Here is a 57,671-nt window from a genome sequence, read left to right as displayed (position 1 = left end):
CCGCCCTGATCTTTGCATTGATCACAACCTGTCTCGGGGTGAGCTTTCTGCAGCATCTTTCGTCAACCGGGAAACTTGAGCAAGTTATCCCCTATCTGATGATCGGTATCGCCCTCTATATGGCGCTGTTGCCACGGGTAAAAAAAGGTCAAAATAACGGCAAAATCCCCGGCTGGTTATTCCACTCAACAATCGGCAGCAGCGCAGGATTTTACGGTGGGCTATTCGGACCCGGCACCGGCCCGATGGTTATCAGCGCGTTTACCGCGTTTCGTGGCTACAACCTGAAACAAGCGGTCACCAACAGTAAACCGATGATGGTCGTCATCAATACCACCGCGCTAACGATGCTGATCTTCGGTGGGTACGTCTGGTGGACGTTAGGGCTGTCGATGATGATCGGCAACATTCTCGGCGCATATCTCGGCGCCGGAATCATGCACCGCTCCAAGCATAAATATCTGAAGTTGCTAATGGTGGCTGTACCACTGATTAGCGCCATCAAACTGCTGTTTTTTATATAAATAGCTAAGATCGCTCGGCGAACAGACGTACATTTTGCAGTACCTTGAGACGATGGACGTTTTGTTCAGCCGGTAGCAAGCTACGCCAACGTACGATCTCCACTCGCGCCTGAAACGTCAGAATCCATATTTCAGTTGAAATAATGACAACGAATGCGGGTGTTCAGAGATAAAATTCGAATAAAAACAGACAGTAGGGAAACTTCAGAATGATGGAACGAGGAAGCAAGAGAGGAAAACTGGGGGTGACCCCACCAGCCACATCCCGGCACACGAATCCACCGCTGTGGCTGCTCCCTTCCGGGCCTGACCAGGTTCACGGTTTATCGTTGCGGGAGGTAGAGACCATGCGGGTTCCAGCGGTGTTAACCTAACGCACAAACGGTTCAAGTTGTGGTCTGATTATACACTCAGGGTCTCCCCTCCTGACAAGCCGTGTGTACTAAATTGTGTACTAAATTCGAGTGTCATACTCAGCGCGCAGAGCAATCGCCCACGCTTCAGGAAGTCCACGGAATGACTGCAACATCGCAGAGCCGTATAAACCTTTGCTCTGACAATACACCTGTCTTTTCCTACTTCTCTGTTTACGTGAACTCTGCCTCCTTATTGGCAAGACAACAGACAATGATTCAGCCATGCGTCAGCCTCCCTGCTTCTTAGCGTTAGACTTCGGGCGCACATCGTACAAGGGGCATTGAGTAGAAGCACAGTCAGCGACTTGTTGCCGCCAAGTGCCTTTAGACAATGGGCAGTAAATACACTCTTTACACTTATCATCAATGGCTTTGCGTAAGGACATAGGGTCATCCTCCTTTGGTGGTCAATTGGTGGGGCAAAATGAGGGCAAAACGCCACTGAGACGGGCGTTCTGTATTTAGGAAGGGTTTGGTAAGGGGCTGATGAAAAGCGGCTTAGCCTTCGTATATCAGGAGGTCACGCAGAGCTTTGACACCCTTCAACTGTCGGGCTTCATCAGTGGACATCAGGTCATCCATCAGCTTATCCCCTTGTCGTGACTGTGAGCGAGTGTCCGGGTCAGCAGTAATTTTATAGCCACCAGCAGCCGTAAGCTTACGTTTAAACTTTCCAGCATCATCGAACTCATAATTCAGCAATTTGGTAATGTCTGACAGGTAACGGCTTTTGGTAGCACTTTTCAGGACAATAGGCTCAGCACCTTTTAGTGCATCCAAGCGTTGCTTAATGCCACGGCAAGCCATGACCAAATCATTAGCGTTATCGACCAGATGAGCAACAGCACCTGATTTAACATACAGAGGCGCTGCGTTCCCAAGCTGCTGCACAGAACTCCCTACACGGGTTGAACCATAAGTCTGGTGTAGATTGTCCACGATAGCCTCAAGGGCCTGTCCCTTTGCTGGCATATCGACATCACTCAGGTACTGCTTTACTTCGTTTACATTCATTTGGTCATGCTCCTTATTCAGTTGGTAGAGGTAAGCCGAGGTCTGTGTAGACTTCAGCGATTGCTTTATTCAGTTGGGATTGATGCCTAACAGGGAGACGCTTAGCCTCATTGCGAGGCTTTGAGTCCGGGTCGATACCCAGTGAACGTAGCGCCTCCATACGCTCTTTCTCATAATCAATGACCATCTACTTACTCCATGTCAGCCGTGTGCATACCGAAGACATCAGAGGAGTAGACACCCGCGTCAACGGCTTGCTGTACGGTCATCTCAATGCCACCAATGGTCACTAGGGCATTAGGCTGCAATGCACCACCAACAACAGAGCTGCCATTAGATAAACGCTGGACCACATGGTCATTCATGCGCTCTGTTTGCTCCCAGCTTTGGATGAACTCTTGATCAGCATCATCCTGTATGGCTTGGCGTACAAGGACACCACATTCATCGTCAGTCATGTTGTTAATTGCTTCCATCTGCTGACGCTCTGTATGTGTCAGACCAAGGGAGTCGTAATATTCAGGGGTAGTTGGATTAATGGATAGGGTCATGGTTTCTCCTTAATGGGTTAGTGAGAGTCACGGTAAGACTCAAGGATGTTTAGAAGGGCTAAGGGTCTGGCTACACGCTTTACATTAAGCTCATCAGCAAGCTCAGCTTGACGCTTCTCAATGATGGCCCAGTAGCGAGCAGGTAGCCGGATAACAGCGGCACTGGTTGTAGGGTCGTGCCTTAGGTAGGACTTACAGTCAGACATTGGGCTGGCTCCTGAAAGTGGTATCAAATCTGTAAAACAAAAGGGTTTATGGTTTGCTGCTGCCTTTGCCGGGATGGGAGAGAGACACCAAAGCAAAGGTCTTACGCAGCGATAACCAAAGGAGTGCTGTAGGTCAGCAACCAGACCCTTGGTATAACCACGGGCGGGATTGGAAGGTATACCGGGAGTCTGGAGAAAGGAGACACAGGGAACGCTGAGTCTACTGAGGGAGGGACTAAGGAAAGTGATATTCTTTTCCCTATGGTGTGGGGTATCAATAGGGTGATGCCGAAGTCCAGCCACCATTGAGCAAGCTGAGCGTCAGACACTTCGTCTTCCTCAGGGGTGCTAATTTGGGCCACTGGCTCATTTTGGCAGGTAGCGATTCGATTCAGTTCATCAATGGTCTTGAGTCGTTTTGTCCCCAGGACACTTTGACTCAGTTGATCTTGCGTCATTTCAGCCACTGGCCTATTTGACGCACTTCGTCTTCCGGGCTGTCAGGTTGGGCGGCTCGCTCATCCTGACTGTTTACCCCGTTTAGACGGCTCGCTCATTTGGGGCGCTACCCATTGAGCAAGCTGAGCGTCAGACACTTCGTCTTCGCCTTGCGCCGTTTGGACGGCCCGTCCGTTTGGCGCACCTGCAATTCGGCTCAGTTCATCAATGGTCTTGTTGGCAACAGCTTGGTAAGCTGATCACTGTTGTAGAGTAGTGATTTTAAGGGACGCTATGAAGGTCATAACATGGAACTGTAACGGTGCGTTGAGGAAAAAGACCGCAGCCGCCGACTCATTTGGCGCTGATATTCTGGTCATTCAGGAATGTGAAGACCCTGCTCAATCGACCAAAGAGTATAGGGAATGGGCGGGTAGCTACCTTTGGAAAGGCAAGAATAAAAATAAGGGAATCGGTGTGTTTTCCCGCAATGGATATCAGCTTTCAGAACTGGGCTGGAATGGAGAATTTCAGATTAAGGGTCTTGTAAGCCAAAGCCCTTCATTGCGCTGGACTACTGCTGACTTAGAGTCTTTCCTACCTTGCAAGATAAACAATGAATTGACTCTACTTGCTGTCTGGACAAAAAGTGCATCTTCACCAAACTTCGGTTACATGGGGCAGTTCTGGAAGTTTCTTCAGATTCATAGGGAAGACCTCAGAAAAGACAAGACCATCATCTGTGGAGACTTCAACAGCAACGTAAAATGGGATGAGCCAGACCGTTGGTGGAGTCATAGCGACGTTGTCTCAGAACTCGCAGGCATCGGGGTACAAAGCCTTTACCACCATCAACACAAAGAGGCACAAGGTTCTGAAAGCAGCCCAACCTTTTTCCTCCACCGTAAAGAACAGAAACCATACCACATTGATTATGTGTTCTTGTCAGACGATCTAGTGAAAGACAGCAGCATTATTGTTGGTGACATAAATCACTGGTTGGAGTTCAGTGACCACATGCCACTTGAGGTAACACTGAAGGGACATTACTGAGCGTCAGACACTTCGTCCCATTTTGTCCTCAGGACATTTCGAGACACTTGTCCAGTTTTGTCCTAAGGACTTTTTTGGACATCGGAATTTGTAGCCTCTTCCGCTTGAGGAGTTCCGCTCACTGAGCAACTTTCCTCACTTGATCATTTTTGTCCTGAGGACATTTTTTATCAACAATTCGACTCAGTTCATCAATGGTCTTGCAGGTAGCAGCTTGAGCATTTTGAGCTGTAGGCTTATTTTGCCCAGACACCACTGATTCATTTGGACGGCTCGCTCATTTGAATCGCTTCGTCTTCGCTCTGTCCATTTTGGGCCACTGGCTCATTCTGGACACTTGCGATACCTGACAGTTCATTAATGATCTTGGGACATTTTGCAACAGCTTGGTAGATACATGACCATCATGGGTACGCTGGGTAATACCCACTGAGAAGCAGTGTTAGACGCTTAGCTCTACTCTGGTGTAGTAGTCATTAATGATTATTACTGTAGAGAGGAGCTTAGATTACCTCAGTGTATCTCTACTGCCGTAAGTGACACTGAGTGACTCTAAGTAGTACTGGTGTATCTAAGTGTTTTCCTTTGGAGTCTTCTGCTAGGGTGTGGGGTATAAAAACGGCAATTAACCCACGCCTTTTTGCAGGCATGAAGTGGACGGTTGGTAGTGGCTTTGGGTAGATGGTTAGGTGACTTTGGGTTGAACGCTTAGAGACATTGGGTAGACGCTGGCTTGAAAACAACAGGCCGACACCCAGACCAGTCCCAAATGATCTAAGCGCGACCGTTGTTATAACCATTTGACAGCTTCTCAGCTACGCATGGCACCGTTCTTACTCTAATGGTGTGGGGTATCAATTCAGTAGGCGATACACTGACGCTCGACCAATACCCAGCTCCTTAGCGATGGTTGTAGCTCCCATGCCCTTGGCCTTAAGCTCCTTAACCCGGTCAGCATCAATGACTCTCTGCTTCCCTTTGTACTTACCTTCAGCCTTAGCCTTAGCGATACCGGCAAGCTGACGCTCCTTCCTCAGATTGGTCTCGAACTCAGCGAAGACCCCAAGCATCTGTAGGAACGCTTTGCCTGACGCTGTGGCTGTATCAATCCGTTGATCAAGTATTTCCAGTGAAGCCCCTTTGTCTTCTAAGGTCTGCACCAGATTGGTTAGGTCATTCATGTTCCTTGCGAGACGGTCTAACTTCCAGACCACTAACTTGTCACCATCACTGATCATGTCCATTAACAGCTCAAGAACAGGTCTACCATCAGTAGTAGTTCCTGATGCCTTCTCTGTGCGTATCACTGCGTCAGGGTAAGCCTTTCTTAACGCCTCCTCCTGAATCACTGTGTCTTGGTCTAATGTTGATACACGGCAGTAGGCAAAGGTTGTCATGATGTGTCTCACTGTCTCACTTAAGTCTTAGATGTCTCGATAATATTGTCTTATTAGCTCGATAGTCAACCTTTATGAGACACTCTTGAGACGTATCGCTGAGGTATACCCCAACAAGACACTATTCTTAAACTGTAAGAGGCGTTTGGTTAAAGCCATGTGATGACATGAGAATACAGAGAACTCTGCTTAGAGAATGAAAAAGAGGGCAAAATGCCCCTTAATCAGCCACTACTCCTAACCATGTCTGGTCACGCCAAGTGGCGGTAAGCTGACCATTCCTTTGCGCTGCATCCCCTAATAGCCACTGGTAGTCCAAGACATCAACGTCAGGCGATGAGAGCTTGAAGCCAGACTGTAAGCTGATGATGTCATGCACTAACTGAGTCTGGTCGTATTGAGTATGGTTCATGGTGTGTCCTTTCTGTTCATTAAGTGATTTAAAGACACCTTACCAATAACAAATAACCCTTACAATACAACACGTTACGTTATCACAAGCGATAAGAAATGCTCTAGTGATAACGGGAGGGGCACGGGGGGAATCTCTCTAAGAGACATATTGAAAAGGGCTGACAAATTTTCCGATGTTTTCGATCAGACGATACTAAGTGAAACCGAAAGCTCTTCAAGTCCCTATCATCACCTGACCACTTCCCCGTGTCTGCCCTTAGCCAAACACAGGGAATTCCTTACTGAAACGCTGAGGTGCAGAGCTACCCAAGCAGTCCAGATACAGCACCACCCAATATTGCTGCAATCGTGGCATTGGAAAGAAGCCCTTTAATAAGTCCTTTGGCTTCCTCCTTCTCTTGAGGCGTCGCTCCTGAATGCTCAATCTTCGCTGCAAGCTCTTGAAAAGCATCCACAATGTTCTGGGTATTGCCATCCCCTACTTGTACGTTAGCCGCGTTGATGTTGTACGTCGTGTTCCCTGACACAGCTTTCTCCTTATTCTGTTTAGACTCTTTTACTATATGCACAGTGTAACAGGCAGGTATGGCCTCAACCCCTGAACTAAACTGGACATCTTGAACGACAAAGCGTACCTCTGAATTATTGGGCAAAGTTTGGATGGCAATATCACCTTCCTCAATTCTTGCTTGGTCGTTGAAAATTCTTAATGTATCTGTCCCAAACTTTGTTTTATATGGGCCAGACCTGTTCCCCCCTGAGTCCTCAAAAAATACATCATCTGTCATCATTTCCTTAAATGGCACGGTAGCCTCCTTGTGCAGTCAATAACAGTTAAACAAAACACAGTTCAGTATATTGCTATAGAAAGCGTCTAATGTCGCATTGATAATGACATCATCTGCATGTCAAAGGGATTAGATCGATCTGCTCGATAACTGGAACCAGTACGACAGGCTTGAAGTCTTTTCCATAGCGGCTAAAAGTTATCCCTCCGGTCTGATGCCCTAAGATTCCTCCAATCAGGCTCTCAGCCACTCCCTGTTGTTTCAGATGGTCAGCTACAGTATGACGGAAGCTGTGGAAGTCTTTCTTCTCATCACCACCTTTGAAGCCCAGCTTGTCACGATAGCGTGCGAACCACTTCGAAGGCGTTGCTGCGTAACCATGACGTGAGTGGCGCACCAAATCAAATAGGCGCTCATGCCCAAGCTGCCTCTGTTGCTCAACGTACTCCATGAACCCTAGAGCCTTTAGCTTGGAGTGGATCGGTATCAACCGTTCGGATGTCGGGTTCTTCAGCTTTTGGTCCGGCCTACTGGCTTGTATGTGGATACAGTCAATATCATCCACATGAATGATGTCATCAAGATAGAGCTGACAGAGTTCGTTAAGTCGAGCACCAGTATAGAGACCCATCAATGGAAGCCAGTATTGATAAGGCTTATCACCGTCTCTACGCGCATAGACTTCACTAGAGAACAGCCGCTTCAAGTCCTCCTCTGTGAACCGGCTACGCTGCTCACTGGCCTTCACACGCTGCTTAACCCTAAGTCCATCGAAGGGGTTATGGTCAATATGGCCTTCCTGAACGGCATAACTGAATACAGTTGTCAGATTCTTAACGTAGTTGTTGAAGGTGGTAATACTGATAGTGGTTTCAGCCTCCTCAATCAGCTTTTCAAGAGGCTTAGGAGACAACTGGTTCATACGAGGCGGAAGCTTTAAGGCCGTCTCTCGAAAACGCTGTGCCGCTTTCCGGCTTATCTGGTCTACCGGCTTATCACCGATGATTCTGACCAACAACTCAACCACTGACCGCTTATCAGCTACCGTCTTCTCACTGACACCTTCAAGACGCTGGGTCTTCAGATACTGGTCTGTAATTTCAGATAACTTAGGTCCAGATGAAAGGGCTACGGATGGCTCGACGGGTTGAGCAATCACAACGCTATTGGATACGACTTGTTTATCCCAAGACAAACTTTGCCAACAAACGTTAGCTCCCGTCACGGCTTGAGAGAACAAACGCTCAGCAGAAGCCAACAACTGACCGCCACGCACCATTGCTTCACGGCGGCATCGAGTCTTCAATGAGCGATGAATCTCACGCTTGCCAAGGATGGACCGTAGCGACTTAGGGACACGTAAACGGAAGTAAAAGACGTTGGATTTAGAGAGTTGAAGGTATGCAGGAGTTCGGGCCATGTGTACTACCTTGTGTACTAAAATTAATTAGCACGTCAGGAAACACCTAAAAACCCTTATAAATCAAAGAACTGGGGGTGACCCCACCAGCCACATCCCGGCACACGAATCCACCGCTGTGGCTGCTCCCTTCCGGGCCTGACCAGGTTCACGGTTTATCGTTGCGGGAGGACCAGCAGGGCCACCACAACACGGCTTAAATTTAAGCCCCATCAGGAGTTGAATAACTCAAGATAGGCGCGCAGTATACCAACATGATCTTGATTATCAAGGAGTTTCTGATGAGTGGATCGCGAAGCAATATGCTCCGTTTAATTCGATGTTTTACCCGCGTCGTTGATGCAGGAAGTTTCAGCGCTGCGGCTTATCAGCTGGGCATGAATAAAGGCGCCGTCAGTCAGGCGATCAGTACCCTGGAAGCCGAAACTAAACTGCGCCTGCTCAACCGCGATACCCGTCATGTGAGCCTGACAGAATCCGGCCGCCACTTTTATAACGGCTGTCAGGAAGTACTGCAAAGCGTGGAGCGCCTGGACGAACTGACCGACCATCTGACCGGCGAAAACAGCGGTACGCTGCGTGTCGCCTGTAGCAATCTGTTTGGCTCGCGTGTACTTGTGCCTGCGTTGAACCACTTTATGGAGTTCCATCCTCATCTGAAGATGGATCTGTGTGTACAGGATGACGTTGCCAGTATGGCCGACGGTGCTATTGATGTGACGGTGAGGATCGGATGGCCACAGGATTCATCACTGATCGCTCGCCGTTTATTTGAGACGCGACAACTGGTTGTCTCAACACCCGAGTACCTACATAAACACCGTGCACCACTTGCACCGGAAGAGCTGCGCGAAATGAACTGGCTGAGTCTGACCCGCCACCGTTTCCGCAATCTGATCACCCTGACAGATCGCGAAGATCACGAGTACAGCGTACCGCTTAATAGCCGGATGCTGACCGATAATTCGGCGATGTTGTTCAGCCTGCTGATGGCAAATAACGGGATTACCGCCCTGCCCGAATGCAATATCATCTCCGAACTGGAGCAAGGTGATCTGGTTGAGCTACTGCCTGATTTTAAACTGGAGCCACTTGGCGTGTATGTGATCTACCCATCTCGCGATAACCTGCCACAGAAGACACGTTTGTTTGTGGATTTTATGTTGGACTATTTTCGCAGCTATCCCTTCGTTCCCGACCTATAAGCGCCCTACCCGGAACAGATACTCAGCGCGCCATTTCACAAAGCGCGTTGATCCTTCCCTCTAAACATTGTTAACATGCTAATTAATAATTTATTAACATGTTAATTTATATGCTATCTCTCTTCCGCTCTTTGCCTCAACGCCCCGTAGAATGCTGGTCCGACACCCCTCTCTCAGGCATCTTGCTGTTTAGTATGTGGGGGTGGGGGCTGGTGCTGATCCATACCTATGGCCTGGTCAATACCAGCTATGTTGCCACCGTCTTGGCTTGGGTATTTGTCCTGATTGAACTGCCCCGTTTAAAGGCAAAACAACGCAAACAGATTCTGATACTCGCAGGCATCGGTATGGCCGGTGCAATCTGGGCATGGACTCAGGGATCTCAGGTCACGCTGATATCACTACTAGAAGAACATCTGAAGCTGGCCATGCTACTCACGGCGGTGAACTTTATCGTTTTGGCAACCCGATTGGAACGCAGTGACCGTCTGCGCGGGTTTCGTAGTTTCTCGCTTACCCTTGGCGGCATGCATCTGCTGGCCTCCATTGCTAACTTCTCGTCCGTCATTTTAGTGGGTGATCAGGTGCAACGGAAAGATCGGCTCGGCCTGCTGTCACGGATGATCCTGTCGCGGGGTTTTGGTCTTGCGGTGCTCTGGTCACCGTTCCTCAGCATCCTGCCACTGGTGCTGGAACAGGTTCCCTCCGCCGAGATCCATGAGATCTATCCGTATTCGATCAGCCTTGCGGTGCTGGGATTAGCGCTCACCTTGGTTGAGGCACGTTTTCGCTGCACGTCTAGTCTGACTCAATACGACGGTTACCCGCTAAAATCCTCAACGCTACGTTTGCCTGCATTGTTGATCAGCGGCGTGCTGATCATCGCGTGGATCTACCCGGAACTAACGACCATCGCGGTGGTATCCTCTCTGGCGGTACTGGTGCCTCTGATCGTAATTTCTCTGCAAAATGGCCTCGCATCTGGAGGGAAAAAACTGATCGGACATGTCACCGGAAAACTAGCTGACGCGCGCGCTGAAGTTTCACTGTTTCTCAGTGCGGGTCTGCTGGCAGGCGGTGTAAAAGCCTGCATTGGCGTGGGCCTGATTACCCTGCCGGTAACTAGTACTGATGCAACCGTCGCCGCCACAGTAATGTGGGCGATTGTGGTGTTAGCGATACTGGGAATTCATCAGTTGGCCTTGGTGGCGATTTTTGCCGGTCTGCTGGCCGATGTCACTACAACGCCCACTCTGATGGCGGTGTCGTATGTACTGGCTACCGCGCTGTCGATGTCCGGCAGCACCTTCAGCGGGCTGAGCTTTATTTTACAGGCGCGCTTTCACAGCAGTGCCCGTGAGATCCTGCAAGCTAACCTGCCGTACACAGTATTGATGCTACTGGCAGGTACGGCTGCACTCTATCTGATGGAATCACTGGGAGTGCGATAACGCACTCCCTTGCAGATGACTGGGGCACTCAATCGTCTTCGTCGTACCCTTTGAGCAGCTGGCGCACATACAGCCAGAGTACGCCTGCAATCAAAGGTACCGAGAAGCTAACACCCATCAATACGTCATTCAGCAACTCTTCACCTGGCACCGTGTTACGGATGGTGCGTTCAATCAGGTCAAAGGCATAGTAGGTCACCACGATAATGGTGAAACTCTCCAACTTGGCTTGTAACCGAAGTTGGCGACGCGCCCGGCCATTCAGCGCTTCCAGCAGATCACGGTTCTGTTGTTCGATGGACAGATCAACCTGCGACCGAATCAGCTCACTTACCCGTGCTATACGCTTCGATAGCTGCTCGATACGCCGCCCTGCTGCGTGACAGGTTCTTCGCGCCGGTTCCAGTCGTCGCTCCATAAACTGGGTGATCGTCTGTAAGCCTTCAATACGTTCCTGACGTAGCTCGGTCAACCGTGTATCCAGCAAGGCAAAGTAGGCTTCACTCGCAGAGAAGCGGTTTGCAGTATCCGCCGATAACTCTTCCACCTGTGCGGCCAGCGTCATCAGCTCTTGCAGTACTTCCGAAGGCTGCTCTTTGTTATCCGCAGTCATCCGGTGAGTAATATCTGCAAGCTGCTTATCCAACGTAGTGATCAGGGGCATCGCAGCATGAGCCGCGGGCAACGCCAACAAGGCAACGTGTCGATAGGTTTCAATTTCACAGATACGTTGTAACAGTCGACCCGCCTGAAACGGCTGTAGTGAACGATCTTCCACTAAAACCCGCACCAGCCCGTTCTCTTCACACGCAGCAAAATCAGTCCAGACGGTGGCGCCACCACTCATCACCTCAGAGGCCGCAAGCTGGCGATCACCAAACTCTTCAGCCGCAAAGTTACGCTGACCAAAGTATTTTCTGCACCACGCAAGCGGATCTTCACGGCGCTTACGAAAGATGATTTCAACACCAGCGAGCATTTTTCCGGGCAATCGGCCATCACACAACAGAGGTTTCCAGCGCTGAGGGAAAATATCCTCAGAATCAGCTCCGAAGTGATACAGCGTCAAACTATAAAACTCATTGTGCCGCTCGAAGCGCAGTGCAAACTCTTCCGAGCTTAAGAAAAAGAAGCCATCATCGTTAGCCTGTTCACCGATGCCCAACTCTGTGGCCAACTGTAAGGTCGCATGATGAGCGTCATCCATCTGCTCAGAGGGCAGAGAGATTGCCATATGCACTAGATAGAGCGGTGCCTGTACTTTCTGGAATGGACGAGCATGCACTTCATTGGTGATCTGGTCATAAAGTGCGTGGGTCTGCATCATCACTTCAGTTACAACTCCTCTTTCAAATTATTATGATCTGTTATCTGTATGACGGTGACGTGCTGCTGTTTTGCGTGAGCCAAGCTGCAAACTATCTGGTGATGCATATAGATGAATACACGCCCCGGACTTGAAAAGGGCTGTCCATCCCGAGACAATAGAACAGATAATATCTTAAGGATTACCCTGCCCCCATGCGTAAGTTCGAAGACTCTATCCCGCTGCAGCTTCTGAAAGCCCGCGAAGCCACCATGAGCTTTTTCCGACCGATCCTGCAGGAGTTCTCCCTGACCGAACAGCAATGGCGTGTTATTCGTGCGCTTAATGAATACACCGAGCTGGAATCCAAACAACTGGCTGAGCGTTGCTGCATTCTAAGCCCCAGCCTAACCGGTATTATCAACCGCCTGGAGCAGCAAGGTCTGATCCAGCGACGTAAATCCCCGGAAGATCAGCGTCGTGTATTGCTGAGCCTGACCGATCAGGCCAAGCAGATGTTCGAAGATATCAGCCCCCGTCTGGAAGCACGCTACAAGGCACTGGCTGAACAGATTTCCGAAGACAAACTGGAGCAGCTCAACGAACTGCTCGGAGAACTCTGTAAACTCAAGCCCTGAATCGTTCAGAGCAGCTTCACTATTACGTTGCACGCACTGGACAAAGATTCCTCCGGTGCGCTTCACACCCTTACAGAAATGCCCTTTCGTCCTGCGCTCTAAGACCCTATCACATCACACCACCTTAGACTAAAGGCTAAGTGTTACAAAATTAACAACACTGAGTTAGGTTTCATACGCTTGACTTTAGATAACATATTAATTAATTTACTTAACATCTTAATTAAAAGCACACCTAATGACTCTCAGAGCCGGGCAATCAGCCCCAGTCTGATCCATCATTCAAGTGCGCGATATAAAAACTGATGAGGTAAAGAGAGATGGGCGAAGTCGTACTGGCTGCAAAAATTACTCACGTACCAACCATGATATTGTCTGAAGCAGTAGAAGAAGGCCCACTGCGCGGTTGCCGCAAACAAGCAATCGATGGCTTGAAAGAGATCGGTCGTCGCGGACGTGAAGCCGGCGCTGATACTGTTGTCGTACTAGACACACACTGGTTGGTAAACGCCGGTTATCACGTGAACTCCAACACGCACTTTAAAGGTAACTACACCAGCCACGAATTTCCGCATTTCATCCAGGATCTGGAATATGACTTCGCGGGTAACCCGGCACTGGGCGATGCGATCGCTGAAAAAGCGATGGCAAAAGATGTCTTTACCCTCTCCCATCAGGTAGAAAGCCTTGATCTGGAATACGGCACCGTTGTGCCAATGCGCTTCATCATGCGTGAAGCCCCGGATCTCAAAATCGTTTCAGTTGCGGGCTGGTGTACCGTTCATAGCCTGGAATCATCCCGTAAGCTGGGTGAAGCCATCATGGAAGCGATTAAAGAAAGCGACAGCAAAGTGATGCTACTCGCATCCGGCTCCCTCTCCCATCAGATCTGGGCCAACGACGACTACGAAGCCAACAACGGCACCTTTACCATCTCCAGCGAGTTCAACCGCCAGATGGATCTGCGCGTACTGGAACTTTGGGAAAAAGGCGAAACAGCAACTTTCCTGAAGATGCTGCCTGAATATGCCAAACACTGCTCCGGCGAGGGCGGTATGCACGATACAGCCATGCTGTTTGGCGCGCTGGGCTGGGATAACTATGAAGGCAAAGGCGAGCTGATCGGAGAGTACTTCCCAAGCTCCGGTACCGGCCAGGCCAATGTAGTGTTCTCACTGTAAGACCACTGAGCACCGAGTTCAAAAGGCGACTGGGGGCTTCGGCCCCTTTTTTATCGATTATGCGGTACCTCCATGTCAGCACTCATCTCCCAATCCAGCATCACCACATCGATGGCAAATCAGTTGGCAACAGCAATCTATAACGATGCCATCCATCAGGGACTCAAGATCTGTGTCAGTGTGCTTGACCGTCACGGTTATCCACTGGCGTTTCAGCGCATGAATGGCGCGCCGCTGCATTCGATTCAAATCGCAGAAGACAAAGCTTTTACTGCCATCAGCTTCGGGCTTGCGACCCATACCTGGCAGGAACGATTAAAAGAGAACGGGCATCTGCGACAAACCCTGTCGCAGCAACCCCGGATGTTGATGATAGGCGGTGGCCTGCCCTTACACGTAAATGATGAGTTGGTTGGCGCCATTGGCGTCTCCGGCGCTTCAGAACAGCAGGACATCGACTGCGCACTTACCGGGCTTACTTTATTTTTTGCGGAGACCCAAGATGCTTAAAGCAACTTACCCTTACTTCATTGCCAACAAACCTGAAGCGCCCAATCAGGACTTAGCGGTCTATGACAAATTCAGTGGCGAACTGGCGACTCAAGTGGCAATGGCCGATGCGAGCGCCATTGATCGGGCGATTGCTGCAGCAGATGCGGCAGCAGAGCCGATGCGTAAAATGCCAGCATACAAGCGTCAGGACGTACTCAACCACTGCGTTAAACGCTTTGAAGAGCGTTTTGAGGAATTGGCCGAAGCCTTGTGTATTGAAGCGGGCAAACCCATCAAAGATGCCCGCGGCGAAGTCACCCGCCTCATCGATACGTTCCGAATTGCCGCAGAAGAAGCAGTCCGTATTAACGGTGAAGTGATTCCGATGGATATCACCGCCCGTGCGGAAGGTTACACCGGCATGTGGAAACGTGTGCCTATTGGCCCATGCTCCTTTATTTCGCCATTCAACTTCCCCCTCAATCTGGCAGCCCACAAAGTGGCACCAGCGATTGCGGCCGGTTGTCCGTTTGTCCTGAAACCTGCAAGCCTGACCCCAATCGGCGCGCTGATCATCGGCGAAGTACTGGCTGAAACTAATCTGCCGGAAGGTGCATTCTCGGTACTGCCGTGCCACCGTGGAGGCGCAGACCTGTTCACCACGGATGATCGCTTGAAACTGCTGAGTTTCACCGGTTCTCCCGACGTCGGCTGGCAGCTGAAAGCCAAAGCGGGTAAGAAACCGGTGGTACTGGAGTTGGGCGGCAATGCAGCCTGTGTAGTAGACGAAGGCACAGACCTGGACGATGCCACAGCACGTATTGTGTTTGGTGCATATTATCAGTCAGGTCAGAGCTGCATCAGCGTACAGCGAATTATGGTCCACGACAGTCTGTACGATGAGATGCGTGACAAGCTGACAGCTGCCGTGAAAGCTCTGCCAATGGGTGACCCGAAGGATGAAAACACCTTTATTGGACCAATGATCTCTGAGAAAGAAGCGACACGTTTGCACGACTGGGTCGTGGATGCCGTAGAAAAAGGGTCAACCCTGCTGTGTGGTGGTGAGCGTGACGGCGCGATGCTACAAGCGACATTGCTGGAAAACGTTGCACCGGATCTGGATGTAAACACTCAGGAGGCGTTCGGGCCAGTCGCTATCCTATCGCGTTTTACTGATTTTGATGACGCACTCAAAGAAGTGAATAACTCTGACTTTGGCTTGCAGGCCGGTATCTTCACTCGCGATATCTACAAAGCCCAGAAAGCCTGGGATGAGTTAGAAGTGGGGGGTGTTGTTATCGGTGACGTACCTTCCTGGCGTGTCGACCATATGCCGTACGGCGGTGTAAAAGACAGTGGTCTTGGTCGTGAGGGCATCCGTTATGCCATTGAAGACATGACAGAAATCCGTCTGATGGTTGTACGCGATCCTACCTGATTTTCAGCCTCCCTATCGAGCAGTGCACGTTCTGCACTGCTTTTCATTTCCCCGCGTTGTTCATCACTGCCAGCTCTATTTATGACCAAAACACTCAGTCATTCTCCTCATATATATCGAAAAGCAACCAACCTGTTTAAAAAGCATACAACCCAAATCAAATGATTGTTGATAAAGGCCAGGAAACCAGGAATTTGTCGCTATTCCCTTGTTTTAATAACTAAAAGACATGATTATGGAACACTAATTCAGGTTACGTGGTTCGAACATTTTTTAACCCGTGACACCGTGTGCCGGACATTCTTAAGAAACTAAATTGGACGAAGGCACGACATCGCCACACATTGAAATCCGGTTTCAGGGGATTGGAAGACAGTAACCATACGATCACTACATCCCTGAACAGAACTCATTTTCATTCGGCAATTAAGATAATAACAAGATGCCAGAGGTGAGAGAGCATGCAGTATCTCAAATGCTCCTTTAATACAACGTTTTTGGCGTGCGCCCTGTTCGCCATCCCCTATGAAGTCAACGCAGCATCGCTCGACGACAAAGATTTCGCTTCAATGTCGCTGAAAGATCTCGTCGCCCTGGATGTTTTTACGTCAGCATCCCTTGTTCCGACACAAACCAGCAAGGCACCAGGTACCTTATATACCTTCAGTCATGACGATTTCCAACGCTTTGGGGTGCGTCGGCTGGAAGATCTTTTGTCATTTGTTCCCGGTTTACAGCTCAACCAGTATCGCAAACGTCACCGCTCTGTCTGGGCACGGGGTTTACTGGATCGCTATAACGACAAAATGGTACTGATGGTAGACGGTGTACGAATACAACACCTCTATTACGGACACTTTGCCCTGGGTGACAATCTGCCACTGGAGTACATCGAAAAGGTTGAAGTGATCTTAGGACCGGCCTCCAGCCTGTATGGGGCCAACGCATTTGGCGGCATTATCTCCATCACCACCCGAGGCTTTACAGATCAGCCCTCTCTAGAGACTTCTGCTGAAGCCGCCAGCAACAATCGGGGGAAAGGGACTCTCTTTTACAACAGCGAGAACTTTCAGGCTTTTGGCAGCTATCTGGGCCAAGATGCACCGTTCGACGAAGACAGGAAAAGCTTTATCGGCAGTGATCTCCTTCAGCCGCTGGATGAGGATTACACCAACCTCCAGCTCAAAGCGACACCATTACCGGGGCTAACGCTGTCACTCGGGTACAACAATAACGAAACACCCTTTCTCTACATCCCACCTACACAGGATGCATTCATTAAAGAGCGCAACCTGACCCTGTCTGCCAGCTACGATTACGGTACGGTAGACACAGGACGCATAGAAAGCACTCTGTATTATCGTAACGACAAAGCCCGGGAATATGAGATAGAACAAAATACCCGTGCACTTGGATATGAGGAATACCAGAACTCAACCATGGCCGGCGCCTCAGTGACGGGGCTGAAACGCTGGAATGATCACGTCTTAGCCGCAGGAGCGAGCTGGCAATATGAAAAGGCGAAACGAACCGATTTTGAGCGTTCTTTTCATTTTCGCGATGGTTTCCTTAGCCCGACCCGCACAGGCAACTTGCTATCCGAACCGGGTATAAGCAACAACAATTTCGCAACGTTCGTACAAGACGTTTGGGAGCTTAATCCCGACCTGAGCCTGACCATTGGTGGCCGTTACGACCACTTTGAACAGTTCGGCGGTTACTTTAATTACAGGGCGGCAGCGGTGCTGACGCCAGATACGCAGCAAACGTGGAAAGTACAATACGGCACCGCCATTCGCACCCCTACATTCCGCGAATACCTTAAGGTGCTGGAGAATACCAGCTTTCAGCCTCCTGCCGTCGATGCAGAAGAGATACATCAGTTAGAACTGAGCTACCTTTATCAGTGGGATGAAGCGAACCTGAGTCTTAACCTGTTTCAAAGCCAGCTGCGTGACTTTATCCAGGAGGTACCCACGCCGGATGATGAAGATGAGTACTTTGCCAACAGTGACGATACCTATCGGATGCACGGGTTAGAGGCACTGTTCAATGCTCGCCCTACGGACAAACTAAACCTGCGTCTGGGCATCTCTTATCTCAAATCCAAGACACCAACGGGTGCGCTACCTTATCTGGCGTCCTGGAGCGGTAGTCTTAAAGTGGATTACCAGTATCACCCCGATCACACCCTTGGTTTTTCGGTAATCCACAATAACGGCCGACCAGATACTAATAGCTTTACCGCTGATGATGCCGAAGCATTCGTCGTTGCCAATTTGTTCGGCTTTGGCCAAATCACACCGGCGCTTAACTACGCCTTTGGTGTGGACAATCTGTTAGACGAAACGGTGTTTGATCCAGCGGCTGACTTTGGCTCTCAGCACAACAACGAAAGAAGCGAACGAGAGATCTGGATACGCCTACAGTGGGACAAAGACTTTTTATGATACGGTCTTTGTTTAAACGAACACCTGCACCAGACGTTGCGTTGTCGCGATTTATGCCGCTGAGCCTTATGTCTCTGGTTATTGCGCTGGTTCTGTCCATCGTACCGGTATCAGGTCAGGCCGCATCGCCAAACAAAAAGCTCAATCTGATCAAAGCGGCGTTTATCTTCAATATTGGCAAATTTGTCACCTGGCCTGACGACGTGCAGAAAGTGCGACCGACAACACTTAACATCTGCTTTTATCGCAAAGAGAGCCTGGGTCGTGGGTTCGCGTCAATCGACGGCAAACAGATCCAACAACGCAGGGTTCAAAAACACATTATCGAGAGCCTTTCCGACAGCAGTCACTGCGACATCCTGCTTATCCCGCCATCACAACTCTCCCGATTCACTGCGGAGTCAGAACAACGACCGTCTAAACCTGTATTGACCATTGCGGATATGACAGGCCAACAGCCCAAACAACGTACTTATCCCGCTGTTACGATGAATCTGGTACGTCAGGGCAAGACCATAGGCTTTGAGGTCAACCTGACAGAGGTCAGAGCACGACGACTCTCGATGAGTTCCGAGCTGCTCAAGCTGGCCAGAATAATTGATCCGGAACCCTGAGATATCATGAGTATTGGAAGAAAATCACTGCGAAAAAAGCTGATGATGCTACTCATGATCGTCAGCTGCACAGTCCTGTCCATGGTCACGCTGGGTTTTGCCATCAGCGACTGGGTTGACTCACGCAATGCAATATTCGACCGAATGCGTTCGCAGGCTGGCATTATCGGCAACAACAGTATTGGCGCATTGACCTTCCATGACGCGGATGCTGCAAAGCGAACACTGACCACGCTGGAAGCAACCGAAGACATCATTGGCGCCGTACTGTTTGACCGCCAAAAACAGCACTTTGCCGGTTACCAACGTGATAATACCGCCTTGCCTCTTACTCCTCCGACAAGTGAAGAGGGATCGCTTGGGGGCACATTGTATGTGCAACAACCTGTCACACTTGATAACGAGGTGATTGGCAGTATCGTGCTGCTTTCAGAACTGGGCAGCTGGCAACAACAGCAGATCCATCGTATGACAATTGTGATGGGGTTATTTCTTCTGTCGCTACTGGTTGCAGTACTGCTATCCAATGCCGCGCAGCGACTGGTCACCCGACCGATACTAAACCTGGCCCGCACCGCCCGTGAAGTGACAGACACCCGTAACTACGAGTTACGGGCAGAGAAAATATCAGAGGATGAGATTGGCAGCCTGGCCGATGATTTCAACGAAATGCTGAACCAGATTCAGCTGCGCGATAACGAGCTGCGGGACACGCACGCCCAGCTGGAAGACAAGGTTAAAGAGCGCACCTCAGAGCTATTGGAGCTCGCTCAACAACTCGAACACCAGGCATTTCACGATACCCTGACAGGGTTAGCGAACCGGGCAACCTTCGATAATAACCTGCAAACCGCTATTAACTTTGCTCAGCGCAACAAAAAACAGATTGCAGTTATGTTTCTCGATTTGGATCGTTTCAAAAGTATCAATGACAGTCTTGGGCATCACGTGGGCGATAAGTTACTCATTGAGATGTCCAAACGTCTCGCCGGGTGCCTGCGTAGCAGCGACACATTGTCTCGCCTCGGGGGGGATGAATTTGCAATCCTGCTACCAGACAGTTCACCAAATGCAGCAGCGGATACTGCTGCAAAGGTCATTGATACGGTCAAACAACCGATTCACATAGAGGGTTACAACCTACAGGTCACCACCAGCATCGGTATCAGTATCTATCCAAACAATGGAGATAGCGCCGCCACTATCCTCAAGAACGCCGATACTGCAATGTACAGTTCCAAGGATGCTGGTCGAAACCAGCTGAACTTCTTCAGTCAGGAGATGACCGCATGTGCAGAGCGACGTCTGCTGCTGGAAAACAAGCTTCGCCATGCGATCAGCGAAAACCTGTTTACCATCCAATTTCAGCCCAAATGGGATACCTGCAACAACCGTTTGGTCGGCGTTGAGGCATTGATACGCTGGCTTGATGACGACGAAGGTTATATATCCCCAGATGAGTTCATCCCCCTTGCTGAGGATTGTGGTCTGATCGGCACGATCGACGACTGGGTATGTAAAAACGCCTGCTTACAGATTCAATCGCTATTTGGCAGCAATCAACCGAACATCTCTCTGGCAGTCAATGTGTCCCCTGCACATGTGATATATAAGGATATCTACAAACGCGTCAGCACCATCCTGGATGAAACTGGATTTCCCGCCCAGAACCTGGAGCTGGAGATCACCGAAACAATGATCGCCTCTGAGGTAGAACGGCTTTACGAGGACCTGAATAAGATCCGTTCGTTAGGCGTAGAGATCTCGATTGACGATTTTGGCACCGGCTACTCTTCTCTCAGCCGGCTGAAACAACTGCCACTGAATACTCTAAAGATTGACCGCTCTTTTGTGCGTGACATTGGAGAGGATAGCGGTGACGAGGTGATTATCCGGACCATTATTGATATGGCGCACAACCTTAATTTAAAGGTTGTCGCAGAGGGTGTAGAAACAGATGAGCAATATACGTTCATCAAACAATACAACTGCGATCTGGTTCAGGGATATTTGTTCAGCAAGCCGGTTCCTCTGAACGAGCTAGCACTGATGCTAGATTCTCAGGTCGCCGATAGTTGTCGGCGCACGGGCTCTTGAAAATAGACACCCGACGGACCTAGCTTGATCAGCGTTCTTCACCGACCTGAGCTGAACGTTTAAAATGAGATTGTAGCGTCACGCTTCAATTGTTAAGGATAGACTCTCCCCATTGACCAGACATACAACTGTTAAAGCCCCCTCTTCACTGCTCTTGGCGGGTATTGCCATGGCCAGCCCGTTGGCGCTGAATGCCTTTATCCCGGCAATGCCAGACGTAGCGCAAAGCCTGGAACAGAACATCAGTACCATCCAGTTAACGTTTACCCTATTCCTGCTAACACTCGCTATAGGCCAACTGATTTGCGGCCCCTTGTCTGATTACTTCGGACGAAGACCGGTATTGATCGTCGGACTGGGATTACACCTGCTCGGCAGTTTGCTGGGGGCAACCGCAGAGGATATTAACCAGCTGGTCGGCGGGCGTATTTTGCAAGCATTGGGTGGCAGCGCAGGGATGGTGCTGGTACGCACAATACTGCTGGACATTCATGGGCGAGACGGTGCCGCCAACAAGATGGGATATGTGGTGATGGCCATCGCGATTGCTCAGGCAATTGCGCCCACCGTCGGTGGATACATCAATCTCTGGCTCGACTGGCACAGTATTTTCTATCTATCACTGATGATCAGCACCTTAATCTGGGTACTGACAATCCTACGGTTACCCGAGACCGGCACGGAAAAAACCACCTCATTGGGATTAATCCCCATTCTGAATCAATACAGAGAGGTCCTGCGCTCGTCCGCCTATCTGGGCTATACCTTATCGACTACGTTTATCGCCTGCGCATTTTATCTGTTTGTCGGCAGCATGCCCTATATCGTGGTCAACCAGTTAGGCGGTACATCCGCCGATTTCGGCAATTGGTTTCTGAGCGTATCGCTTGCCTTTATGGCAGGAAGTTTTCTCTCCACACGAATATCAGCCCGACTGCGCATTGATAATATGATCCGCCTTGGGAACGGCATGTCTTTGCTTGGAGCGGCTTTACTTCTTGCCTTTACCCTCACCGAACAGCTGCACTATGTGACGCTATTTCTACCGATGGCTATGCTCACCTTTGGCCGAGGTATGAGCCAACCCAGCGCGCAGCTCGCAGCGATTAGCTGCTCATCAGGCAAGGCAGGCACTGCCTCCGGTTTAATGGGTTTCATTCAACTGATTACAGGGGCCGCCGTCGCACAAAGCATTCCTTTCCTTATGCACACAAGTGTTGTGCTCTTAATCGCATTTATCTTTTTTGCCCCCCTTCTATCATGGGTAAGTCACCAATACGCGATCAATCATTCAAAATAAGCCACATCCCGAGGCACGCATCCCTGTGATAAAACGATCTGATCTGACGTTTCTGTTATTCACCTGCGCAATGCTGTCGCCCCTTGTCCTGATGGATGATCCAGCCGGGACATTAAAATCTGTCAGCCACGATTTCCCCCTGCTCGCGAGCTTTATCAAGTTTGCGATTCTGGCAACGTACGGTGAAGTTTTGGGGCTTAGAATTGTGACAGGACACTACCCGTTGGCTACATTTGGTGTACTGCCCAAAGCGGTCGTGTGGGGGGTGTTTGGTATCTGTATCAAACTCTGTTTTGTAATCTACGTATCAGGTGTCCCTGTCGCACTCAGCTTACTCGGCATGGATCACGCAGCAGAGGCATTAAACGGACCACTGTCATTGGATCGGTTTCTCGTCGCCTTTGCCATTAGCGTGGCGATGAATCTAACGTTTGGCGTCTGGCTGATGACCTTTCACAAAATCACTGATCTGCATATCAGTTCACATCAAGGCCGCCTGATATGTCTGGTTCGCCCCCTATACTTTGGGAAAATACTGACGGAAATCAACTGGCAACGCCTCTGGTCTTTTGTATTAAAAAAGACAATTCCGCTGTTCTGGATTCCCTGCCATACCCTGACGTTTTTGCTGCCAAGTGAGTATCGCGTGCTTTTTGCCGCATTGCTGGGCATCGTACTGGGATTAATACTGGCCTCTGGCAGTCGCAAGCCGATGACTGAAACGAATGCACCACCTGTATAAAACACCACCAACGCCCAGCTTAGATCAATTAATAAGACCACTTATTCCTGAATATCGAAATGAATTGTTGCCCCTTTTAAACAACGGTGCTTGAATTAAGAAAACATAAGGGCCTGAGTTACAACATGGAAGACACTTCCGCCGATATTCTGATGGCGCGCCAACCAATTTTTGACCGTGATCTACGAGTCGTGGCGCACGAACTTCTCTACCGTTCCTCTGCAAGTCGTACTGAAGCCAACGTTTTTGATGGCAATCAGGCAACCTGCGACGTACTGGTAAACAACTTCATCAGCATTTTCGACAAGGGCAATCAACGCCCTGTTCCTGTATTTATCAACCTCACCGAAGACCTCCTGAGCGGAAATACCTTACCCGCACTGGACAATAAACAGGTTGTTCTGGAAGTACTTGAAGATGTGGAAGTCACCGACGAAGTGATTAACGCTGTACGTCACCTGGCCTCAGCGGGCTATCGTATCGCCCTGGATGATTTCGAATATTCGCCCGCGCACGATCCGCTGCTGCACCTTGCACACATCGTGAAAATTGATTTAACGATCACCCGTGACAACGATCTGCTCAAAATGGTCGAGCAACTCAAACCGTTTAAAGTGGCGCTCTTGGCAGAGAAGATTGAAACGGAAGAAGAGTTTCAGCAGTGTGTAAATCTGGGATTTAGACTGTTTCAGGGTTATTTCCTGTCTCGCCCACAAGTGATTGAAGGCCGCAAAATTTCGGACAATGAGCTGGTATTAATTGAGCTCCTTGCCGCACTCGATGATCCACAAACATCCCCCGATCATCTTGAAAACATCATCATTCGTGACCCGAACCTGACACTCAAGCTATTGAGGATCGTCAACTCTTCGCGTTTTGCATTGGTACAGAAAATTGAAAGCCTGGCACAAGCCATCGTCCTGATCGGTTTTGGCGAAATTAAGAAATGGGCCACTCTGATCTCTCTGTCCAATAACTCAGATAAGCCGTCAGAACTGACGTTACAAACACTGACCACCAGCTACATGTGCGAGACAATTGCCGAACGCACTGCGGGTGTGAACTCAAGTTCTGCTTTTCTGGTCGGAATGCTGTCTACCGTACATGCGATGCTGGGTATCAGTAAGGAAGAACTGCTGGAACGTCTGCCAATGAGTGACGATATTACAGCAGCCCTTTCTGATCGTAGCGGAATGCTGGGCTATATACTGCGTAATACAGAGCACTATATGGCGGGCCAGTGGGATAACCTGGATTCTGATATTGATGTGTTTCTGTATCGCGAAGCCTATGAAACCAGTGCAATGTGGGCACACGAGAATATCGACGCCGTCGCCAACTAGCCATCAAGCACCCAGAAGACGCTCACGTTACAGAATAAGCACAGATACAAAGAACCCGGCCTATAGCCGGGTTCTTTGTATCTGTAGTAACCGTATTCGATGGGCAATTAAGACAATGTCACCACGCGTGCTGCCAGCCCCATAAAAATTCCACCGGTAATACGATCGATCCATTTAGTATGCTTCTGCAAGCCCGCAAGAATGCGGGATTGGGAAAACAGCAGCGCCACCAGCACATACCACAAGCCATCGATCCCCCCTGCCGTCGCCATCATGATCATCTGATCGCTTAACGACTGATCCGCAGATACAAACTGAGAGAAGAGCGCAATAAAGAACAACGCCAGCTTCGGATTCAGCAAAGAGATCATCAAGCCATCAACACCGGCTCGCCAGTAGGAGACCTGAGGAGCCTGACCAACATTCAGCACCCCTTGCCCTTTTGCGGTCAACGCTTTAAAACCCAGCCACGCCAGATACCCTGCGCCACCCCATGTGATCGCCTTGAAGAGCAAAGGTGATTCTGTCACCAAAATGGCAAGCCCCCAAACCGTCAACAATGCCCACAAGGCAACACCCGCAGCATGAAATATCGCAGCAGCGAAGCCGTGCTGGCGGGAGTTCGTCACTGTATGACGTAACACAACGGCCAAACTCGGGCCGGGTGTCATTGCGCCAAGAACACATATTGCAAGAATGGAAAGCCAGGTCGCTAATGTCACACTGATCCCTTTTTATTAAGATATTCACGATATAGGCACCATTATCTGGTATTGCCAGAGCGAGCAGGTAATACTTTATCGTTATAACCTGAACTGATACGCTGACCGCTATGGAACTCTCACAGATCAACCTCAACCTGCTACTGTCGCTTTACCACTTGTTACGCACACACAGCGTCACCCAAGCCGCCGATCTGGCCCATATCAGCCAGCCCGCAATGAGTCGTAACTTGTCACAACTACGCGAAATATTCGCAGATCCACTGATGGTCCGCGTTGGCAACGACATGCATCTCACCCCCAGAGGCGAATCGATCTGGCAGCAGCTGCCTCCAACGCTCAACCAACTCGAAGCACTGTTTACGCCCAACCAGTTCGAACCGGCCGGCTATCAGGGACAATTTAACGTTGCCTCAACCGACTATGTGACTCAGGAACTGGCACCTAGCTTCCTTGCGGAGTTGCAAAAGAACGCACCGGGTATCGGCATCCATTTTCATCTTTGGAAACCGTCTATGATGGATAGCTTACGGCAGGGCCGGTTAGATCTGGCGTGTTGCTATCTCGATCAGGTACCCGATGATATCTACGGTCGACAGGTAGGATCTGATGGTTTCTGCTGCCTGATGAGCATTGAGCATCCACTGGCACAGACCACCCATCTCACGCTGGATGACTACATGGCCGCCGAACACCTGGCCGTCACCGGCGGGGGTGACAAAATCCGCGCGGTTGATGGTGCCCTTGCACGACTTAATCTTCACCGCCAACTGAAAGTCACCGTACCTTTTATCCACTCGGCGCTGGCCATCACCGCACGGTCTGATTATCTGCTCACCCTACCACAGCATATCGCGAACGATCTTGGCTACCGTTATAACCTTCAGATTCGAGAACTGCCCCAGGAGCTGGAAATCGGAAACAGTGCCTATTACATGATTTGGCATCACCGTATGAAGGCCGATCCAGCGCACCGTTATCTGCGTGAAACCCTGTTCAATACCGTCCGCGAAGAAGCCCCCCACCTGCCTTAGTCCACCCTATAAAAAAGAGTGGGTATACCGGACGACAATTCAACACCCAATATCAAGAAAGCCATATCATTTTCGATATAACCTTCATCCTGTTTTCTGATTGGTGATGCGAACCGGCGCACCCTACACTGCCCGCATATTGGATCAGTATTGGATAGAGTAAACATGAACGAGTGGCTGTTGTTGGCGGGAATCTGTTTTGCGGGTGCGATGGTGCCGGGTGCGAATACCGCGCTGGTTTTACGTCGAACGCTGAATGGGGATCAGAAAGGCGCTTTTATCACCGTTGCCGGACTCTCAGTAGGACTGTCCGTTCATGTTGTTGCTTCGATGCTGGGTATCACCGCCCTGATAAGCGAAACCCCGGCACTCTACGATGCCATCCGCTGGTTTGGCAGCGCATACCTCTTGTACATGGGTGTCACTTACCTGCTCACTCGCAGCAGCGCTGACGATGTGGATGGTCAACACGACGCATTATCACTGCGTAATCCGTTTCTTAGCGGCCTGATGGTCAGCTTACTAAACCCTAAACTTCTGCTGATGTTTATCGCCCTGTTCAGCCAGATCATCAATGCGGCCCACGGCTGGAAGATGATGATGCTATATGGCGCAACACCGCTGGTGACAGAAGCGCTGTGGCTGTGTCTGATTATTTTGTTGCTATCTCGTCCGGGTATTCAGTCCCGCCTGAACCAAATTCGTCGTGGTCTGGAGCGCGTGATCGGTGCCGGACTGGTATTGTTGGGCATTAAAGTTGGTTTAGGCTGACACCCGGCCACTCAAACGCGGGGCGTTGACACATTATGTCTACACCGCCCCGCCTTCTGATCGCGTTGGTTCTGACGCTTAGTCCTGATGCTTTGTTTTTGCCCAGCGATACATCGCCCGCACATTTCCTGAAAACCAATCATCGTAGTTAGAAAAGTGGCGATATTGCGGCAGGTCTATACGCTCAGCGGCCTGATCTTCACTCAGTCCATCTTGATACGCCTTTTGACTGGCTTTGAACACCGACTCAAAGTAATCCAGCTGTCCCTGCACTGCTTTGAGTGAATCCGGCTGTCCGTGGCAGAACGATACGGTATCAACATCCAACTGAAGCGTTTTACGCTGCATGCTTAACATCTCGTCAATATCAATACCGGGTAAGTCAGTCCAACCAACCACATTATTACTCGCAAAATCACACACGTAGGCCATTCTTAATTCCGGTACCTCAGGCACTAATATGGAGGCTGTGTGAGCGTCACCGAGATAGTGCAGCCGTATCGTTCGATCACCAAAGGTAAATACGGCTCCTTGATCACTAACGGTTTTCGTCGGCAGATCAATAAACGGCACCTGATGCCGCTGAAAGAATTTCAGCACTCTTTCATGCGCAATAATGGGGACATCTTGACCAAAACGATGCCGCAGAACCCGCGCACCTGCGATATGGTCAGTATGGAGATGAGAGTATACGATCGCCAGCAATGGCTGGCCTGGCGCGTACTTTTCGATCAGATCCGCGTAAACCCAAGCGGCCGAATCAGATAGAGGATCAAAAGCGATTACACCTTCAGACGTCACCAGAAAGTTGGTGAAGTAGGACTCTTCTTCGTTCCTAAACTCCAGCGTGTATGCGCCTTCTCCTGTTGGAATGGTGCGCACAAATTCCATCGGGTTATACACAGCACCCCTATCATTAAACGGCTGCTCAGCTATCGCGGTTAAACTAATACCCCATAACAACGCCAGTAACGCACCATTGATATTTAACCTCATCACCCTCACTCTCTTCTTAAAGCCGAATAGACATCCATCATAGAGCAGGTCGATGAAACCGATCTGAAACTCGCCGACTGAGCTGATTCATACAGTCTATCGATAAGGCATACCCGGTCAGCTCCAATCCTCCAGTCCCTGATGCCATAACGCTGCTTCATCTTCACGGCGCTTACGCAGACCAGCACTATGCGGCCACAAACGACGCATCGATAGCAGCTCATCCGCGACCAAACCTAGAATTGACTCTTTCTCGGCATGACTGTCACTGCGGTCTGCCCGGATCAGGATATCGCGAATTTCACGCATCTCCTTGCGACGATCAGAATTTCCAAGCCGGGGCCCACGGTTATAGACCAGACTCACCAGTGTTGAACGGCACAGTGCCGGTAAACGGGGCATGGACGGATAGATCGCTTTTGTCTGAGCGTAATAATCAGGGATGGTGTGCTCGACAAAAACAGGCCATGCCGCTGAAAACGGAACATCAATGCCCATCTGCTGCAGCACTTCGACACGAGGCTGACTACCCTTTTTACCGATATCCTTTGCCAGCTCGTTGATCGCTTCCTCAGAAAGATGACGACTCCAGAGTGCTCTAAAACTGGCTTCGTTTTGCCAGCGCAGATCGTAACCAACACCAATAGTGATACCACTCTGTTCACCGGGAAAGTGTGGCAACCGTGTATGTTGATCGTAATAATTTAGTCCGCCAGTCTCTTTCATGGCGATAAACGCCAGACCGTTAGTATGCAACAACATAGACGGCTCAGGCTGCGCCTCCAGCCAATGCCAAAGCGACTCATTGACAACGCCAGTTTGCGGCTGTTGAGCCAATGCTTGTACGTAAATCACACCTCGCTGGCACCCACCACCAAAAATACCATCGGCTTCCAGCATGGCCCCTACCCGGTTCAAAAGCGTTTGCAAACGCTCTACATCAGCCCCGCGATCACCACGACTCAATTTTGGATAGCTCATAATACGCTCCTTCAGATCGTTCAATTCCTATTCTGCTTTCCTACGCGTACCGCCTTAGGGTCACTGTATTTATACATCAAAGTCCCCCCACTGAAAGACGTTTCCTTACAAATCAGTCACATCAGGAATCATCGATTCAGCCAATTTCAGGCAATAAAAAACCCACCTCGATAGCCGTCCAGCTAGGACAGCCACCGAGGTGGGTTTTCAGAATAGTCGCGTCTGATGCTTATTCAGCGATCTCAGCGTTGTGGTAAACCTGCTGCACATCTTCACAGTCGTTCAGCATTTCAAGGAAACGCTCGAAGACTGGAACATCATCACCGCTCAGCGGCGTTGAAGTCTGAGGGATGAAAGAGATTTCATCGATTTCAAACTCAACATCGGCGAATGCATTAATAACTGCTGTTTTTGCCTTGAAGAACTCAGTGTGTGGAGCGAAAACGGTGATCATGCCATCTTCACATTCGATATCGGTTACATCGACATCTTCCATCATCAGTGCTTCCAGCACTGCATCTTCGTCATCACCTTTAAAGACCAGAACGGCCTGATGATCGAACATGTGGGAAACAGACCCAGGCGTACCCATCTTCGCTTTAGCTTTGTTAAAGCAGATACGTACATCACCGATGGTACGGTTGTTGTTATCCGTCAGGCAATCCACGATCACCATGCAACCGCCCGGACCAAAACCTTCATAACGTGCCGGATGGTAGTCTTCGCCGCCGCCACCCTGTGCTTTTTCAAGCGCACGATCGATAACGTGGGTAGGGACCTGCTCTTTCTTCGCTTTCTCCATCAAACGGCGCAGTGTCAGGTTGCCGTTCGGATCTATGCCACCATTTTTGGCGCACATATAGATCTCTTTACCAAACTTGGAGTTAATCTTTACGCGGGCACCCTGGGTTTTAGCCATGCTGGCCTTACGGACTTCAAAACTTCTTCCCATTCGGAATTACTCTTACCAGATGTTGAGTTGAATGCCATAGATTCTAATCGGAACAGAAAAAAATTTCAGGCGAGAAGCCCAATTAGATGGGGCTAATCCACAGATAACCGATAGATAGTGCTTAGATAACACCGGAATTAGGCGAAGAGACTTAAAAGCTGTATAAAAAAAGACCACCTCAGATGTTGAGGTGGTCAATTGCCAACAGCGCATGTCGACAGACGATATCCGGGGTGACAGAAAGCGGGTAGCAACAAGACATGACCTGTCCGAAAACTGAAACGACCCTTTTCACCAGATACCAGAGCACACTTCAACCTCCGCCTTAAACGCAGAGGCTCACACCTGAAACGTTATTTAAACAACGTATGAATGTTGTTTTTGTTGAACTTCAGCACCGGATCAAGTTCGGTCATCTCAAAGGAGATCTGGCAGTAACCGTTATCCGTAACCGGTTTCATCCAGTCACACAGGATGGCGAATACTTTCTCTGCCACCTCTTTTTTCAACGCCATATCCCGCCCGTGGCCAATCTTCAGATTGAGATTAAGAAAAGCAAACTCCTCCCGACCATCTGCCACCCGATAATCTTCACAACGGATCGCCCGACTGCGCACACCACCCAGCGGAAAAGCGCCGGTAGACACCACATATTCATGCAACTCTTTAAACAGCGCCTGAAACTCCAGCTGTTCATGCAGATTGGCAGAATACTCAACGATAAAATGGGGCATTAAACCTCTCCATTTTCTAAACAATACGCCTGTGACAACAATCCCTGACGCGACTCACGCCAAATCGTACCCTCGTTCCCACGCTCCTGCGTGGGAATGCAGACCACTCTCTGATTGCAACTCGTTCTGAAACGCCTTAACGACAGACGGTGACAACGCTGTCAAACCGCCTCCGTTCCCACGCTCAGAGTACGCTCCTACAGAACGACCGAATCAAACACCCCATTTAGGGATGTGATGATCACCCATGCTGATGCAGACATTTTTCAGCTCAGAGAACACTTCAAAGCTGTAGGTCCCGCCTTCTCGGCCCGTACCGGATGCTTTAATGCCACCAAATGGCTGACGCAAGTCGCGTACATTCTGGCTGTTCACAAACAACATACCCGCTTCAATCTGACGACCGATACGGTGTACGCGGCCGTTGTCAGAGGTCCACAGGTAAGACGCCAGACCGTACTCGTTGTCGTTCGCCATGCGCAGTACGTCCGCTTCGTCTTTAAATGGAATCAGCACGGCAACCGGACCAAAGATCTCTTCCTGTGCGATACGCATGTCGTTGGTGACATCACGGAATACGGTTGGACGTACGAAGTGACCGTTTTGCATATCCGCAGACAGATCGGTTGGTTTTTCACCACCGGCGATCAGGTTCGCACCCTCTTCTACACCGATGTTGATGTAGCCGGTCACTTTGTCCCAGTGTGGCTTGGAGATCAGAGAACCCACTTTGGTGTCCATATCCATCGGATCGCCCACGGAGATTTTATCTGCGCGTGCGGCAAAGTCCGCAGCAAACTTGTCGTAGATGCTTTCCTGAACAAAGATACGAGAACCCGCGGTGCAACGCTCGCCATTGATCGAGAAGATGCCAAACAACGCGGCATCCAGCGCACGCTCGTAATCACAGTCATCAAAGATCATCACCGGTGACTTGCCACCCAGCTCCATAGAGAACTTCTTCAGTCCGGCATTGGCGATAATATGTTTGCCCGTAGACGTGCCACCTGTGAAGGAGATCACACTCACATCATCATTGCGGATCAGCGCATCACCGGTGGTCGCACCGTAACCGTGTACGATGTTGAAAACACCGGCAGGGATACCCGCTTCCAGCGCCAGTTTGCCTAAGAAATCCGTGGTCAGTGGTGACAGTTCAGACTGTTTCATCACCGCCGTATTGCCCAGCGCCAGACACGGCGCCGTTTTCCAAGTGCCGGTCATAAATGGTACGTTCCACGGCGAGATCAACGCACACACGCCCACCGGCTGGTGCAGCGTGTAGTTCAGCATCTGATCATCCACCGGATAGGTGTGACCATTCATCTGCTTCGCCATCTCAGCGAAGAAGTAGAAGTTGTTGGCCGCACGTGGCACCAGTGCTTTCTGCGTCTGGTAGATTGGCAGACCGGTATCTTTGGTTTCCAGAATCGACAGCTCTTCAACGTTCTCTGCAATCAGGTCGCCCAGACGTTCGATGATTTTTGAGCGCTTCGCCACCGGCATGTTCGCCCACGCAGGGAATGCATCTTTAGCCGCCGCAACCGCAGCAGCCACCTGTTCAGGGGATGCATGTGCAACTTCTGCCAACACTTCACCGGTTGCCGGGTTTACAGTTTCGAAGGTCTCTTTACTCTCGACCCACTGACCGTTGATGAGGTTCTTAATCATCTCTGCGCTCCAATTCTCTTTACCATTGTTCTGTTTATAGTTGGGCTCGGGACTCACCGTTGAGCTGTATCAGCTGATAACCGGCACTCATAAAGAGCTAAACACGAGCAACTAATTAATATGTTAATTAATTTAGTTATGATCTTAACCGTTGTCAATGCTTTGCACCTGAGAAACAGACAGTTTCTTAAGATATTAATCAGTTGACAAAACAGGAACTGCGCATAGAATAATTAACATATTAAATAATATTCAGTGCACGCGCTTACTGCATATATAGACATATATCCGCGCCCTGCCCTGAAACGTTCATGCTGCACGTACAACGCGATAAAGAGGAACTACTATGAGGCACAGCCGAATACTTAAAGCAGGTATAGCCTGTAATCAGACGGAAGATCACGGCACTGATCTGATTGCCAGCCAGGATCAACAATGGCTACCGGCTATCAACGGCACTGTGCTGGGTATCGCCCTCAACCACAGCGATCTGCGTGATCAGATGGACGCAGCGTTCAATGAAAAGCCGCATGTAAATCCACCGAAAACCCCGGTGCTGCATATTAAAACCGACAACACCCACATCGGTAACGGCGTAGCCATCCCAGCTCCGGCGGATGGTGAAACGATCTATGCAGGCCCGTCTCTGGGCGTCGTCATCGGTCAGCAGGCCACCCGCGTATCGGCGGCTGATGCACTGGACTACGTGAAAGGTTACACCGTGGTCAACGAAGTGAGCCTAGCGGAAAACTCGTTCTACCGTCCGGCGGTGAAAGCGAAATGCCGTGACGGTTTTTGCCCCATCGGCCCGTGGGTTGTGGATGCTGCAGACGTGAAAGCACCGGAATCTCTGCAGGTTGCCACCTATATCAACGGCGAAATGCAGCACTGCACCACGACCGCCAAACTGCATTACGGTATCGCAGAGATCGTCGAATATGTGAGTAGCTTTATCACCCTACAGCCGGGTGACCTGCTGATTGCCGGTACCCCGCCACGCACTGACAAGCTGGCGCTAAAAGCCGGTGACACTGTCGCTATCGAAATTGAACAGATTGGCCGCCTGGAAAACCCTGTTGTGGCTGAACAGGAGATCGCATCATGAAACGCGCACGAATTCTGCACAACGGCCAGCCAACCGACGTTACCGTCAACAACGACCATCAGGCCGTGCTGGCGGATGGCACCACGCTGAATGAAAACGACGCTCACTGGTTGCCACCTTGCGACGGGAAAATCTTCGTACTGGGGCTGAACTACGCCGATCATGCATCTGAGCTGGCATTCAGCGCACCGGAAGAACCGTTGGTATTTCTGAAAGGCCCGAACACCTTGATCGGTCACAATCAGAAAACCTGCCGCCCCGATAATGTCGATTACATGCATTACGAGGCAGAACTGGTAGCGATCATCGGCAAAACAGCGAAAAACGTCAGCCGCGAAGATGCCATGGATTACATCGGTGGCTACACGGTGGGTAACGATTACGCGATCCGCGACTACCTGGAAAACTACTACCGCCCTAACCTGCGTGTGAAAAGCCGCGATACCTGCACACCGGTCGGCCCGTTCATCATCGATGCTGATGAAGTCGGTGATCCGTCTAACCTTGAGCTGAAGGCATACATCAACGGTGAGCTGAAACAGCACGGCAATACCAAGGATATGATCTTTGATATTCCTTTTCTGGTGGAATATCTGAGTGCCATCATGACCCTGTCACCGGGCGACATGATTTTCACGGGCACCCCCGAAGGTCTGGCCGACGTGAAACCGGGTGATGAAGTGGTGATTGAGGTCGAAAAAGTTGGTCGCCTGACCAACCACATCATCAGCGAAGATGAATACGTCAGCAGCCTGAAGGCCTAAGGAGACAACCATGTTATCTCAAGAGATCATCAACGACTGCGCGAACCAGCTGCATCAGGCGGAGAAAACCCGTGAACAGGTGCGTCAGCTCTCGCTGCAGCACCCGGAGATCACCATCGAAGACGCATACGCGATTCAGCGTAAATGGGTTGAGATGAAGCTGGCCGAAGGCCGCAGTGTGATCGGCCATAAGATCGGTCTGACCTCCCGCGCGATGCAGCAGTCATCCCAGATTGATGAGCCAGACTACGGCACCTTGCTGAACGACATGCTGTTTCAGGACGGCGGGGATATCCCAACCGATCAGTTTATCGTCCCCCGTATTGAGGTAGAGCTGGCCTTCATTCTGGCTAAACCGCTAAAAGGCCCGAACTGCACGATATTCGACGTGTATAACGCCACCGATTACGTGGTGCCTGCACTGGAACTGATCGATGCGCGCAGTCAGTCAATTGATCCTGACTCTGGCCGTCCGCGTAAGGTATTCGACACCATCTCTGACAATGCCGCCAACGCGGGCATTATTCTCGGCGGCCGTCCAATCAAGCCAACCGAGCTGGATCTGCGCTGGGTCTCCGCGATGATGTACCGCAACGGTGTGATCGAAGAAACTGGTGTCGCTGCGGGTGTGCTGAACCACCCTGCGAACGGCGTGGCATGGCTGGCAAACAAACTGGCACCTTACGATGTAACACTCGAACCGGGTCAGATCATTCTCGGTGGCTCCTTCACGCGTCCGGTACCGGCACGCAAGGGTGATACCTTCCATGTCGATTACGGCAAGCTGGGTTCTATCAGCGTTAACTTTGCTTAAGGAGGTCGGTCATGGCGGCACCCAAAAACCAGTTTAAAGAACAGATCAAAAACGGACCGGCCCAGATTGGTCTCTGGCTGGGATTAGCCAACTCGTACACCGCTGAGCTGCTGGCGGGCGCAGGCTTCGACTGGTTCTTGATCGATGCAGAACACGCCCCGAATGATCTTCAAACGATCCTTGGTCAGCTGCAAGCGATGGCTCCGTACTCGGTAGCACCGATTGTGCGTCCGCCATGGCCGGACCACGTGCGCATCAAGCAACTGCTGGATCTGGGTGTGCAGACGATTCTGGCACCGATGGTTGAAACCGGTGAACAGGCCGCCCAAGTGGTCGCTGCCACCCGCTACCCACCCCAAGGGATTCGCGGCATTGGCAGTGCACTGGCGCGGGCATCAGCCTTTAACCGCACGCCGGAATACCTGCAAACCGCCAATGATGAGATCTGTGTCTTAGTGCAGGTAGAAACCCCTAAAGGGGTCGAAAATCTGGATGAGATTATCAATACCGACGGTGTTGACGGTGTTTTTATCGGTCCGTCCGATCTGTCCGCCTCCATGGGGCACATCGGCAACCCTGCCCATCCCGACGTGCAGGCGACCATTGAAGACGCGATCAACCGTATCGTTGCTGCCGACAAAGCGGCCGGTATTCTGATCGCCGACCGCACACTGGCGCGCCGTTATTTGGAACTGGGTGCGAAATTTGTGGCCGTTGGTTCAGATACGGCCTTGCTGATGAAAGCCTCTGACGAGTTGGCGCGCAGCTTTAAGGATGACCTGCCGGAAGTCGCTAAACCAAGCGGCCCAAGCGTTTACTAAGCCAGTACAAACTGCCTTCAGTAGCAGAGGCGACCAACCCTCCGTTCCTGTAGGGCAGGTTTCAACCTGCCGGCAGCCTAATCACCTACGATGACGATGAGGCTGCCCTACAAAAACACCTACACTGTTCTCGCTTCGGCGTTCTGCCAAAAAACTTCTCTCAGGGACTACGGCTACAACCCCCTCCTGTAGGGCAGGTTTCAACCTGCCGGCAGCCTAAAAGGCTGCCCTACAAAAACACCTACGCGGCCCTCGCTTCGGCGTTCTGCCAAACAACTTCTCTCAGGGACTACGGCTACAACCCTCTCCTGTAGGGCAGGTTTCAACCTGCCGGCAGCCTAAAGGGCTGCCCTACAAAAATACCTACACGGCCTTCGCTTCGGCGCTCTACCAAACAACTTCTCTCAGGGACTACGGCTACAACCCCATACATCAACCCCATCGTAAAAGCAGACCTCCTTAGATCTCTGTCGCTAATATCCGCCCAGCCTTCTTCTGCTTCCGCTGCGAACGCTCAATCGCACACTGATCAGCATTATTCAGAATCACAATGCACTCCAGACATTGAACACACTCATCGTAATCAACAGAACCATCCCGATTGATCGAATCGATCTCACACCGCACTTTGCACAACTGACAAGGTGCACCGCACTCCTTACGACGTTTCAGCCATTTGAAGACACTGAAACGCCCCAGAATCGCCAGACCTGCACCCAATGGGCAGAGGTAACGGCAGAAGAACTTGTGGATATATAACCCCGCCGCCAGCAGCAACACCGCGTAGAGTACAAACGGCCAGCTGCGGACAAAAACCAGCGTCACGGCTGTTTTGAACGGTTCAATCTCCGCCATCTTTTCAGCCAGACTGAGCGAGAAGAACGCGCTGCCAACCAGTACCAGCAGAATCACGTACTTAACTTTTTGCAACCGCTGATGACGCTGGTCCGATATTTTGAACTGTTTGATCTTCAGCAACTTGGCCAGCTTTGAGGTCAGCTCCTGCATCACCCCAAACGGACACAACCAGCCACAGAACAGCCCCCGCCCCCACAGGAACAGGCTGATAAACACATAAGTCCAGAGCACAAAGATAATCGGATCAAGCAGGAACACCCTAATATCAAAGCCGTCCACCAGCGCTAAGAGCAAGGTATAGATATTGACCACGGACAGCTGCGCCTGGGTATAAAAACCAACAAACCCCAACGTAAACAGCAAGAATCCCCAGCGGAAACGGTGGAACCACACACTGTGCTGAGTCATCCGATGCTGCCAGATAAACAGCCCCGTCAGAACCACCAGCGCAAGCAACATCACAACGGTATCACCGATCCGGTCTTTCCAAATGCGTAACCACAGAGGATCCTGCACAAACTCTTCGATCTCGACCTTCTCGAAGAGATGCTCAGGCAATCCGTACTGGTCACTAAAACTCGCCTGATCACGAATCAGATGGTTACGTTTCACGTCCAGATTAAATTGCATCTGCAACGGCTGTGCCGGATCAAACCCCGCCTGAGCTTTGATGCGGAAGATATGCGCCCGCTCTAGATAGGGCCCATCACCCGACTGGAATCCGGTGTCGTCGAGAAAATCGATATCCCGAATATCCACCGGCAGATCGTTCTGGCTCATACCAATGCGCGTGGGTACGGTGCCTGGCCGGAAGCCCTCTTCTACAAACGGGAACGGCCCGTTAGAAGCGACCAATAATAAGTGCTCACCCGGTTTTCGAATACTCATCAGGCGCGCATATTCTTCCACGCCCAGCAGGTTTTGCCCCACTGAGGGTGGATTCAGATAGGCGTAGTACAGATCACTGAACAGGGCCGAGCCGTCCTCGCTCATTGATTCATCGATATCGATCTCAGGATATATGGCGATGCTGTCACCGAGCCCGCCCTCCACTTCATCGACCGATAGCTGCCAGCGTTTAACCCACCCTTTCTCCGTCATTTGCGACCAGTTCAGTGGCTCAAATACGTCTTCACGCACCCGTGACGGCGCTGCCTGTTCAAAACCCTCCAGCTTTGCCCGCGCCACTTTCAGTGCAGCCGACAACATAATGTCATTGATCACCAGCACAGAGACGGTGGCTTTGGTTACACCGTCGAAGTACACCGTGCCATTCTCACTGCCATCAGACTGCGATGCACGGCGGCTATCGATGATGATTCGATCTCTAACTGAGCGCCCAACATATTGGTGGATAAAGTTAAACATCGGCCCTTCACCCAAACCGTGCATAAAGATCGGCTCGTGATGACTGAGCACCTGCACACCCACAAACTTTCCACGAGTATCAATCCCGATCAGCAGATTGATCGGGTCGCCGGAAAAGCCCGGAAGGTCGCTCAGGTCAGTACTCTTAAAGGCGTATCCCAGCAACTCGTTCAGCTGATACACCGGCACGACCGGCGGGTTCTGTTCTGGCTCTCCAAAGCGAGTGGCCTTGGGGAAAATAGCTTTGATCGACGTATTCAGCGGGATCGCTTCAGTGCCGTCAGCAGCCAGCGCGGGGCGATATGACACCAGCATCAGCAGTAAAAACAGCAGGTAAAAAACAGACTGCCGCAGCGTCCGGGATGAACTGAACATCGGTGAAACCCTTATTCCTAAAACCTAATCCTCTATTAGGTTCCAGAATAAGAGTGGCCTGTATGGGTCTGATCGGGGATTCAGGCGGTACTTTGGTACACCTTCAAAAGGTGCGGACCGGCTTCAATCTGGCTGGAATACTTCACTGATCTTCTGCCGCACCCAAACACACATCGGATCGTGATGGTGACGTTCATGCCAATACACGTAGAACCGGATATCCTCTCGGGTAAGCTCGGGAGGCAAGGGTCGCATCACCAAATGACGGTCTTTAGTGATATGCTCAGCAAGCCGTTGTGGCAGCGCAAATACCAGCTCCGTCCCCTCGCAAAACTCAGCCACCGACATAAAACTTGAGAGTCTCATAGACAGCTCACGGCTGCGCCCAATCGTTTGCAGTTTCCGATCCATTGAGCCCGGCCCCACTCCCGTAATGGACACCATGCCGTGCCGACAGCTGACATACTGATCTAACGTCATCTCCTGCACCAACGGGTTATCTTTGTCCATCACGCAGATTGATCCCATATGATCGATCAAGACCCGGTGAAACTGATCTGTCGCAAAGTCAGGTTCCAACCCAGTCAAACTGAAGTGCACCGTACCCTCATCAAGTTTTTTGAAGTGATCGGATGTTTGAGGCACCAGCTCAATCTTGAGATTCGGCGCCTCGCTGTGTAGCAACTTCGTCAGCTTCGGAAGATAAAGTGCCGCCTCTAAATCCAGACCGGTCATGCGCACAGTATCGGTTGCAGTCAACGGATCAAACTGAACAGGCTGGATTAAACTGCTCGCCCCCTGCAATAAAGCATTCAGGCACGGCAATATCTCTTGAGCACGGGCACTCAGGTCATACCCACTGCGGGTACGCACCAGTAAGGGATCATCCAACATATCCCGCAAACGTTGTAATGCGCGACTTACCGCGGGTTGGCTCATATGCAGTTCCTGCGCCGCACGAGACACATGTTTCTCACGCAACAACGCCTGCAGTACAACCAATAAATTCAGATCTATTGAACGAAGATTCACTTCACGCATAACGAACATATAACCCATGCATTAGACTGATTCAGTCTGAGTGATTAAAGTTAATTTCACAATGTTATTGCATCGCTGAATTTCAGAAACCTTTATAAAACAAAGCTATAACGATATTTCAATATTGATAATCAATCGTATTTAGGTGAATTTCTGCAACACAGCGTTCGCAAGTTTGACCGGCACCTTTCGCGATAGGCTTTGTCATACTGCGAAGCATTCAATCCAAACACCGATTTCATGTTAGGAAATACGCCTCTATGGCCCTGAACAAACGCATTTTAAATGACACGCACAACTACGGTTGGGGGTTCATCGCAATCCACTGGCTGATGGCGCTGGCGATCATCGGGCTCTATGCCTTGGGCCTGTATATCGACAGCCTCAGCTATTACGACCCGGAATATCGCACCGTACCGCATATCCACAAAAGTATCGGCATTCTGGTGATGCTCGTGTTAGCGCTGCGTTTAGTCTGGCGCACCAGCAACCGCACACCGGAAGAACTGCCACAGCCAAAACCACTGGCGCTGGCGACAAAAGCGGTGCACATGCTGCTGTATGTATTGATGCTGGTCTCACTGATCTCCGGTTACATGATCTCGACAGCCGACGGTCGCCCGATAGACGTATTTGGCTGGTTTAGCGTCCCTGCGTTTGCAACCGGTATGGAAAATCAGGAAGACATGGCCGGTGCAGTGCACTGGTACTCAACTACTCTATTAGTTGTGCTGGCAGGGCTACACGCGCTGGCAGCACTGAAACATCATTTCGTAAACAAAGACGCCACCCTTACGCGTATTTTTGGAATTAAACAGGAAACCCCATGAAAAAATCACTGATCTCTGGCCTGGCTTTCGCTGGCCTGCTGGCAACTACGGCCCCTGTTCAGGCGGCGGATTACGCAATCGATACCAAAGGCGCGCACGCATTTGTCAGTTTCCGCGTGAGCCACCTCGGCACCAGCTGGTTGCTGGGTCGTTTCAACAAATTTGACGGCGACTTCAGCTACGATTCTGCTAACCCAGACGCGTCTGTTGTGAACGTAGAAATCGACACGACTTCCGTAGACTCCAACCACGCTGAACGTGACAAGCACATCCGTGGTGCTGACTTCCTGGACGTGAGCAAATACCCGACAGCAACGTTCAACAGCACCAGCTTCAAATCCAACGGCAACGGCACCGCTAAAATGACCGGTGACCTGACCCTGCACGGTGTGACGAAAACCATCACCATCGACGTGAGCAAAGTGGGTGAAGGCGAAGACCCTTGGGGCGGCTACCGCGCAGGTTTCTCCGGCACCACAGAGATCAAGATGAAAGATTTCGGCATCAACTACAACCTGGGCCCACTGTCTGAGACTGTGTACATGGACCTGCAGGTTGAAGGTATCCGTAAGTAAGATTTCCTTGTACGACCCTCGTTCTCCCGAGAACGCAAAAAGCCGCCCTCCCAGAGGCGGCTTTTTATTATCTGACGGCTCCGTTACAAGTTCTTCAGCGCTTCATCAATGGACTCAGAAACCTGATTCGCATCACCCACCTGATTCGCCAGTAACAACGCCAGCTTGGTTAGAAACAGCGCTTCTTTCTCCGCCCCTGCTTGCGTAATCCCTTCTGCCAGCTGATCGTAAACCTGCTCCAGTGCAGTGGTGCTCAGTGTGTTGTGACTCATTGTTGTGTGACCTATTGTTTCTTGGTTCATGGCTCAGCCTCCTTAAGACAGGTTAATCAGGCGTTTCATAGCGGTGAGCAGGTCACCGTTATCAAACTGCTTCCAACGGGCTGATACGTGTTGGTCAGGGCGCACCAGATAGCTGGTTCCCTCTGAGGCATCGTAACGTTGATGCATATGTCCAATGGGATCATGGATCACCTGATGGCTCTGTGACGCCAGTGGCTTACGACTGATCTGCACCACCTCAAATGGCACACCGCTGCGGGTTACCGCATCCTTTAACAGGGTCAATGCCATGGGCAGCTCTGCCTGATCGCTGAAATAGAGCAGGTAGATAGATGCCCCCAAACGATCAAACAGGTAGTCATCATCACCCAGGCGAATATTCTGCAACGGCGCGCCTTTAACCGGTCCGGCACTGAACTCGGCGTTATCATCCCGCATACAGTTCAACACGCTATCCAGATAGTCATGGGCACGGGAGGTACGCCAGTGGAACAGCGGTCGTACAAACGGCTGCGTTAAAGACAGTGACAGCGTTGCATCCCGCAACAAACGGAAGCCCCGATCCGGCGGCGTCATAAAGCGGGTACTTTTACTCGCTTCATCGATGATCTCGCGGGCAGCGGTCACTCGTTCCTGAGAATAGCTCGCCAACAGGTGTTCCGGCGCCCAGCCCTTGATCGCAAAGGCCAGCTTCCATGCCATGTTGTGGCAATCCTGCCAACCGGTATTCGCACCACGCACACCAAAGATCGGCAGCATATGAGCGGCATCTCCAGTAAACAGTACACGATCATGCAAATAATCCGGCAGTGTCATCGCACGGGCGGAATACACAGAACACCAGTCCATCTCCCAGGGTGCATCCACGCCGATCATATCGAGCTGAGCCTGAATACGTTTATTCAGGGATTCCGGTGCCAAGGCTTCCTCTGCGGTTTCACCCTCCGGCAACTGGTAATCCAGACGCCAGATCCCTTCGGGCTCCCGATGCATCAGGATGGTATTTCCCGGATTCCACTCAGGGTCAAAATACGCCAGCCGCTCGGTCGGCAGATCAATATTGATCTTAATATCCGCAATCACGAAGTTACCGGTGTAGGAATCCCCCTCCATACGCGGCCCCAGCATGCCGCGAATAGTCGATTTCGCACCGTCTGCGGCAACTAGCCAGTCACTGTGTAATTGATACTCCCCTTCCGGGGTATCCAGCGTCAGTTGCACGCCATCCGGCTGATTGTCGATCGCAATGACCTTGGTGCCCCAGCGCAGATCGATTAACGGTTCGGCCAATACCTGATCGACCAGATACTCCTCCAGATACTGTTGTTGCAGGTTGTTCATCGGCTGGAAACGATCATCTTCGTCATAGGGCGCTTCCATGCGGAACACCCGCTCCCCCCGATAGAAGGAGTTACCACAGCGCCACGGCAGCACCTTCTCCAGCATCCGGTCCGTCACCCCAACCTGCTGCAATATCTCCATCGAGCGGCGGGTAAATACAATGGCGCGGCTGCCCTGTGATACCTGCACATCGGCTTCAATCAATACAGACGGGATACCATAACGGGCAAGATCCAGCGCAGTGACCAACCCCACCGGACCGGCACCAATAATCACCACCTTATGCTGGAGGGTGTCACCGTTCAGCTCCGGCGGGCGACGAAACGGATAGATCTGATAATCGTAATACAGTGATGCTCGTGGCGAGCTATCGGGGAAATGCATGAGCAGGACTCCTCACATGGGCAGACTAAAGCCACCCGCCGTTGATGCAGTTGTTATTGTCCTATTCAGCCTATGCCTCTGAGCGAAAGCACTTGTCCCCCTAAAAATGTGACAAAAAGTCAGCTAGATTAAGGGATACTGATTCCGTCGTTGATACCCGCACAAAACGGATATTGGATAGCGGATAACAGATAATCGATAACGGATAACCCTATGACGGCTGACACGCTCTTCGACCAGATCAACCTGCCTATGGCTGCGACCATCGAAGCGATCGGCTATGAACGCTTCTATCCGCGCTTCTTCAGCTTGATGAGTAAGATCGCCCGCATTGATCAGTACATGGTGTTTGAGTTCTGTGATAGCTGGGACAGCCCCCGCTGCCGACTCGCCCATAATATCCAACGTCCGGAACTTGGCTTGCAACTCGCCTCACTCTATCTGGAAGGCAATTATCTGAACGACCCCTTGCTGGCCAAGCTAGCGGCCGAAGCCGCAGAGCACCCCACCCAACCGGCCTGTGAACTGCTGCTGCGAAAAACCCTCTCCCCGGTGTATCGACGCCGTTTTTATAACGTGCCGGATATTCAGGAAAAGTTCGCCATCGCCGCCAACGATGAGGAAAGCGGACGTCTCTACTACATCAACTTCTACCGCTCCGCTGAAGCAGGATTTAGTGAGCAGGAGATCACGTTTCTGGAACAGAGCAGCGCATTGATCAGCTCGCTGCTACTGCGTCATTTTCGGGAAGAACGTCAGGGACGCGGGGTACAAAAGCATCTTCTGGCAGCAGGCCTCTCAGAACGCGAAGCCCAGATATGTGAACTGATTGTGGCGGGTCATACGGCCAAAACCATCGCCCGCAAACTCAATCTCGCTGAATCGAGTATCGTGACCTACCGGAAACGGGCGTATCAGAAGCTAGGGGTGCACCGTAAGCCGGATCTGTTGGAGGTCTTTCAAGGGTGAGAAGCAGGGGCGAGAAAACACTCTCTACCCCCATTGATGATTACTTAAAGATACTGAGCAATAACTCCAACGTGCCCGGCTTGGCTTTTTTATGGTATTCCTTGCGCAGTTCGTCAATGCTGCTGAGCTGTTGCTGAAGCTCGGCTAGATTATCATCTGTGGCCAGCGGAATATCATTGATGAAGCGCTCTACCTTGCCCAAACCTTCCAGTGATACCACTTTGCGATCCGGTGAAAAGTCATAGCCTTGTGCACTGCTGAGGTGCGTTTTGAACGCTTCAATACGTTGATTAAAACTCTCAGCTGAACGGCTCTCCATCGCTTCTTTATACTGCAACCGCATCTGTTTCATGGTTTGCTTCAAATTAAGGCTTTCACCTGCGCTGGCATAGCTACCCGAGGTTAACAGCACGGTGAGCAGCAAAGAGCTAAGTACTGATTTTTTAGCTGAGAGTTTCATATACAGAGTCGGCCTACATTGTGATCAGGGAACTATCCTAGCGGGGGAATATATCAGATCGCTGTAGGAGTCGCATCGCAGGATTCAAGGAACAAGTGCGACACGCTCTCCGGTATAGTCCTCAAACGGCGTGACCCCGTCGAGAACCACTCTGGGTGTCGCATTCAATATGCGTATACCAACAAGCCCGCCGTATCAGGATAACAGTCCTACCTGGAGTCCTCTTTCCAGCACGGAGACTTGATCGCTTAGTGCAGATTGGGCGATAAATAGACCCCGGGCAGCAGCTGAGCCGCTAACCCACTCGGCGAGTCTGAGAAAACAGGCTCAACAGTTTGATGTTTCATCTTCGCTTTCCCAAAACGGCACAAAAGCCCAAGCCATAACCATTTGATATGGACAAACATACTTATTATGTATTTTTTTTAATACGCAATCATGATTACAGTGATTTGAATCGCATCTGGCGTGATGCGGCCCTGTTGGTTGAGTCACCATCCGTTGAAGACAGCGTCAAATAATAACAATCTGGCTTTTTAGAGGAATAGATCATGAGCGTCATTCTTAAAGAGAAAATTGAAGGTCCATCAGCATGGAAAGGAAAGGATATTAAGGATGACGGTTCATGGATTTATCATTGGTCTGATGAGTCCATTGGTGTACTCGATAAGGCCTTAGAAAACGTCAAGCAAAAAGGGCTAACAGTCCCCGACTTTACCAAAGAAGATTTCCCGATTACCGCACTCACAGAAGAGATCAATTACTTCAACGAGGAGCTGGAAAACGGTAAAGGCTTCATAGTCATTCGTGGCTTGCCCATTGAACGATATACGGATGATGAAGCAGCTATTATTTACTACGGTCTAGGCCTTCATATGGGCACCCCAGTTTCTCAGAATATGAAAGGCGATATGCTAGGGCATGTGAAAAATATTGGGGCGATAGATCCAAAGCAAGTTCGTGTATATGAGACGAATGAGTATCTACCTTATCACGCCGATCTGTCGGATGTTGTTGGTTTACTGTGTCTACGGAAAGCCAAATCCGGCGGTATGAGCAGCCTTTCAAGTGCGATGACACTCTATAATGAAATTCTGGAAAAACATCCGGAGTACCTTGGGCTTCTTCACCGCCTCTTCCTGTTAGAGCACCTTAATGACGGTGACGTTGGCTTAACACCCATCTTTAGTCATCACAAAGGTAAGTTAAGCGCTCGATACTTACGCCAATATATAGAGATCGCTCAGGAAAATGCTGGCTTGCCGTTATCGGATGTCGAAGTTGAAGCCTTAGACCTTATTGATGCGATCTTAGTAGACCCGGATATTCGCTTAGATATGTTGATGGAGCCCGGTGATATCCAGTTCGCAAATAACTATACCATCTTCCATTCCCGCTCAAGCTTCGAAGATTACGACGAACCGGAACGCAGACGGCATCTGTATAGATTATGGCTGAAAATGCCTAATGCCAGAGAGCTGGCTCCAGATTTCCCTGGGCGTAATGGTATTTCCAAGCGTTAAAAACAGGTAACCCCTATTATTTTAACGATTAACCTGGTGGCTAAATGCCTTTGCTAGCATGGGCTGTAAGCCGCGTGACCACTAGAGACAGTGGCCACCGAAACAGCCGCCGGGTTAATAGTTCAGACTTCATCTGACACCTGATCTCGACTAGATTGAGGTATCCACTAAACTGGGGGAAGTCTCCAGCGCAACTTGTTGCGCATTTGTGCTTGGCCTTGTTAAGTGTTCTTATTTGCATAACTTTTTAAGTGTGGCAATGCAGCTAATTCTGGTTCTAAGCCTCGTAATTCGGTTGTGCGTATTTCGCCGTTTGGCAAATAGACTGACAATGTATCACCTATTACGGAATACCCAGCAGTAACCGTGATGCCATTATGCTCAATTGTGATTTCTTCATCCATATCATTCGCCTTCTGATATGAGGGTATACATATACATTCCGGTCTCTTTCCAAGATCGCATTGGTTGGCCGCATGAGCACCGAAAATCATCTTTGTCTTTTAAGGGTAAAGACTTGTAAGTGACCGAATAGACAGCCCCACAATTTGAGCAAGTTTCATCTCCAAGCTCTGTTTCATCCCATGTAGCCATAAATAACTCCTTGATTTGTTTGACTCTTAATGCCGCGAACACGGACAAGCGAAGCAAGTCCTGCCCGAAGGGCATTTTTGATTAGCTTTGTTACGTTTTTGGCGTTACAAGCATATATATCCATATAATCTCCAAACCTAAAAGGAATAAATACGGAAGGAACTGAACGCAATATAAGAACCTAATATAGATAGGAAAGTACCAAGGATTTTGGTAATAATTACTCATATGATTTTTAGTAAATAAGTAATCGATTGGAGAATGATTTTCATATCGCTGCAATACATCGTCATATTCTTTTACTAAGTCATCATAGACGTCTGAATTCGACTTATCATTTATGTGACGATGAACCCTCCTAGAGAAAGCATTTAATATCATCCCACATTGATGTATGCGATCTGCTCTGACAGAAAAATTTGTCATGTTCAAAATAACTGAAATGACCAATATGACTATAGCTAACACAACTTGTATGAAGCTTGAGTATGAAGGTTCGAATCGAGACTCAAGACCAAAGGTGTGAATAAGAGGAATGAATATTAGCCCCATTGAGAAACAGGTAATTGTCCAAAGGGAAGCATTATGATGCGTTTTCAGACGATCATGGGCGTAAAATCGACTGGTCGCAGTTTTTTGCACACGATCATAAAGTTCTTCGAAATGGTTATCTTTTTGCACAATGCTTCCTTTGCAACTTAACGCCGCAATAAAGGGCCGGAGCGTAGCGACGGTCCAGACCACGTTTTTTCGTGGGCGATCTTTGATTGTCTTGTTAAAATATTTTCATTGTTCATCCTAATTCTTTCTAAATACCATTTTTCAACATTTCTACTATGGCCGGCATGGATTCAGAAAACCCGTTTCCTATATCACGAACATTTTTGGTAGGAAACCTAGTGTTTAATTGCAGAACCTCATTTTTATCAGGATTAATAACTGCCAATTCGCATTCAGAAGCCTCTATACAATCCCAAACTTGGGTATCTTCGCTAATGTACCTTACACCTACAAGTACGACTAGTTTTACCTGAGCAATAGTGTTTACCCAAAATTCTTGGACTTGCGCCACCACCTCAGGATTAACCATGCAATTTTTGCCTTCTGCATAGTTGCACATTATAGGTGCCAATGACGAAAAGCGTTCTTCCTCATGCCACTTTTCTATAGCTTCAGTACTCGATGCATAACATGCTTTTGTGACTCCACTCACTAAAGCCATTTCGGGATTTGAAACAACCACATTCGACAAAGCTAAATTTTCAGGTATGACTGGAAGCCAATTTGATGAACCGTGCAATTTTAGTAAGCTGGGACCAACATCGTCTGTGCAAAAGGGTTTTAATGAGAAATCAATATTTAAAATACTCAATGCTTGCTCTAGCAAACAGTCATAGTTGAGCGTAGCTAAACATACTTCATTTAGATAAGGTTGAATCTCTTTAATAAACTCACAATACGTATTACCTGACCTTACCTCAATACTTCCAAGATACTTACCAATTTGCCTTAAAAGCGGTATTGCAAGAGCACCTTCGTTACTCGCAATTTCCCGCATTCCGGCTTCAAAATCTTTTCTGAAGGTTTCGCCATATTTATCATTTAATTCCGATGCTGGGCTACCAATTTTGACAAGGCGGTCAAACAACTCATTCCCTAAAGGGGGAGGCTCTCGGGAACATTCTCCTGAAAATGCACTCGCCCCCGCTCCAAATAGAAATACTATACTCATAGCGAGCTATGCCTCCCTGCTTTTGAATTTTAACGCCCACTTCAACGGACGCCGTAGGCGGTCCGGTGCAAGTGTTTGTTATAATGTCGGCTCAAACCAAAATTAGAGGTTGAATGAAATGACTGCACTGGAGTGGTTTAAAGCTATTAGATTTGCATTCATAGTTACTTTAATCATTACTGTGATTATTTGATTTATTCGGTATAAACATCAGCAATGTAAATGAAAGCACAATGATAGCGCCAAATAATATTAGAATTTCTGCATTATATTTCAAATAATCTATTGATTGAACAACCACTTCTTTGTCGTGACTATTAATTAGTTCTGCGAAATGCATAGAGTGGTAATAAGCCGATGCAATCCATGCCATTAAAGAAATTGTGATGAGCATTCCAAATGGGTAAAGGCTATCAATATAAAACTTTTTATGATTGTACGCTATAAATGCAGCACCGGTAAGCAAAAGCGCCCCTATGGTTAAAAGGCCATCAACTATATCAGAAGTCATTTTTGATTATTCCGTATAGCACTAAATCCATTGCGTCTTTGATTACGCTCATCCTATAACCCCCTGTATTGATGTGTGATTGATTTATAACGCCGCTATTCACCGGCTTATTGCGAGCCTTGGCGAGTAATATGTCCGGTGCAATGCACTTGTTAGGTTTTACTGCGTGCCGCTGTTTGTTCTTCCCAAAACTTATCCATTTCTATCATCAAATCAGTGGCCTCGGATAATCTGCTATTGAGGTTATATTTCGTTGTAGTGGGGTCAAACATTATTTCTGATACTTTATGCATATGTAGCACATAGGAACTCATTGGAGGAATAGTGGTGGCACCTTTTATTTTTGCTATCTCTACGTGAGTTTTCCAGAACTCCACTCCTGCATTTATCATAGACTGGGTTTTTATTTTTTCTAATTCTGCTTTCTTGTTCAGGCTGCTAATAGCTATAGTTATTAGCCCTGTAATGATGCTGCTACTTAGCGCTGCTATAATAGGAATCCATATTGAAATTGTATTGTCCATAATGTGTCCTTGAGGTGAATTATGAGTGCCGGGTTAATTATTTTAATATCTTGCGTTATAGGCCAAATTATTGGCGGGTTTGCCGCCGTTGTTTGGATTCATAAATACGGTTAATGAAACCTAACATTTTAATTCTGCGCCGACGCGTTTTTGTCCCTCACCGCATACAGAGGAACAATCGTATCTATTTGAAGAGAAAGAACTTTGAGGATCGTATGCTTCTTCTCTTCCGATGAAAACGAGCATGCGCGTTTTGCTGGTATTGATAGCCTGTATCCCTGCTATCCGTTATCGCTAAGCAACTGATATTGAAGTATTTTGATCTAAACTTCCAGACATAAACGCGCGGGTATATGATGAAATACACGCGCTTTTTGGGTGTGGTATCAAATTCACTGTTGATACACACAGAAACAGAATGGTTGCTCCATTATTTCTGATCAGACAACAGCGATATTACTTATCGAGATGTAAGTTCAGAAAGCTCATCAGCTCAGACCAATATTTTGTGTGGTCATAAAACAGCTCATGACCGCCACTCGGATAGTAATGAACTTTGAGCTCTTTACCTGAATCGTTAGCTGCGCTTTTGAGTGAAAATACATTTTTTAGAAAATCCGATTCATCATCTTTGGCGATCATCGCAAGCATGGGTGCCTTGATTCCACCGATACGGGATAAGGCTTTATGGAAGGGTTTTGTCATGCCCGGTGCGAGCATAAAAGCAGCGGCAACATCAACGCCTTGAGTGGCCGTTGTTAAGGTTAAAAAGCCACCCCGTGAAAAACCGCCTAAGGCTACACGTTCAGGGTCTACATCTGGCCTTGCTTTTGCGGCGGCCAAACCGTGACGGGCTTCCGGAATGATCTTACGAATGTACTTTTTGCCTTTGCCGTCGCCATGCTGGCGAAGCAGGATAAACGCCAGATATCCCTCTTGGGCAAATGCGTCACAGAGTTCACGCAGGTCATACCCCTTACGTGCAGCACCTTCAAGACCTGCAGAATCGATAAGATGACCGTGATTGTAAACAACGGCGGGATAAGGAGGTGCGGTATCGGGTTTGCATACCATCGCCTTTCCGCTCGCTCCGCCGTGCGTCCAGCTCTCTGCGAGTGCAGGATTGATAAAGAATAGGCACACCAATAGGGCCAGACAGGCTTTAGGCGATTTCGCAGTTTTCCATTGGGTACGTTTAGACACACGCCCTGATTCACTTCCCTGCCAACATTCCATATCCACACCCAATCGTTTCAGTTGTCTGCTGGATACAGGTTAACCGCCTTGAGAAGGCTATATCAAGCACCACCCTCTCCATGTTGAGAGATGGCAAATAAGATTCGCCAGATATTCTCAATTGCATGGGCAAATCCCGCGCATTATGGAACGCGGGAGCAGCGCTTGATATTGCCCTCCGTATGGCGCATAACAGAGGCTTAGCCTAAGAAGGAATTGCTATGAAAACCGAACGCCTCGAATTCACCGGCCACGATGGTTCAACACTGGCTGCACGTCTTGATCTACCGGTCGGAAAACCCGCGGCTTACGCGCTGTTTGCACACTGCTTTACCTGTTCGAAGGACATTCCTGCGGCACGGCGTATTGCGCAGCGATTGGCCTCGCTGGGGATTGCGGTGCTGCGCTTTGATTTCACGGGGCTGGGGCACTCGGAGGGTGAGTTTGCCAATACCGGCTTCAGTTCTAACGTAAATGACCTGTTGCTGGCGGTGGATTTTCTGCGGGATCAGTATGCTGCTCCTCAATTGTTGATCGGCCACTCGTTGGGCGGTGCGGCCATTCTGTCGGCGGCGGGTCGGATACCGGAGGCGAAAGCGGTGGTCACAATTGGTTCACCGGCAGAGCCTGAACATGTACTGCATAACCTGTCGGAACATATCAGTGAGATCTGCGCGGAAGGTGAGGCGGAGGTGGTACTGGCGGGTCGGCCGTTCACGATTAAGAAGCAGTTTATCGATGATATCTCTGCCACCTCATTGGAGCACTCAGTCAGCCAGCTGAAGAAAGCACTGTTGGTGATGCACGCACCGCTGGATGAAACCGTCTCACTAGATAACGCCGCGAAGCTGTTCCAGATGGCAAAACACCCCAAGAGCTTTGTGACCTTAGATTCAGCCGATCACCTGTTGAGTCGGGTTGAAGATGCCGAGTACGCCGCTGAGATGATCTCCGCCTGGGTACAACGTTATATCGATGTGGGTCTGTTGCCGAAGTTGATGAATGCACCTGAAGGTATCACCCGTGTGAGTGAGGCGGATGCCAACAGTTTTACTCAGGATATCAGCGCTGACGGTCATCATCTGATTGCTGATGAGCCGGCCAACTATGGCGGTAACTATTTAGGCCCCACACCCTATCAGCTGGTCGCTGCTGGTTTGGGGGCCTGTACATCGATGACCATCCGCATGTACGCCCGTCAGAAAAAGATCCCGCTGGAGCATGTTCAGGTGGATGTAAGCCATGCCAAGGTGCATGCTCAGGACTGTGAAAGCTGCGGGCAAAATGGCGGCAAGATCGACCGCTTTGAGCGCCGTATTAGCCTCTCAGGTGATCTCACGGATGCCCAGCGTCAGCGCCTGTTGGAGATCGCCGACCGTTGTCCGGTCCATCGGACACTGGAAGGTGAGATCGATATTCAGACCGAGCTGGTTTAACCGCAACCTTTCTAAAACGGGGCCTGTCACCCAGCTGTCAGGTGGCTGTCGTGTTCGACAGGCACCGTTTTCATCTACATTCAGTCACCAGAAACAGAGATAAGGACGCACCATGATTGTCAGGAAACTTCGCCTTCAGCGCGGCTGGTCACAGGAACAACTCGCAGAGATGAGCGGTTTAAGTACCCGCACTATTCAGCGTATCGAACGAGGCCAGACTGCGGGACTGGAGTCCCTGAAATCCTTAGCGGCTGTTTTTGAAGTTCAGGTTTCTGATCTTAAACAGGAGGACAGGATTGTGACTGAAGAACAGGTAGTGGGAAGCCACCCCACCGAAGAGCAGGATAAAGAGCAGCAGGCGATGGAATACGTACGTGACCTCAAAGGGTTTTACGCACATCTGACCAGTTATGTGGTGGTGATGATCGGTTTGATCGTGATTAACCTCTTAACCTCCCCCGACAATTTCTGGGCCAAGTGGCCACTGATGGGCTGGGGTATTGGGGTTATTTCACACGGGTTGAGTGTCTTTGAGGTGATCAATCTGTTCGGCGCGGACTGGGAACGCAAGCAAGTGGAGAAGCGACTGGGCAGGAAACTCTGATTTCAGCCCAGCCCAGTCCGCTTCATTTGAATCAGGTCACGCTCATCAGGTGATCGGGTTCAAAGGCGACGCAGAAATTACCCCACTGACGGCCCGATACGTTGATCGGCACCGAGACCGAGTTCAGGATCTCACCCGTATCGCGAATAAAGGTCTGCAACAGGAACGGAGCCGTTTGTGATGCCCGACGTACTTCAGCACGGTTAGCATTGTAGAAACGACGGTTCCGGCTGCGGGCGTTATCGACCGCAAAGTCACCCGTGAGCGGATGAGACACTTTAGAATTATGGGCCGGACAGTAGCCTTTCAGATCAAAGGCGGAGGCGATCAGAAACTCAGGGCGTTCTTCGATAAAACGGTCGAACATTGGCCGCAAACGCGCATCATAGGTATCGGTATAGCTGGTATCGAATTTCTCAGGCAGCTGGCCTTCGTTCGTGCGTACATAGTTCACATCAAAGACATTGGCGCCCTGCTGATTGATGCGTTGCAGCTCCCCTTCCACCTCTTTCGCCCACCCCTGGGCGGTACGGATAATCTCTTCAAACCCGCCGTATCCGATGGTGAAGCGGGACAGCAACTCCTGCATCTCCTCGGTAGCCCCTTCCAGCTCCAGCGCATGTTCTGACGACTGCTCCATCTGAGCCTTGATCATGTCTGACAGATCGGTGATCTCAGACACGTGGGTGTGCGTATTTTTGTTGGTGCTCGAAAGCTCCTCGATCGCCGCGCTGATATCGGTCAACTGGCTGTTCAGGCTTTCAAAATCCCCCACCATGCCAGTGAACTTGTTGTTGGTCTGACAGATAAACTGATCCGTATCGGATACGTAATCCAAAATGCTCGCCGCGCCCTTACGGGTGCTGTCCACCAGCGTCACCATCTCGTTCACGTTGCCATCAATCTCTTTTGTCGCAACGCTCACCTTTTGCGACAGAGAACGTACTTCGTCCGCCACCACAGAGAATCCACGCCCGGCTTCACCTGCGCGGGCCGCTTCAATCGACGCATTCAGCGCGAGCAAATTGGTCTGGTCGGAAAAGTCCTGTACCAGCGATAACACTTTGATGATGTTCTCTGAGTTATTAGAGAGCTGCTGGACCACGGTCTGAAAATCATGCACCTGCGCATCAATCGCCCGTACTTTTTCCTGAATATGGCTTAATTCGGCGCTGGAGTTGCGGATCTCATCCAGATTGCTGTTGTTACTGGCGGAGATCACCTGTGTTGTTTCTGCGATACCTTCAATCGCCTGTGTGGCTTCCTGACTGGCCTGAAACACCATCTGGGCGGTGGACTCTTGCGAACTGGCGGATTGCGTTGATGCCTGAACCACTTTCTGTAACTGGTTGGCACTGAGCGAGACCCGTACGCTACGTTGGCGCGTATCGGCGATCATCTGTTTCAGGCTGGTTGAGAATCCGTTGTAACTCTCGGCCATCGTCGAAATTTCATCGAAGGTTTCATCGGGCAAGGTCGCGGAGATATCGCCATCTTTATCTTTTACCGCCCGTAAGACATCAGTCATATTGCGGATCGGTGTCAGAAACAGATGCCGCATAAACACGACGCTGAACAGCGCTGCCAACAGGGTAAACCCGAGTATCCACCACGATGCCTGAAATAACGTTTCAGCCGTTTCCACAACCTGGGCACTGACCGCGTGCTCTGCACCCAGCGTATTCTGCAATGCCAACAGGTTTTCATATAACCAGTAAGCAATCCCTATCACCACCAGATTTGGCAGCAATAAAAATGATACATTTCCCACAATCTTTTTCGTAAGACTGTTAAATAACGTTTTCTCTATCGCTCTGTAAAGACTCATCAAAGGTCCTTTTATTATTATATGCTCAAGGTGCAAGCCTTCTTTAGTCGCAATACAACATCTCAAAAACGAATTGAACATTCAACTAAAAAATGTGTGATATACAACTCGTTTCCTGCAACCACAAACGGTTACAACAACCAGCCATTTGGACGAAACCCAATAAGATGAGAATAAAAGTAGCAGAAACCTGCCAGAGAGAAGTGACTAAAAGCAGAGGAAAATTAACTCAATCGATCAGTATACGGCGGGAAAATCTGAAGCCCCTTAAGTCACTGCGGACTAAGAGGCCGAGAAGGCATCAAGCGATACAAAAAAATATAACCAATATCACTTTATGACTGACAAACCAGAATCAAGACAACTTATCCAGCCTCGATCCAACCACGTAAACAGTGTATTTACCATGTGCTCAGACGGATCAGAGTGACTGATCTCCAGCAGCAACTCCGCCACCTCTTCCAGATTGTCACCGGATAAGAAGGCCTGATACATCGTGAACTCAAAATTATCCAAACTGGCAAACTCTGTCAGGCGTTCGCGGTTACGCCAGAGTAGCCAGGTCTCGTCCTGTTGCAACGGATCAGGCGGTGTACGTTCCGCTTTGATGTGCTGCCAGATATCCACCACATTGTAATCCGTCGTAAACACCACAAGGCTCGGATGGAAGACCAGCTTTAAGCTTGGCCACTTATCAGGGGCCAGATCCACCAGCTGCTGACGTTCGGCACACTCGGTATCCGGCGCATCAAAGGCATTGAGCAGCTCTCGCTCAAAACGCGCCAGCTCTGCAATATGCGGATAGACCTTTAGGGTTTCATCTTCGGTTAAAAACTGTGGCAAGCGGTCAGCGAAATGCCGCAGCGATTTGAAATGTGACGGGTAGGCGTTGATGTAATCACGCACCATGTTGTTGAACAGATCATCACCGAGATAGACGCCCAGAATGGGATGGTCAGTATCGATCACTTCCCAAAAACGTACCTGATAGGCGTTGCGATAGATGTTCAGGCGGGTATCGACGGTGATCGCTCCATGATCACGGATGTGCCCTGCGATCTCAGAATCCTGCCCCATCATAAAGGCCAGTAATTGCTGCTGTCGTTCGTGCAAACTCATACGGCGTCCTTGTAACGTGGTGTCAGCTGATCTTCGGTCAGGGTATCGGCCGCAATACGACGGGCAATATCCAGCTCAGCCATCAGGGCCTCCAGCGACGGGATGTTATCGTCGCGCTCGATCATCGTACTTACCGGACCAAAGTGCAGCAGCGCCTCCTTGTAGAGCTTCCAGACCGGATCAGGAATATCATGATCGTGGGTATCGATCACGTAATCACCATAATCGGTATGTCCAGCCAGATGAAACTGGCGCACCCGCTCTGCGTTGGTGCCTTTGATGTAATCCAGCGGATCAAAATCGTGATTGCGGGCGCTGACATAGATGTTGTTCACGTCGAACAGGATGTGACAATCGGCCCGATCCGTTACTTCGCGCAAGAATTCCCATTCAGTCATGCCTGATTCGGCATAGCTGATGTAACTGGAGACGTTCTCAATCAGCATCTGACGTCCCATGTAATCCTGAATACGCTGAATGCGTTCAACACAATGGCTGATCGCCTCTTCCGTATACGGCATGGGCAACAGATCATGGGCGTTCACACCCTCCAGACCGGTCCAGCACAGATGATCAGAGAACCATTCGGGTTGCAGCTCATCATGTAGCTGCTTCAATCGCTTGAGGTAATCCATGTCCAGTGGATCGGTTGATCCCAGCGACATAGATACTCCGTGCATCACCATTGGATAGTGCTCACGGATACTGTGAAGGTAATATTTGGGCTTGCCGCCATCAACCATGAAGTTCTCTGAGATCACTTCAAACCAATCAAGATCCGGCTTTTGTTCAAGCACGTCATGAAAATGATCGGTCCGCAGACCCAGTCCAAATCCCAGAAAATGTTGCGACATAAAAGAAACCCTTCAATAACTGTTTATCCGCGCCTTACCCACTGCAACTATGTAGTTATAGTTCAGTTAAATCAGTAAGTGCACGTAACTTCGAACAATGCTTCCCTGCGATCCGGCACAGAGTTCGGTATTCAATAGATGCAGATATCCAACAGGGGTGAATCCATCAGATATCCGCATCAACCTGAGTAATTCAGGTCATCGACGAAATCTTATGATTTGCCGCCGATATCGCCACAGGCTTTAGCGCCCATTTTGACAAAACCAGTACCTTTACAAGATGCCTGGCCTGCACAAGAGTTGTCAGCACCTGAACAATCGTTATGGCCTTTACACACGTTCACACCAGTACACTGAACCAGCTCAGCTTTGGAAACTTCGCCACGCCAGTCATCCTGAACTTTACCGCCAACATCACCACACGCCTTGGAAGGCATCACGACAAAGCCGGAACCTTTACAGGAACCCTGACCAGCACAAGCGTTGCTCGCACCGCCACAGTCATTGTGACCTTTACAGACGTTTACACCGGCACAATGCACCAGATCAGTCGTATTGGCCGCAGCCGCAGTTGTGTTGGTATTGGCTGTAGCCGAACAACCGGCAATAGCGGCTGCTGCAAACGCAACGGCCAGTCCGCTCATTACATTTTTAGTATTTTTATTCATCTAGTTTCTCCCTAGGGTTTTGAGTATTCACTCAAGGCGGAGCGCAATAATTGAATGCACGTTCGTGCAGGGGCAAGTTAGCCGCTTTACCTGAAACTAAGCTGAAAGAAATTCTTTTAAAGCCAGCGTTGTATTACAACGAATCAATACATACCCCTAGGACAGCATGGCGCATATGATCAAAATTCACCCAGAATTTGATGAAAAAATATCAGTTATGGGGGTAAATCCCGTTGAATACGGATATTTAAGATGAAAAAGACAAGATGAATATACGGGCAAAAATAATTTATGTTTTTTTGTGTAGATTGGGTTGAGCAGTGCGATACCCAACATCGGTATGGGAAAAATGACGCGGAATGTGTTGGGAATCGCTACGCTCGCCCCAACCTACGGAATTTTTCGAGAGCGTGTAGCTTGGGTCGAGCAACGCGATACCCAACATCGGTATGAGCAAAGTGAAACGGATATGTGTTGGGAATCGCTACGCTCGTCCCAACCTACGGTATTTTTCGAGTGTGTGTAGGTTAGGTGGTCGAGCAACGCAATACCCAACATCGGTATGGGTAAAGTGACACGGATATGTGTTGGGAATCGCTACGCTCGTCCCAACCTACGGAGTTTTTCGAGGGTGTGTGTAGATACCATCTCTCCATATGTGCCTCAAGTGATTGATTAGGTCATTTGAGGTACATATTCAGTTTGCTGTTTCAG

At 49.8% G+C, this 57,671-nt stretch carries 57 protein-coding genes, 2 other RNA genes and 1 pseudogene (1 of these 60 running past the window's edge); 26 read left to right on the top strand and 34 right to left on the bottom strand.

Annotated features, from left to right (window positions below; translation table 11 throughout):
• On the top strand, nt 1-524 hold the 3' portion of the coding sequence (locus IOQ59_RS07535) for a TSUP family transporter (RefSeq protein WP_193952663.1). 232 nt of this gene lie to the left of the window's left edge; 524 of the gene's 756 nt are visible here — the last part of the coding sequence; the start codon falls outside the window, past its left edge; its stop codon occupies nt 522-524.
• A 252-nt stretch (nt 525-776) separates the two neighbouring features.
• Here IOQ59_RS07535 and ffs (IOQ59_RS07530) read toward each other — a convergent pair.
• The 6 genes from ffs (IOQ59_RS07530) to IOQ59_RS07505 form a co-directional block, all read right to left on the bottom strand.
• An RNA gene (gene ffs / locus IOQ59_RS07530) (signal recognition particle sRNA small type) lies at nt 777-869 on the bottom strand.
• 298 nt (nt 870-1,167) lie between these two features.
• Nucleotides 1,168-1,326, bottom strand: coding sequence for a hypothetical protein (locus IOQ59_RS07525; protein ID WP_193952662.1), 159 nt, complete (start codon nt 1,324-1,326; stop codon nt 1,168-1,170).
• 112 nt (nt 1,327-1,438) lie between these two features.
• Entirely contained in the window at nt 1,439-1,954 is a 516-nt protein-coding gene (locus tag IOQ59_RS07520) for a hypothetical protein (RefSeq protein WP_193952661.1), read from the bottom strand.
• A 13-nt stretch (nt 1,955-1,967) separates the two neighbouring features.
• Nucleotides 1,968-2,141, bottom strand: coding sequence for a hypothetical protein (locus tag IOQ59_RS07515; protein WP_193952660.1), 174 nt, complete (start codon nt 2,139-2,141; stop codon nt 1,968-1,970).
• 4 nt (nt 2,142-2,145) lie between these two features.
• Nucleotides 2,146-2,505: a C48 family peptidase gene (locus IOQ59_RS07510; RefSeq protein WP_193952659.1), complete on the bottom strand. Its 360-nt coding sequence runs from the start codon at nt 2,503-2,505 to the stop codon at nt 2,146-2,148.
• Nucleotides 2,506-2,522: 17 nt separating this feature from the next.
• Nucleotides 2,523-2,711 (bottom strand): hypothetical protein, encoded by a 189-nt coding sequence (locus tag IOQ59_RS07505; RefSeq protein WP_193952658.1) that lies wholly within the window; start codon nt 2,709-2,711, stop codon nt 2,523-2,525.
• Between the two features lie 732 nt (nt 2,712-3,443).
• On the opposite strand from IOQ59_RS07505, the gene IOQ59_RS07500 reads away from it, so the two are divergent.
• Nucleotides 3,444-4,202, top strand: coding sequence for an endonuclease/exonuclease/phosphatase family protein (locus IOQ59_RS07500; RefSeq protein WP_193952657.1), 759 nt, complete (start codon nt 3,444-3,446; stop codon nt 4,200-4,202).
• Nucleotides 4,203-5,056: 854 nt separating this feature from the next.
• Here IOQ59_RS07500 and IOQ59_RS07495 read toward each other — a convergent pair.
• The 5 genes from IOQ59_RS07495 to ffs (IOQ59_RS07475) form a co-directional block, all read right to left on the bottom strand.
• Nucleotides 5,057-5,599: a recombinase family protein gene (locus IOQ59_RS07495; RefSeq protein ID WP_193952656.1), complete on the bottom strand. Its 543-nt coding sequence runs from the start codon at nt 5,597-5,599 to the stop codon at nt 5,057-5,059.
• A gap of 220 nt (nt 5,600-5,819) precedes the next feature.
• On the bottom strand, nt 5,820-6,011 hold the full coding sequence (locus tag IOQ59_RS07490) for a hypothetical protein (protein WP_193952655.1): 192 nt from the start codon (nt 6,009-6,011) through the stop codon (nt 5,820-5,822).
• 304 nt (nt 6,012-6,315) lie between these two features.
• Nucleotides 6,316-6,819, bottom strand: a complete 504-nt coding sequence (locus IOQ59_RS07485) for a hypothetical protein (protein WP_193952654.1) — start codon at nt 6,817-6,819, stop codon at nt 6,316-6,318.
• 91 nt (nt 6,820-6,910) lie between these two features.
• The gene (locus IOQ59_RS07480) at nt 6,911-8,221 is read right to left on the bottom strand and encodes a DUF6538 domain-containing protein (protein WP_193952653.1); all 1,311 of its coding nucleotides are present in this window, start codon (nt 8,219-8,221) and stop codon (nt 6,911-6,913) included.
• Nucleotides 8,222-8,302: 81 nt separating this feature from the next.
• An RNA gene (gene ffs / locus IOQ59_RS07475) (signal recognition particle sRNA small type) lies at nt 8,303-8,399 on the bottom strand.
• A gap of 103 nt (nt 8,400-8,502) precedes the next feature.
• Between ffs (IOQ59_RS07475) and IOQ59_RS07470 the strand changes: the two genes are divergently transcribed.
• Nucleotides 8,503-9,426 (top strand): LysR family transcriptional regulator, encoded by a 924-nt coding sequence (locus tag IOQ59_RS07470; RefSeq protein WP_193952652.1) that lies wholly within the window; start codon nt 8,503-8,505, stop codon nt 9,424-9,426.
• A gap of 212 nt (nt 9,427-9,638) precedes the next feature.
• Nucleotides 9,639-10,877, top strand: a complete 1,239-nt coding sequence (locus IOQ59_RS07465; protein WP_371871834.1) for a hypothetical protein — start codon at nt 9,639-9,641, stop codon at nt 10,875-10,877.
• Nucleotides 10,878-10,905: 28 nt separating this feature from the next.
• Here the strand turns inward: IOQ59_RS07465 and IOQ59_RS07460 are convergent, their stop codons facing one another.
• Nucleotides 10,906-12,204 (bottom strand): DUF3422 domain-containing protein, encoded by a 1,299-nt coding sequence (locus IOQ59_RS07460; RefSeq protein ID WP_228050773.1) that lies wholly within the window; start codon nt 12,202-12,204, stop codon nt 10,906-10,908.
• A gap of 194 nt (nt 12,205-12,398) precedes the next feature.
• On the opposite strand from IOQ59_RS07460, the gene hpaR reads away from it, so the two are divergent.
• The 10 genes from hpaR (at nt 12,399) to IOQ59_RS07410 (ending at nt 24,481) form a co-directional block, all read left to right on the top strand.
• On the top strand, nt 12,399-12,821 hold the full coding sequence (hpaR, locus tag IOQ59_RS07455) for a homoprotocatechuate degradation operon regulator HpaR (protein ID WP_193952650.1): 423 nt from the start codon (nt 12,399-12,401) through the stop codon (nt 12,819-12,821).
• 320 nt (nt 12,822-13,141) lie between these two features.
• On the top strand, nt 13,142-14,002 hold the full coding sequence (hpaD, locus tag IOQ59_RS07450) for a 3,4-dihydroxyphenylacetate 2,3-dioxygenase (protein ID WP_193952649.1): 861 nt from the start codon (nt 13,142-13,144) through the stop codon (nt 14,000-14,002).
• 72 nt (nt 14,003-14,074) lie between these two features.
• The gene (locus IOQ59_RS07445) at nt 14,075-14,512 is read left to right on the top strand and encodes a GlcG/HbpS family heme-binding protein (RefSeq protein ID WP_193952648.1); all 438 of its coding nucleotides are present in this window, start codon (nt 14,075-14,077) and stop codon (nt 14,510-14,512) included.
• Nucleotides 14,505-15,935, top strand: coding sequence for an aldehyde dehydrogenase family protein (locus IOQ59_RS07440; RefSeq protein WP_193952647.1), 1,431 nt, complete (start codon nt 14,505-14,507; stop codon nt 15,933-15,935). Before IOQ59_RS07445 ends, IOQ59_RS07440 begins: the two co-directional genes overlap by 8 nt.
• A gap of 461 nt (nt 15,936-16,396) precedes the next feature.
• Nucleotides 16,397-18,385 (top strand): TonB-dependent receptor plug domain-containing protein, encoded by a 1,989-nt coding sequence (locus tag IOQ59_RS07435; RefSeq protein WP_193952646.1) that lies wholly within the window; start codon nt 16,397-16,399, stop codon nt 18,383-18,385.
• 8 nt (nt 18,386-18,393) lie between these two features.
• A complete protein-coding gene (locus IOQ59_RS07430) occupies nt 18,394-18,999 on the top strand; it encodes a YfiR family protein (RefSeq protein ID WP_228050756.1) in 606 nt (201 codons plus the stop codon).
• A 6-nt stretch (nt 19,000-19,005) separates the two neighbouring features.
• A complete protein-coding gene (locus tag IOQ59_RS07425; RefSeq protein WP_193952644.1) occupies nt 19,006-21,096 on the top strand; it encodes a putative bifunctional diguanylate cyclase/phosphodiesterase in 2,091 nt (696 codons plus the stop codon).
• A gap of 112 nt (nt 21,097-21,208) precedes the next feature.
• Entirely contained in the window at nt 21,209-22,396 is a 1,188-nt protein-coding gene (locus IOQ59_RS07420) for a multidrug effflux MFS transporter (RefSeq protein WP_228050755.1), read from the top strand.
• Nucleotides 22,397-22,421: 25 nt separating this feature from the next.
• Nucleotides 22,422-23,138, top strand: a complete 717-nt coding sequence (locus IOQ59_RS07415) for a hypothetical protein (RefSeq protein ID WP_228050754.1) — start codon at nt 22,422-22,424, stop codon at nt 23,136-23,138.
• A 125-nt stretch (nt 23,139-23,263) separates the two neighbouring features.
• On the top strand, nt 23,264-24,481 hold the full coding sequence (locus IOQ59_RS07410) for an EAL and HDOD domain-containing protein (protein ID WP_193952643.1): 1,218 nt from the start codon (nt 23,264-23,266) through the stop codon (nt 24,479-24,481).
• A gap of 107 nt (nt 24,482-24,588) precedes the next feature.
• Here the strand turns inward: IOQ59_RS07410 and IOQ59_RS07405 are convergent, their stop codons facing one another.
• On the bottom strand, nt 24,589-25,203 hold the full coding sequence (locus tag IOQ59_RS07405; protein ID WP_193952642.1) for a LysE family translocator: 615 nt from the start codon (nt 25,201-25,203) through the stop codon (nt 24,589-24,591).
• A 110-nt stretch (nt 25,204-25,313) separates the two neighbouring features.
• On the opposite strand from IOQ59_RS07405, the gene IOQ59_RS07400 reads away from it, so the two are divergent.
• Both IOQ59_RS07400 and IOQ59_RS07395 read left to right on the top strand, forming a co-directional pair.
• On the top strand, nt 25,314-26,237 hold the full coding sequence (locus tag IOQ59_RS07400) for a LysR family transcriptional regulator (RefSeq protein WP_193952641.1): 924 nt from the start codon (nt 25,314-25,316) through the stop codon (nt 26,235-26,237).
• A 165-nt stretch (nt 26,238-26,402) separates the two neighbouring features.
• Nucleotides 26,403-27,008: a LysE family translocator gene (locus IOQ59_RS07395; protein WP_193952640.1), complete on the top strand. Its 606-nt coding sequence runs from the start codon at nt 26,403-26,405 to the stop codon at nt 27,006-27,008.
• A 78-nt stretch (nt 27,009-27,086) separates the two neighbouring features.
• Here the strand turns inward: IOQ59_RS07395 and IOQ59_RS07390 are convergent, their stop codons facing one another.
• From IOQ59_RS07390 to hpaE, 5 genes are all read right to left on the bottom strand, one after another.
• Nucleotides 27,087-28,004: an MBL fold metallo-hydrolase gene (locus tag IOQ59_RS07390; protein WP_228050771.1), complete on the bottom strand. Its 918-nt coding sequence runs from the start codon at nt 28,002-28,004 to the stop codon at nt 27,087-27,089.
• 117 nt (nt 28,005-28,121) lie between these two features.
• Complete coding sequence (locus IOQ59_RS07385; protein ID WP_193952638.1) at nt 28,122-28,985, bottom strand: DUF8812 domain-containing protein; 864 nt, start codon at nt 28,983-28,985, stop codon at nt 28,122-28,124.
• 229 nt (nt 28,986-29,214) lie between these two features.
• On the bottom strand, nt 29,215-29,937 hold the full coding sequence (locus IOQ59_RS07380; RefSeq protein WP_193952637.1) for a YebC/PmpR family DNA-binding transcriptional regulator: 723 nt from the start codon (nt 29,935-29,937) through the stop codon (nt 29,215-29,217).
• A gap of 353 nt (nt 29,938-30,290) precedes the next feature.
• Complete coding sequence (locus IOQ59_RS07375; RefSeq protein ID WP_193952636.1) at nt 30,291-30,671, bottom strand: 5-carboxymethyl-2-hydroxymuconate Delta-isomerase; 381 nt, start codon at nt 30,669-30,671, stop codon at nt 30,291-30,293.
• A gap of 213 nt (nt 30,672-30,884) precedes the next feature.
• Nucleotides 30,885-32,342: a 5-carboxymethyl-2-hydroxymuconate semialdehyde dehydrogenase gene (gene hpaE, locus IOQ59_RS07370; protein ID WP_193952635.1), complete on the bottom strand. Its 1,458-nt coding sequence runs from the start codon at nt 32,340-32,342 to the stop codon at nt 30,885-30,887.
• A 346-nt stretch (nt 32,343-32,688) separates the two neighbouring features.
• Between hpaE and IOQ59_RS07365 the strand changes: the two genes are divergently transcribed.
• Genes IOQ59_RS07365 through hpaI form a run of 4 tightly spaced genes read left to right on the top strand, consistent with a single transcriptional unit; the run spans nt 32,689 to nt 35,846 of the window.
• A complete protein-coding gene (locus IOQ59_RS07365) occupies nt 32,689-33,447 on the top strand; it encodes a fumarylacetoacetate hydrolase family protein (RefSeq protein WP_193952634.1) in 759 nt (252 codons plus the stop codon).
• On the top strand, nt 33,444-34,211 hold the full coding sequence (locus IOQ59_RS07360) for a fumarylacetoacetate hydrolase family protein (protein ID WP_193952633.1): 768 nt from the start codon (nt 33,444-33,446) through the stop codon (nt 34,209-34,211). The genes IOQ59_RS07365 and IOQ59_RS07360 overlap by 4 nt, the downstream gene beginning before the upstream one ends.
• A 10-nt stretch (nt 34,212-34,221) precedes the next feature.
• Nucleotides 34,222-35,025: a 2-oxo-hept-4-ene-1,7-dioate hydratase gene (gene hpaH, locus IOQ59_RS07355; RefSeq protein WP_193952632.1), complete on the top strand. Its 804-nt coding sequence runs from the start codon at nt 34,222-34,224 to the stop codon at nt 35,023-35,025.
• A gap of 11 nt (nt 35,026-35,036) precedes the next feature.
• On the top strand, nt 35,037-35,846 hold the full coding sequence (gene hpaI / locus IOQ59_RS07350; RefSeq protein WP_193952631.1) for a 4-hydroxy-2-oxoheptanedioate aldolase: 810 nt from the start codon (nt 35,037-35,039) through the stop codon (nt 35,844-35,846).
• 459 nt (nt 35,847-36,305) lie between these two features.
• Here the strand turns inward: hpaI and IOQ59_RS07345 are convergent, their stop codons facing one another.
• Both IOQ59_RS07345 and IOQ59_RS07340 read right to left on the bottom strand, forming a co-directional pair.
• Complete coding sequence (locus IOQ59_RS07345; protein ID WP_228050753.1) at nt 36,306-38,447, bottom strand: NosR/NirI family protein; 2,142 nt, start codon at nt 38,445-38,447, stop codon at nt 36,306-36,308.
• A 123-nt stretch (nt 38,448-38,570) separates the two neighbouring features.
• Nucleotides 38,571-39,488, bottom strand: coding sequence for a LysR family transcriptional regulator (locus IOQ59_RS07340; protein ID WP_193952630.1), 918 nt, complete (start codon nt 39,486-39,488; stop codon nt 38,571-38,573).
• A gap of 260 nt (nt 39,489-39,748) precedes the next feature.
• Between IOQ59_RS07340 and IOQ59_RS07335 the strand changes: the two genes are divergently transcribed.
• Nucleotides 39,749-40,318, top strand: coding sequence for a cytochrome b (locus tag IOQ59_RS07335; RefSeq protein ID WP_193952629.1), 570 nt, complete (start codon nt 39,749-39,751; stop codon nt 40,316-40,318).
• Nucleotides 40,315-40,893 (top strand): YceI family protein, encoded by a 579-nt coding sequence (locus IOQ59_RS07330; protein WP_193952628.1) that lies wholly within the window; start codon nt 40,315-40,317, stop codon nt 40,891-40,893. Before IOQ59_RS07335 ends, IOQ59_RS07330 begins: the two co-directional genes overlap by 4 nt.
• 83 nt (nt 40,894-40,976) lie before the next feature.
• Here IOQ59_RS07330 and IOQ59_RS07325 read toward each other — a convergent pair whose 3' ends face one another.
• Both IOQ59_RS07325 and IOQ59_RS07320 read right to left on the bottom strand, forming a co-directional pair.
• Entirely contained in the window at nt 40,977-41,195 is a 219-nt protein-coding gene (locus tag IOQ59_RS07325) for a DUF2783 domain-containing protein (RefSeq protein ID WP_228050752.1), read from the bottom strand.
• 12 nt (nt 41,196-41,207) lie between these two features.
• Nucleotides 41,208-42,899 carry an FAD-dependent monooxygenase gene (locus IOQ59_RS07320; protein ID WP_193952627.1) on the bottom strand — a complete coding sequence of 564 codons (1,692 nt, stop codon included), beginning with the start codon at nt 42,897-42,899 and terminating at the stop codon, nt 41,208-41,210.
• A 213-nt stretch (nt 42,900-43,112) separates the two neighbouring features.
• Here IOQ59_RS07320 and IOQ59_RS07315 point away from each other — a divergent pair, with 213 nt between their 5' ends.
• Nucleotides 43,113-43,868 (top strand): helix-turn-helix domain-containing protein, encoded by a 756-nt coding sequence (locus IOQ59_RS07315; RefSeq protein WP_193952626.1) that lies wholly within the window; start codon nt 43,113-43,115, stop codon nt 43,866-43,868.
• Between the two features lie 40 nt (nt 43,869-43,908).
• Here the strand turns inward: IOQ59_RS07315 and IOQ59_RS07310 are convergent, their stop codons facing one another.
• Nucleotides 43,909-44,328, bottom strand: a complete 420-nt coding sequence (locus tag IOQ59_RS07310; protein ID WP_193952625.1) for a cytochrome b562 — start codon at nt 44,326-44,328, stop codon at nt 43,909-43,911.
• Between the two features lie 195 nt (nt 44,329-44,523).
• A pseudogene (locus IOQ59_RS21580) lies at nt 44,524-44,640 on the bottom strand (helix-turn-helix domain-containing protein); the annotation flags it as partial.
• A gap of 239 nt (nt 44,641-44,879) precedes the next feature.
• Here IOQ59_RS21580 and IOQ59_RS07300 point away from each other — a divergent pair.
• Nucleotides 44,880-45,851 (top strand): TauD/TfdA family dioxygenase, encoded by a 972-nt coding sequence (locus IOQ59_RS07300; protein WP_193952624.1) that lies wholly within the window; start codon nt 44,880-44,882, stop codon nt 45,849-45,851.
• Nucleotides 45,852-46,072: 221 nt separating this feature from the next.
• Here the strand turns inward: IOQ59_RS07300 and IOQ59_RS07295 are convergent, their stop codons facing one another.
• The 6 genes from IOQ59_RS07295 to IOQ59_RS07270 all read right to left on the bottom strand — a co-directional run bounded on the left by IOQ59_RS07295 (nt 46,073) and on the right by IOQ59_RS07270 (nt 50,448).
• Nucleotides 46,073-46,255 carry a hypothetical protein gene (locus tag IOQ59_RS07295; RefSeq protein ID WP_193952623.1) on the bottom strand — a complete coding sequence of 61 codons (183 nt, stop codon included), beginning with the start codon at nt 46,253-46,255 and terminating at the stop codon, nt 46,073-46,075.
• Between the two features lie 280 nt (nt 46,256-46,535).
• Nucleotides 46,536-47,126, bottom strand: a complete 591-nt coding sequence (locus IOQ59_RS21575) for an SLATT domain-containing protein (protein WP_193952622.1) — start codon at nt 47,124-47,126, stop codon at nt 46,536-46,538.
• Nucleotides 47,127-47,253: 127 nt separating this feature from the next.
• On the bottom strand, nt 47,254-48,177 hold the full coding sequence (locus IOQ59_RS07285) for an SIR2 family protein (protein WP_193952621.1): 924 nt from the start codon (nt 48,175-48,177) through the stop codon (nt 47,254-47,256).
• 169 nt (nt 48,178-48,346) lie between these two features.
• Complete coding sequence (locus tag IOQ59_RS07280) at nt 48,347-48,688, bottom strand: hypothetical protein (RefSeq protein ID WP_193952620.1); 342 nt, start codon at nt 48,686-48,688, stop codon at nt 48,347-48,349.
• A 152-nt stretch (nt 48,689-48,840) separates the two neighbouring features.
• The gene (locus IOQ59_RS07275; protein ID WP_193952619.1) at nt 48,841-49,212 is read right to left on the bottom strand and encodes a hypothetical protein; all 372 of its coding nucleotides are present in this window, start codon (nt 49,210-49,212) and stop codon (nt 48,841-48,843) included.
• Nucleotides 49,213-49,668: 456 nt separating this feature from the next.
• Nucleotides 49,669-50,448, bottom strand: coding sequence for a dienelactone hydrolase family protein (locus tag IOQ59_RS07270; RefSeq protein WP_193952618.1), 780 nt, complete (start codon nt 50,446-50,448; stop codon nt 49,669-49,671).
• 221 nt (nt 50,449-50,669) lie between these two features.
• On the opposite strand from IOQ59_RS07270, the gene IOQ59_RS07265 reads away from it, so the two are divergent.
• Both IOQ59_RS07265 and IOQ59_RS07260 read left to right on the top strand, forming a co-directional pair.
• On the top strand, nt 50,670-51,884 hold the full coding sequence (locus IOQ59_RS07265; RefSeq protein WP_193952617.1) for a bifunctional alpha/beta hydrolase/OsmC family protein: 1,215 nt from the start codon (nt 50,670-50,672) through the stop codon (nt 51,882-51,884).
• A gap of 112 nt (nt 51,885-51,996) precedes the next feature.
• On the top strand, nt 51,997-52,488 hold the full coding sequence (locus IOQ59_RS07260) for a helix-turn-helix domain-containing protein (RefSeq protein WP_193952616.1): 492 nt from the start codon (nt 51,997-51,999) through the stop codon (nt 52,486-52,488).
• Nucleotides 52,489-52,519: 31 nt separating this feature from the next.
• On the opposite strand, the gene IOQ59_RS07255 is transcribed toward IOQ59_RS07260, so the two are convergent.
• From IOQ59_RS07255 to bufA2, 4 genes are all read right to left on the bottom strand, one after another.
• The gene (locus IOQ59_RS07255; protein ID WP_193952615.1) at nt 52,520-54,316 is read right to left on the bottom strand and encodes a methyl-accepting chemotaxis protein; all 1,797 of its coding nucleotides are present in this window, start codon (nt 54,314-54,316) and stop codon (nt 52,520-52,522) included.
• Between the two features lie 330 nt (nt 54,317-54,646).
• Nucleotides 54,647-55,435, bottom strand: coding sequence for an HvfC/BufC N-terminal domain-containing protein (locus IOQ59_RS07250; protein WP_193952614.1), 789 nt, complete (start codon nt 55,433-55,435; stop codon nt 54,647-54,649).
• The gene (gene bufB / locus IOQ59_RS07245; protein WP_193952613.1) at nt 55,432-56,289 is read right to left on the bottom strand and encodes an MNIO family bufferin maturase; all 858 of its coding nucleotides are present in this window, start codon (nt 56,287-56,289) and stop codon (nt 55,432-55,434) included. The genes IOQ59_RS07250 and bufB overlap by 4 nt, the downstream gene beginning before the upstream one ends.
• A gap of 212 nt (nt 56,290-56,501) precedes the next feature.
• On the bottom strand, nt 56,502-56,957 hold the full coding sequence (bufA2, locus tag IOQ59_RS07240) for a BufA2 family periplasmic bufferin-type metallophore (protein WP_193952612.1): 456 nt from the start codon (nt 56,955-56,957) through the stop codon (nt 56,502-56,504).
• Nucleotides 56,958-57,671 lie beyond the last annotated feature (714 nt).

Origin of the sequence: Pontibacterium sinense, assembly GCF_015209595.1 — a bacterium.
Classification (GTDB): domain Bacteria; phylum Pseudomonadota; class Gammaproteobacteria; order Pseudomonadales; family Balneatricaceae; genus Pontibacterium; species Pontibacterium sinense.
The sequence above is the reverse complement of the archived record's forward strand: the minus strand, read 5'-3'. Positions and strand labels throughout refer to the sequence as shown.

Bases quoted from the DNA above. Each gene is read 5' to 3' on its own strand.
- hpaE (WP_193952635.1), bottom strand. From the start codon at position 32,342: ATGATTAAGAACCTCATCAACGGTCAGTGGGTCGAGAGTAAAGAGACC.
- IOQ59_RS07395 (WP_193952640.1), top strand. From the start codon at position 26,403: ATGAACGAGTGGCTGTTGTTGGCGGGAATCTGTTTTGCGGGTGCGATG.
- IOQ59_RS07410 (WP_193952643.1), top strand. From the start codon at position 23,264: ATGGAAGACACTTCCGCCGATATTCTGATGGCGCGCCAACCAATTTTT.
- IOQ59_RS07445 (WP_193952648.1), top strand. From the start codon at position 14,075: ATGTCAGCACTCATCTCCCAATCCAGCATCACCACATCGATGGCAAAT.
- IOQ59_RS07375 (WP_193952636.1), bottom strand. From the start codon at position 30,671: ATGCCCCATTTTATCGTTGAGTATTCTGCCAATCTGCATGAACAGCTG.
- IOQ59_RS07380 (WP_193952637.1), bottom strand. From the start codon at position 29,937: ATGGGAAGAAGTTTTGAAGTCCGTAAGGCCAGCATGGCTAAAACCCAG.
- IOQ59_RS07360 (WP_193952633.1), top strand. From the start codon at position 33,444: ATGAAACGCGCACGAATTCTGCACAACGGCCAGCCAACCGACGTTACC.
- IOQ59_RS07505 (WP_193952658.1), bottom strand. From the start codon at position 2,711: ATGTCTGACTGTAAGTCCTACCTAAGGCACGACCCTACAACCAGTGCC.
- IOQ59_RS07310 (WP_193952625.1), bottom strand. From the start codon at position 44,328: ATGAAACTCTCAGCTAAAAAATCAGTACTTAGCTCTTTGCTGCTCACC.
- IOQ59_RS07250 (WP_193952614.1), bottom strand. From the start codon at position 55,435: ATGAGTTTGCACGAACGACAGCAGCAATTACTGGCCTTTATGATGGGG.
- bufB (WP_193952613.1), bottom strand. From the start codon at position 56,289: ATGTCGCAACATTTTCTGGGATTTGGACTGGGTCTGCGGACCGATCAT.
- IOQ59_RS07500 (WP_193952657.1), top strand. From the start codon at position 3,444: ATGAAGGTCATAACATGGAACTGTAACGGTGCGTTGAGGAAAAAGACC.
- IOQ59_RS07385 (WP_193952638.1), bottom strand. From the start codon at position 28,985: ATGAGCTATCCAAAATTGAGTCGTGGTGATCGCGGGGCTGATGTAGAG.
- IOQ59_RS07340 (WP_193952630.1), bottom strand. From the start codon at position 39,488: ATGCGTGAAGTGAATCTTCGTTCAATAGATCTGAATTTATTGGTTGTA.
- IOQ59_RS07520 (WP_193952661.1), bottom strand. From the start codon at position 1,954: ATGAATGTAAACGAAGTAAAGCAGTACCTGAGTGATGTCGATATGCCA.
- IOQ59_RS07295 (WP_193952623.1), bottom strand. From the start codon at position 46,255: ATGGATGAAGAAATCACAATTGAGCATAATGGCATCACGGTTACTGCT.
- hpaH (WP_193952632.1), top strand. From the start codon at position 34,222: ATGTTATCTCAAGAGATCATCAACGACTGCGCGAACCAGCTGCATCAG.
- IOQ59_RS07320 (WP_193952627.1), bottom strand. From the start codon at position 42,899: ATGCATTTCCCCGATAGCTCGCCACGAGCATCACTGTATTACGATTAT.
- IOQ59_RS07525 (WP_193952662.1), bottom strand. From the start codon at position 1,326: ATGTCCTTACGCAAAGCCATTGATGATAAGTGTAAAGAGTGTATTTAC.
- IOQ59_RS07435 (WP_193952646.1), top strand. From the start codon at position 16,397: ATGCAGTATCTCAAATGCTCCTTTAATACAACGTTTTTGGCGTGCGCC.
- IOQ59_RS07265 (WP_193952617.1), top strand. From the start codon at position 50,670: ATGAAAACCGAACGCCTCGAATTCACCGGCCACGATGGTTCAACACTG.
- IOQ59_RS07325 (WP_228050752.1), bottom strand. From the start codon at position 41,195: ATGAACCAAGAAACAATAGGTCACACAACAATGAGTCACAACACACTG.
- IOQ59_RS07345 (WP_228050753.1), bottom strand. From the start codon at position 38,447: ATGTTCAGTTCATCCCGGACGCTGCGGCAGTCTGTTTTTTACCTGCTG.
- bufA2 (WP_193952612.1), bottom strand. From the start codon at position 56,957: ATGAATAAAAATACTAAAAATGTAATGAGCGGACTGGCCGTTGCGTTT.
- IOQ59_RS07315 (WP_193952626.1), top strand. From the start codon at position 43,113: ATGACGGCTGACACGCTCTTCGACCAGATCAACCTGCCTATGGCTGCG.
- IOQ59_RS07490 (WP_193952655.1), bottom strand. From the start codon at position 6,011: ATGAACCATACTCAATACGACCAGACTCAGTTAGTGCATGACATCATC.
- IOQ59_RS07480 (WP_193952653.1), bottom strand. From the start codon at position 8,221: ATGGCCCGAACTCCTGCATACCTTCAACTCTCTAAATCCAACGTCTTT.
- IOQ59_RS07330 (WP_193952628.1), top strand. From the start codon at position 40,315: ATGAAAAAATCACTGATCTCTGGCCTGGCTTTCGCTGGCCTGCTGGCA.
- IOQ59_RS07400 (WP_193952641.1), top strand. From the start codon at position 25,314: ATGGAACTCTCACAGATCAACCTCAACCTGCTACTGTCGCTTTACCAC.
- IOQ59_RS07425 (WP_193952644.1), top strand. From the start codon at position 19,006: ATGAGTATTGGAAGAAAATCACTGCGAAAAAAGCTGATGATGCTACTC.
- IOQ59_RS07440 (WP_193952647.1), top strand. From the start codon at position 14,505: ATGCTTAAAGCAACTTACCCTTACTTCATTGCCAACAAACCTGAAGCG.
- IOQ59_RS07255 (WP_193952615.1), bottom strand. From the start codon at position 54,316: ATGAGTCTTTACAGAGCGATAGAGAAAACGTTATTTAACAGTCTTACG.
- IOQ59_RS07460 (WP_228050773.1), bottom strand. From the start codon at position 12,204: ATGATGCAGACCCACGCACTTTATGACCAGATCACCAATGAAGTGCAT.
- IOQ59_RS07365 (WP_193952634.1), top strand. From the start codon at position 32,689: ATGAGGCACAGCCGAATACTTAAAGCAGGTATAGCCTGTAATCAGACG.
- IOQ59_RS07275 (WP_193952619.1), bottom strand. From the start codon at position 49,212: ATGGACAATACAATTTCAATATGGATTCCTATTATAGCAGCGCTAAGT.
- IOQ59_RS07280 (WP_193952620.1), bottom strand. From the start codon at position 48,688: ATGACTTCTGATATAGTTGATGGCCTTTTAACCATAGGGGCGCTTTTG.
- hpaI (WP_193952631.1), top strand. From the start codon at position 35,037: ATGGCGGCACCCAAAAACCAGTTTAAAGAACAGATCAAAAACGGACCG.
- IOQ59_RS07260 (WP_193952616.1), top strand. From the start codon at position 51,997: ATGATTGTCAGGAAACTTCGCCTTCAGCGCGGCTGGTCACAGGAACAA.
- IOQ59_RS07300 (WP_193952624.1), top strand. From the start codon at position 44,880: ATGAGCGTCATTCTTAAAGAGAAAATTGAAGGTCCATCAGCATGGAAA.
- IOQ59_RS07515 (WP_193952660.1), bottom strand. From the start codon at position 2,141: ATGGTCATTGATTATGAGAAAGAGCGTATGGAGGCGCTACGTTCACTG.
- IOQ59_RS07390 (WP_228050771.1), bottom strand. From the start codon at position 28,004: ATGAGGTTAAATATCAATGGTGCGTTACTGGCGTTGTTATGGGGTATT.
- IOQ59_RS07335 (WP_193952629.1), top strand. From the start codon at position 39,749: ATGGCCCTGAACAAACGCATTTTAAATGACACGCACAACTACGGTTGG.
- IOQ59_RS07470 (WP_193952652.1), top strand. From the start codon at position 8,503: ATGAGTGGATCGCGAAGCAATATGCTCCGTTTAATTCGATGTTTTACC.
- IOQ59_RS07285 (WP_193952621.1), bottom strand. From the start codon at position 48,177: ATGAGTATAGTATTTCTATTTGGAGCGGGGGCGAGTGCATTTTCAGGA.
- IOQ59_RS07510 (WP_193952659.1), bottom strand. From the start codon at position 2,505: ATGACCCTATCCATTAATCCAACTACCCCTGAATATTACGACTCCCTT.
- hpaR (WP_193952650.1), top strand. From the start codon at position 12,399: ATGCGTAAGTTCGAAGACTCTATCCCGCTGCAGCTTCTGAAAGCCCGC.
- IOQ59_RS07495 (WP_193952656.1), bottom strand. From the start codon at position 5,599: ATGACAACCTTTGCCTACTGCCGTGTATCAACATTAGACCAAGACACA.
- hpaD (WP_193952649.1), top strand. From the start codon at position 13,142: ATGGGCGAAGTCGTACTGGCTGCAAAAATTACTCACGTACCAACCATG.
- IOQ59_RS07270 (WP_193952618.1), bottom strand. From the start codon at position 50,448: ATGGAATGTTGGCAGGGAAGTGAATCAGGGCGTGTGTCTAAACGTACC.